41 protein-coding genes and 1 pseudogene are annotated in these 41041 nt (G+C 62.4%); 28 read left to right on the top strand and 14 right to left on the bottom strand.

Annotated features, from left to right (window positions below):
- The 5 genes and pseudogenes from VBE63_RS12110 to VBE63_RS12130 all read left to right on the top strand — a co-directional run.
- A partial coding sequence (locus VBE63_RS12110; RefSeq protein ID WP_323683284.1) for a LolA family protein occupies positions 1-457 on the top strand: 457 nt, incomplete at its 5' end.
- Positions 458-540: 83 nt separating this feature from the next.
- Positions 541-1320 carry a PD-(D/E)XK nuclease family protein gene (locus VBE63_RS12115; RefSeq protein WP_323683285.1) on the top strand — a complete coding sequence of 260 codons (780 nt, stop codon included), beginning with the start codon at positions 541-543 and terminating at the stop codon, positions 1318-1320.
- Between the two features lie 81 nt (positions 1321-1401).
- Positions 1402-1605, top strand: a complete 204-nt coding sequence (locus VBE63_RS12120; protein WP_323683286.1) for a type II toxin-antitoxin system HicB family antitoxin — start codon at positions 1402-1404, stop codon at positions 1603-1605.
- A gap of 2 nt (positions 1606-1607) precedes the next feature.
- Positions 1608-1820 carry a type II toxin-antitoxin system HicA family toxin gene (locus VBE63_RS12125; RefSeq protein ID WP_323683287.1) on the top strand — a complete coding sequence of 71 codons (213 nt, stop codon included), beginning with the start codon at positions 1608-1610 and terminating at the stop codon, positions 1818-1820.
- 545 nt (positions 1821-2365) lie between these two features.
- Positions 2366-2482 (top strand): annotated as a pseudogene (locus VBE63_RS12130) (flagellin); the annotation flags it as partial.
- A gap of 193 nt (positions 2483-2675) precedes the next feature.
- Here VBE63_RS12130 and VBE63_RS12135 read toward each other — a convergent pair.
- Both VBE63_RS12135 and VBE63_RS12140 read right to left on the bottom strand, forming a co-directional pair.
- Entirely contained in the window at positions 2676-4142 is a 1467-nt protein-coding gene (locus tag VBE63_RS12135; RefSeq protein ID WP_323683288.1) for a glycosyl hydrolase family 57, read from the bottom strand.
- A gap of 163 nt (positions 4143-4305) precedes the next feature.
- Positions 4306-5502 (bottom strand): glycoside hydrolase family 57, encoded by a 1197-nt coding sequence (locus tag VBE63_RS12140; protein ID WP_323683324.1) that lies wholly within the window; start codon positions 5500-5502, stop codon positions 4306-4308.
- A gap of 124 nt (positions 5503-5626) precedes the next feature.
- On the opposite strand from VBE63_RS12140, the gene VBE63_RS12145 reads away from it, so the two are divergent.
- The 6 genes from VBE63_RS12145 to mobA all read left to right on the top strand — a co-directional run bounded on the left by VBE63_RS12145 (position 5627) and on the right by mobA (position 11262).
- Complete coding sequence (locus tag VBE63_RS12145; RefSeq protein ID WP_323683289.1) at positions 5627-5863, top strand: hypothetical protein; 237 nt, start codon at positions 5627-5629, stop codon at positions 5861-5863.
- A gap of 5 nt (positions 5864-5868) precedes the next feature.
- Positions 5869-6585 (top strand): ABC transporter ATP-binding protein, encoded by a 717-nt coding sequence (locus VBE63_RS12150; protein ID WP_323683290.1) that lies wholly within the window; start codon positions 5869-5871, stop codon positions 6583-6585.
- Positions 6570-9176, top strand: coding sequence for an ABC transporter permease (locus tag VBE63_RS12155; protein ID WP_323683291.1), 2607 nt, complete (start codon positions 6570-6572; stop codon positions 9174-9176). The genes VBE63_RS12150 and VBE63_RS12155 overlap by 16 nt, the downstream gene beginning before the upstream one ends.
- Before the next feature lie 120 nt (positions 9177-9296).
- On the top strand, positions 9297-9803 hold the full coding sequence (locus VBE63_RS12160) for a DUF2934 domain-containing protein (RefSeq protein WP_323683292.1): 507 nt from the start codon (positions 9297-9299) through the stop codon (positions 9801-9803).
- A gap of 22 nt (positions 9804-9825) precedes the next feature.
- Entirely contained in the window at positions 9826-10500 is a 675-nt protein-coding gene (gene pdxH / locus VBE63_RS12165) for a pyridoxamine 5'-phosphate oxidase (RefSeq protein ID WP_323683293.1), read from the top strand.
- Between the two features lie 63 nt (positions 10501-10563).
- Positions 10564-11262, top strand: coding sequence for a molybdenum cofactor guanylyltransferase MobA (mobA, locus tag VBE63_RS12170; RefSeq protein WP_323683294.1), 699 nt, complete (start codon positions 10564-10566; stop codon positions 11260-11262).
- A gap of 104 nt (positions 11263-11366) precedes the next feature.
- On the opposite strand, the gene bioD is transcribed toward mobA, so the two are convergent.
- The 5 genes from bioD to bioB all read right to left on the bottom strand — a co-directional run bounded on the left by bioD (position 11367) and on the right by bioB (position 17015).
- The gene (bioD, locus tag VBE63_RS12175; RefSeq protein WP_323683295.1) at positions 11367-12107 is read right to left on the bottom strand and encodes a dethiobiotin synthase; all 741 of its coding nucleotides are present in this window, start codon (positions 12105-12107) and stop codon (positions 11367-11369) included.
- Between the two features lie 140 nt (positions 12108-12247).
- Positions 12248-13153 carry a malonyl-ACP O-methyltransferase BioC gene (bioC, locus tag VBE63_RS12180; RefSeq protein WP_323683296.1) on the bottom strand — a complete coding sequence of 302 codons (906 nt, stop codon included), beginning with the start codon at positions 13151-13153 and terminating at the stop codon, positions 12248-12250.
- 52 nt (positions 13154-13205) lie between these two features.
- Positions 13206-14144 (bottom strand): alpha/beta fold hydrolase, encoded by a 939-nt coding sequence (locus tag VBE63_RS12185; protein ID WP_323683297.1) that lies wholly within the window; start codon positions 14142-14144, stop codon positions 13206-13208.
- Positions 14145-14369: 225 nt separating this feature from the next.
- Positions 14370-15677 (bottom strand): 8-amino-7-oxononanoate synthase, encoded by a 1308-nt coding sequence (locus VBE63_RS12190; protein WP_323683298.1) that lies wholly within the window; start codon positions 15675-15677, stop codon positions 14370-14372.
- Between the two features lie 165 nt (positions 15678-15842).
- Entirely contained in the window at positions 15843-17015 is a 1173-nt protein-coding gene (gene bioB / locus VBE63_RS12195; RefSeq protein WP_323683299.1) for a biotin synthase BioB, read from the bottom strand.
- A gap of 228 nt (positions 17016-17243) precedes the next feature.
- On the opposite strand from bioB, the gene VBE63_RS12200 reads away from it, so the two are divergent.
- The 12 genes from VBE63_RS12200 to VBE63_RS12255 all read left to right on the top strand — a co-directional run bounded on the left by VBE63_RS12200 (position 17244) and on the right by VBE63_RS12255 (position 27413).
- Entirely contained in the window at positions 17244-17720 is a 477-nt protein-coding gene (locus tag VBE63_RS12200) for a hypothetical protein (RefSeq protein WP_323683300.1), read from the top strand.
- A gap of 8 nt (positions 17721-17728) precedes the next feature.
- Entirely contained in the window at positions 17729-18535 is an 807-nt protein-coding gene (locus VBE63_RS12205) for a ComF family protein (protein WP_323683301.1), read from the top strand.
- Between the two features lie 75 nt (positions 18536-18610).
- Positions 18611-19189 carry a TerD family protein gene (locus VBE63_RS12210; protein ID WP_323683302.1) on the top strand — a complete coding sequence of 193 codons (579 nt, stop codon included), beginning with the start codon at positions 18611-18613 and terminating at the stop codon, positions 19187-19189.
- Between the two features lie 33 nt (positions 19190-19222).
- Complete coding sequence (locus VBE63_RS12215) at positions 19223-19906, top strand: TIGR00266 family protein (protein WP_323683303.1); 684 nt, start codon at positions 19223-19225, stop codon at positions 19904-19906.
- Between the two features lie 100 nt (positions 19907-20006).
- A complete protein-coding gene (locus VBE63_RS12220) occupies positions 20007-20603 on the top strand; it encodes a TerD family protein (protein ID WP_323683304.1) in 597 nt (198 codons plus the stop codon).
- Complete coding sequence (locus VBE63_RS12225; RefSeq protein WP_323683305.1) at positions 20604-21755, top strand: phosphoribosyltransferase domain-containing protein; 1152 nt, start codon at positions 20604-20606, stop codon at positions 21753-21755. It begins immediately after the preceding gene.
- Between the two features lie 122 nt (positions 21756-21877).
- Complete coding sequence (locus tag VBE63_RS12230) at positions 21878-22456, top strand: TerD family protein (RefSeq protein ID WP_323683306.1); 579 nt, start codon at positions 21878-21880, stop codon at positions 22454-22456.
- Between the two features lie 6 nt (positions 22457-22462).
- Positions 22463-23773, top strand: a complete 1311-nt coding sequence (locus VBE63_RS12235; RefSeq protein ID WP_323683307.1) for a TerD family protein — start codon at positions 22463-22465, stop codon at positions 23771-23773.
- A 135-nt stretch (positions 23774-23908) separates the two neighbouring features.
- Positions 23909-24364 carry a tellurite resistance TerB family protein gene (locus tag VBE63_RS12240; RefSeq protein WP_323683308.1) on the top strand — a complete coding sequence of 152 codons (456 nt, stop codon included), beginning with the start codon at positions 23909-23911 and terminating at the stop codon, positions 24362-24364.
- Between the two features lie 119 nt (positions 24365-24483).
- Positions 24484-25242: a haloacid dehalogenase gene (locus tag VBE63_RS12245; protein ID WP_323683309.1), complete on the top strand. Its 759-nt coding sequence runs from the start codon at positions 24484-24486 to the stop codon at positions 25240-25242.
- 64 nt (positions 25243-25306) lie between these two features.
- Complete coding sequence (locus tag VBE63_RS12250; protein WP_323683310.1) at positions 25307-26545, top strand: cysteine protease StiP family protein; 1239 nt, start codon at positions 25307-25309, stop codon at positions 26543-26545.
- Positions 26535-27413 (top strand): HpcH/HpaI aldolase/citrate lyase family protein, encoded by an 879-nt coding sequence (locus VBE63_RS12255; protein WP_323683311.1) that lies wholly within the window; start codon positions 26535-26537, stop codon positions 27411-27413. Before VBE63_RS12250 ends, VBE63_RS12255 begins: the two co-directional genes overlap by 11 nt.
- A 34-nt stretch (positions 27414-27447) precedes the next feature.
- Here VBE63_RS12255 and VBE63_RS12260 read toward each other — a convergent pair whose 3' ends face one another.
- The 4 genes from VBE63_RS12260 to ssb form a co-directional block, all read right to left on the bottom strand.
- Positions 27448-30147, bottom strand: a complete 2700-nt coding sequence (locus VBE63_RS12260; RefSeq protein WP_323683312.1) for a calcium-translocating P-type ATPase, PMCA-type — start codon at positions 30145-30147, stop codon at positions 27448-27450.
- Positions 30148-30339: 192 nt separating this feature from the next.
- Positions 30340-32202 (bottom strand): phosphoenolpyruvate carboxykinase (GTP), encoded by a 1863-nt coding sequence (locus VBE63_RS12265; RefSeq protein WP_323683313.1) that lies wholly within the window; start codon positions 32200-32202, stop codon positions 30340-30342.
- A gap of 47 nt (positions 32203-32249) precedes the next feature.
- The gene (rfbD, locus tag VBE63_RS12270) at positions 32250-33152 is read right to left on the bottom strand and encodes a dTDP-4-dehydrorhamnose reductase (protein ID WP_323683314.1); all 903 of its coding nucleotides are present in this window, start codon (positions 33150-33152) and stop codon (positions 32250-32252) included.
- 15 nt (positions 33153-33167) lie between these two features.
- Entirely contained in the window at positions 33168-33710 is a 543-nt protein-coding gene (gene ssb / locus VBE63_RS12275) for a single-stranded DNA-binding protein (RefSeq protein ID WP_323683315.1), read from the bottom strand.
- Between the two features lie 160 nt (positions 33711-33870).
- Between ssb and VBE63_RS12280 the strand changes: the two genes are divergently transcribed.
- The 3 genes from VBE63_RS12280 to VBE63_RS12290 all read left to right on the top strand — a co-directional run bounded on the left by VBE63_RS12280 (position 33871) and on the right by VBE63_RS12290 (position 36800).
- Positions 33871-34857, top strand: a complete 987-nt coding sequence (locus VBE63_RS12280; RefSeq protein WP_323683316.1) for a hypothetical protein — start codon at positions 33871-33873, stop codon at positions 34855-34857.
- Positions 34858-34880: 23 nt separating this feature from the next.
- The gene (locus VBE63_RS12285; RefSeq protein WP_323683317.1) at positions 34881-35717 is read left to right on the top strand and encodes a hypothetical protein; all 837 of its coding nucleotides are present in this window, start codon (positions 34881-34883) and stop codon (positions 35715-35717) included.
- A gap of 141 nt (positions 35718-35858) precedes the next feature.
- On the top strand, positions 35859-36800 hold the full coding sequence (locus VBE63_RS12290; RefSeq protein WP_323683318.1) for a lytic transglycosylase domain-containing protein: 942 nt from the start codon (positions 35859-35861) through the stop codon (positions 36798-36800).
- Between the two features lie 102 nt (positions 36801-36902).
- Here the strand turns inward: VBE63_RS12290 and VBE63_RS12295 are convergent, their stop codons facing one another.
- The 3 genes from VBE63_RS12295 to VBE63_RS12305 form a co-directional block, all read right to left on the bottom strand.
- Positions 36903-37409, bottom strand: a complete 507-nt coding sequence (locus VBE63_RS12295) for a hypothetical protein (RefSeq protein ID WP_323683319.1) — start codon at positions 37407-37409, stop codon at positions 36903-36905.
- Positions 37410-37667: 258 nt separating this feature from the next.
- Complete coding sequence (locus tag VBE63_RS12300; protein ID WP_323683320.1) at positions 37668-38897, bottom strand: XRE family transcriptional regulator; 1230 nt, start codon at positions 38895-38897, stop codon at positions 37668-37670.
- A gap of 24 nt (positions 38898-38921) precedes the next feature.
- Entirely contained in the window at positions 38922-39560 is a 639-nt protein-coding gene (locus VBE63_RS12305) for a hypothetical protein (RefSeq protein WP_323683321.1), read from the bottom strand.
- Positions 39561-39690: 130 nt separating this feature from the next.
- On the opposite strand from VBE63_RS12305, the gene VBE63_RS12310 reads away from it, so the two are divergent.
- A complete protein-coding gene (locus tag VBE63_RS12310; protein ID WP_323683322.1) occupies positions 39691-40689 on the top strand; it encodes a glycosyltransferase family 2 protein in 999 nt (332 codons plus the stop codon).
- Positions 40686-41041: Uma2 family endonuclease (locus VBE63_RS12315; RefSeq protein WP_323683323.1), on the top strand; the 356-nt coding region annotated here is incomplete at its 3' end. The genes VBE63_RS12310 and VBE63_RS12315, both read left to right, overlap by 4 nt.

The raw sequence follows: 41041 nt of genomic DNA on the forward strand, positions 1-41041 counted from the left end.
GTCGACCGGCACCTTCTACCTGCTCCGGCCCAACCGATTCCGTTGGGATTACGAGACGCCCAATGAGCAAGAGATCGTCGCCGATGGCTCGCGCATCTACGTCCACGACAAGGAGCTCAACCAGGTCACCCACAGCAGCCAGAAAAAGATCCTCGACGGCACCCCGGCCCAGCTCTTGGCCAGCGAGCAACCGGTCGAGGACTACTTCAGACTGAGCAATCGGGATGAAGGCGACGGCCGCACCTGGGTCGAGCTCGTCCCAAAGACCGAAGACACCGAGATCGTCAAACTGCGCATCGCCTTCAATGATGGCAAGCTCGACAACCTGCTCATGGAAGACCGCTTCGGCCAGCTCACCCGCTTCATCTTCACCGACCTCAAGCGCAACCCCCAGCTCGACTACGCCATGTTCCGCTTCCAGCGCCCGGCAGGGAGTGATTTCTTGCAGGTGGATTGAATCGCACTGACTGTTTTACGCTCGTCACCAAGCCGAGGTGATCTTGGCTTGATTGATCGGAGCGAGCGACAAGGGCCACCAAGATGTCTATTGAAGAGATCAAATCCCAGCTTCAGGCCGAGCTGCCGACCCTGCTCCAGCAAGACATGGGCTTTCGCCTCTGGCTAGAAGACCTGATCCGCCGCACGGCGGTCAGCAGTGAGCGTTTCGATGATCGCTTCGATCGGGTGCTGCGGGAGCTGGCGGCTGACCGCGAAGCGCAGAAGCGCAAGTGGGATGAACAGAACCGCAAGTGGGATGAACAGAACCGCAAGTGGGATGAACAGAACCGCAAGTGGGATGAACAGAACCGCAAGTGGGATGAACAGAACCGCCATCTAGCCGAACAGAACCGTAAGTGGGACGAGCAGAACCGCATCAACCACCAACTACTCGATGAGATCCGGCAGGCGCGCACCCGGCACGAACAGAGTATTGGCGCCTTGGGCGCTCGCTGGGGCCTAGCCTCCGAGGCCAGCTTCCGTTCCGCCCTCAAGGGTATCCTGGAAAAGTCCTTTGGCGTCGAGGTGATCAACGTCAACGAATTCGACGATGAGGGCACGGTCTTCGGCGTGCCCGATCAGGTCGAGATCGACATCATCGTGCGCAATGGCCACCTGATCCTCTGCGAACTCAAGTCATCGATGTCGAAATCGGACATCTACACCTTCGAGCGCAAGGTCCAGTACTACCAGCGCCGCCACGGCCGCGAGGTGAGCCGCAAGCTGGTCATCTCACCGATGGTCCGGCCCGAGGCCCGGCCGGTGGCCGAACGCCTGGGCATCGAGGTCTTTGGCTACGCGGAAGATGTGGAGAATCTCTGACCACTGCCTGGGACCCCGATCACCCGGGACCAAACAGATAGCGCCAAAAAGATCACTCCATCAAAGAGCTTGAGGTCGCCAATGAAATACAAAGTGTCTCTCCGAAAAACTGAAGAGGGCTTTAGCGTTTCCTGCCCGGGTTTGCCTGGCTGCTGGTCTCAAGGTAAAACAGAGCAAGAAGCTTTAGAAAACATCGCGGATGCGATAAGCGAATACATTGCTGTCTCAACAGAATTGGCTGCAACCGAAGAAACCGAAGTACGGGAAGTTGAAGTGGCCGCATAAAGATGCCGAAGATTCCTGGTGTTAATCACCGCGATGCTGTCCGCGCCTTAGAAAAAGCAGGGTACCGAGTTGTCCGGCAAAGTAAGCACATCATCATGTCTGATGGGATACGAATTCTGACCATTCCCAGGGGAAACTCTGTCGATGCTTTCACTCTTGGGGGAATTGTCAAGGATGCGGGCTTGGCAATAGAGGAATTCAAGAAGCTTCTGTGACGCTTGCCCAATACCACTTTGTTTAGATTAATTCCGAGCCCCGAATTCCACCAAGCGCATTGGTCCTCAACCTGGTGGTCTAGGCAGGGCAGCCGTTGCTGGGTGTAGGCATCCACGCGCAGCGCCTCGATGTCGTCTTGGCGCTTCGTGATGCAGCCCCCGTGTCGAGGTACGATCCGGTCCCCCTAACTGGGGCTTGAAGCATCTCATGACACAGAAGTCTGTAAGTCATTGGTTTAGGGCCTTATGCCGAAAACGGCGATTCTATTAAAATCAGTAGCTTACGAGGTCAGAACAGGAGATGTGCGCAACGAGATGAGTCTGAGCCCTAAAGATTCCAAGCCTGGTGCCGTTATACTTCCCCGTGGCATCGTGGGGTTCCTGTTGATGGGGCCGCTGCCGGCAGCACAGGTCATAGGAAGCCAAGATCTTGGCCCTTGGACATCGCCGCCGACGATATTCGCTTGCAGAAGCCCTGGGGCTCACGGAGTTGAGATGATCCGTGAGACAGGGTACCGGATCAGGGAAATTAGGAAGAGAACTGTATGTCAGGCATCAACACGAACGTGGCCTCACTGATTGCACAAAGGAATTTCGGGAAAAGCAAGAACAGCTTAGCAACGGCGATGGAACGCCTGTCCTCGGGAATGCGCATCAACAGCGACGACGGACCGAAGCGGCCAACCGCCGCGAGGCAGGAGCCGAGTCCGGAGCCGCTTGCCGGGAGCAGCGCGCGAAGCAAGCAGCCGCGCGCTCGCGCGTCGCTATCCGCGATCCGTTGGAAGGCAAGCGAAGGCCACCCGGCGAGCCTGGTCCCAACCTGGGCCAGGGCAAGGCCGGACGGCCTCTGTGAGGTCAGGCGAAGTCGTGCTTGACGATCTCAGTCACCCGCCGACAGATCTCGCGACCGTAGTCGGTCCAGAGGCCCTGCCCCCAATAGCGATAGCAGCTGGTCTGCGACGCCATCAGATGGTAGAGCGCATTGCGGTAGTTCGGATCATCGGTCGGGGTCTTCGGCTTCAGCACCTTCTCGTGGAAGACGGAGCTGGCCTCTTCCATCGGTCCGAGTACATTGTCGTAGCCCTTGACCCAGGACAGATCATTGGTCCAGCTGGCGCCGTCCATGTGGAACTGATGGTCGGATTGCTTCAGCTCCTCGATCACCTTGGCCAGCTTCTCGGGGCCATCGCCGGGCTGCATCTGCGCCCAGATCTTGCCCTGTTGCACCGGTCGGATCTCGGTGAAGTCGCTCTCCTTGATGCCCATCGCGAACAGGTGCTCTAGGTACTCGCTGCCGTTCATCAGCGGCACATCGGAGCCTGAAGCGTTGCGCGCAGCCTCGAAGAACTTGTCCGGGAACTCGTTCATCATCACGCCGCCGTTCTCGCCGTCGGCGATCTGGGTCACCAGCGGCGGCACCTGCTTGCCGGCCAGCTCCCAGCGCTGCAGGCTTTGCGCCTCGTACCAAGGCTGCATCTGCGCGACCAGTTTGGTATCCGAGCCCTGGGTCTTGACCAGCGCGATGATGCTGGCGCTCTCGCCCTTGGAGTTGGTGCAGACCAGCCGATGCGGCAGATGCGGGCGCTGTGGATGCCAGCCGTTCTCGGTCTGCTCGACCGAATGCTCCTGCACCAGCACCCATTGAAATCCGCAGTCGTTGAGGGTCTTGACGAACTCGTAGGCGACATCGGGATGGTTCGGCAGCGCCATCTCGGACGGCGAGAAGCCGCGCACACGCTCCAAGGCATCGGTGCCGAACAGGGCGGCGAAGTGGTGCTGGAAGGCCTTCACATGCAGCCGGTAGTCCTGCACCGGGGTCGAGGGCGCGACCGCGTGACCCCAGGGCATGCCGAGCCATTCGACGGCCCAGTTGTAATCGGGGTTCATGGTCATGCCCTTGAGGGCGTCGAGGACATGGCCCTCGCTCATCTGCCGCAGACCGTAGAGCAGCGTACCGGAATATTCGAGCATCACGCGCGGGGATTTGCCCTCGTGGATCAACTGCGGGATGAACTCGCCCATGCGCTTGTAGCACCAGACGAAGGCCGGCGCGTTGTAGTTATCGCCGATGTCCTGGTGGTCCATCATGTACTTGAGGTTGCTGATGATGGCGGCGGTGTGCAGGTCGTCGCCGCCGGCGGGGATCAGCGGTTGATGCTGATGCAAGGCGATCGCGCAGGCAGCGCGGATGCCGCCAAAGTCAACCGCGCCCGGTGACTGGGCGAGAGACCTGTCCTGACCGGCCTTGATGGCCTGCTCGATGGTGGCTTCTTGGCCACAAATATTGGGTAAGCCGTCGATGAGCTCAGGAAGATTAGGCATGTGAGTGGACTCCGAAGGGATTGGGATTTAACACATCAGGTGTCGAGCGCTTGATTGGTTGATCTGGCTGATGAGAAAGGGCGGCATGCGCCTGGCGCAGCCTGAGCTTGCATCATGGCGAATCATGCCCTATTGATCCAGTGGATATTGGCGAGCAAGCGCATCACAAGCGATGTTCCTCGGCATCAAGCTGGTCAAGAACCTGCTCGGCAACATCCAGATCTGACGCGGCGCGATCGCACCAGGCCTCACCCCAGAAGAGGTTGCAGCTGGTCTCGGCGCGCAGCAGATGCCATTGCGCATCATCAAGCCGCTTGCTGTCGTCGGCATCACGGGTGTCGGCGTCCCTGGCAGCAGGGGACACATCGAGCCAAGCATGCAACCGCTCGCTGACCTTGCCGTAACGGGCAATGACATCACGCTGGGTCTGAGAGCCGGTCCATTGGGTGAAGCCTTTGCCGTGATGCCAGCCGGTGTTCCAGGCGCCGGTGGCAACCTGTACCTCGCCGTGCGCGCCGTAGGTGTCGAGATACGCATGGATAAAGCTCGGGCGCAGGTTGGCTTTGCCGGCGCGGATCATGTCGAGCAGTGGCCGGTAGAAGGCGGACCAGTAGTTGGCCCCATCGGTCACATTGCGGAACCAGCCGCCGTTCTCGCCGTCGGTGGCGGTGGTGACCAGTGGCGGGAAATCGCACCAGCGGGTCCGCTCCGCGATCTCATGGACGAACCAGCCCGGGTCCATCCCGGATTCCTGTGCATCGGAAAGCTCGCGGTCGCGCACCACCACGATGATCTCCTCATCACCATAACGGGCGATGTGCGGCCGGTAGCGCAGTTCCTGCCAGCTCATGGGCACCAGCGGTTCGACATGCTCGCTGTCGACCAGCACATAGCGATAGCCGAAACGGCGCAGCAGCGGGATCAGCTCCATCGAGAAGCCCATCTCCGGCGGCCAAAAGCCGCTGAAGTGCGCGCGCCAGAACAGATGCCGGGCGATGCCCTGCCAGCGGCGCAGGTGCTCGGGTCGGTCGGCGGCCGGGATCAGCGGCAGCACGGGATGATAATAACCCGTGCCAAGGATGTCGAAGATCTGCTGATTCTGCAAAAACCAGAGCAGCTTGCCACAGTCGACGATACCGTAGACGCGGGCCTGGAAATCCGGACTCGACAGGGTTTCGAGCAGGGTTCCTGAGAGCGACAGATGCACCCGCGCTAAATCTTCCTGGCCCCAGAGGCTGCGTGGCATGCGGTCGAGCGCGAACAGGATCTCCTTGGCCTCCCAGGTCTGATCCGCGAGCAGATGTTCAAGGTTACCAGGGGGTTGATGGAGGTTCAGGACCAGGGCGTGATGGGCAGGCAGCAAAGCTGGATCTCCGGCATAGGAACAACTGCGCCAGATGATAGCGGATCAGCGCAGTCCGCCACCGCTTGATCTTCTAGGCTTGGCACGCGACATTGACCCTAGACACAGAGAGAATCCGTCCATGCCGCACGTCATCATCGACCCAGACTCGACCTCACTCGCCGAGCGATTTGCGTTGATCAAGGCCCCAAGCCGACGCCGCGCGCGTTTTCCGGAGGGCTGTGTGACGCTGGTCGACAGCGAGGACGCCGCCCGGAGAGGTGGCGATCGGGCAAAAAAGCTCGAACCGGCGGTCGTCTACGGCCCCTCTTCCTCGTCCGAAGGACAGCGGCTCTATTATCTCGTGCGCTGGCTTTGACCCCAATGGAATCGACACACCAAGCGCTCATGCCCATCCTTGCGGTCGCCGGCATCGGCAAATCCTATGCCGAGGGCCATCAGCGCCGCACCGTCTTGGCCGACATCGGCTTTGAGGTCGCTCGCGGCGAATGCATTGCGTTGGTCGGCCAAAGCGGCTCGGGCAAGTCGACGCTGCTCAATCTGCTAGCGGGCATCGACAAGCCTGATACCGGCGATGTTGAGATCATGGGCCGCAGCCTCGGCGCCATGGGCGAGCCCGAACTGACCCTGCTGCGGCGTAAGCACATCGGCTTTATCTATCAGTTTTTCAACCTAATCCCGACCCTGACCCTAGCCGAGAACATTGGCTTACCCCTAGAACTGAATGGCGCCCCTGCCCGCCAACGCAGGGATCGGGTCCGCGACTGGCTGGCCAAGGTTGGGCTCGATGGCCGCGAGGGCGCCTTCCCCGACGAGCTCTCTGGCGGCGAGCAGCAACGCGTCGCCATCGCCCGCGCCCTGATCCACGAACCGGCACTGGTACTGGCTGACGAGCCGACCGGCAACCTCGACGCCCGCACCGGCCAAATCGTGCTGGAACTGCTCGCCCACCTGTTTCGCGACGAGGGCCGCACCCTGATCCTGGTCACCCATAGCCGCAAGGTCTCCGAGATCACCGATCGCATCCTCGCGCTCGACAACGGCCGCCTCAGCAGCAACACTGAATGGCTGTCATGGTGACCCCCGCCCTCGTCAACGCCAGCAGGCGCTATCTCGCACGTCACCCTTGGCAAACCTGGCTCTCGATCGCCGGCATCGCGCTGGGTGTGGCCGTGGTGATCGCCGTCGATCTGGCGAATGAGAGCGCCAAGCGCGGCTTCCAACTGTCGGCGCAACAGGTCGCCGGTCCAGCCACCCATCAGATCCTCGCCGCCAGCGGAACCATCCCCGAGACGCTTTATGCTGAGCTGCGGCTTAAGAAAGGGCTGCGTCTGGCAACGCCGGTGATCGACGCACCGGTGCGCATCGGCGAGCGCAGCCTCAACTTGATCGGCATGGACCTCCTTGCCGCCGTTGCGATGCGCCCCGCATTGCGCGCCAGCCTCGGTCAGCCCGAGATCCGTGACGACGCCGACCGCGAAACCAGAGAACAGACAAGCACAGGCAACCGGGCGCCAGCAGTGGAGGGCCTTATCGGTCTCCTGCGCCTGCTGCGTGACCCCGCCACCCTGGCCCTGAGCCGGGATGATGCCGAGCGCCTCGGCCTGCAACCCGGTGATCCGTTCGCCCTCGACCTCGGCGGCGCAAGCCTGCCGATGACGCTTGCCACTCTCTTGCCCGAACAGGCCGGCTTGAGCGGACTCGCGATCACCGACATAGCCACCGCCCAAGAGGTGCTTGGGCGTATCGGCGAGATTGAGCGCATCGACCTGATCCTGACCGAGGCCGAGGCCGAAGCTGTTGCCGCCATCCTGCCCGCTGGCATCCGACTCGAGGCCACCGCGCAGCGCAGCAACGCGCTTGCCCAGATGACCCGCGCCTTCCACACCAACCTCACCGCGATGAGCCTGCTCGCCATGTTGGTCGGCGCCTTCATCGTCTACAACACCATGACCTTTGCCGTACTGCAGCGCCGCCCGCTGCTCGGTACCCTGCGCATGCTCGGCACCACCCGTCGTCAGCTGTTCAGCCTGGTGCTGATCGAGACCCTGGCCCTCGCCCTAGTCGGTGCCCTGCTCGGTGTGCTGCTCGGCATCGTGGTCGGCGCTGGCCTGGTGCAATTGGTCACCCGCACCATCAATGACCTCTACTTCCAGCTCAATGTGCGCAGCCTCCATCTTGCCCCGCTGTCGCTGCTCAAGGGTCTCGGTCTCGGCCTCGGCGTCACCCTGCTCGCCGCGCTCGGCCCAGCTCTCGAGGCCGCAGGCTCGCAGCCGCGCGATGTCATCCGCCGGACCCAGGTCGAAGGCAAAGCGCGCCGCCTGCTGCCCTGGTTCGCAGCCAGCGGCATCCTCCTCATCCTCGCCGGGCTCAGCCTGATCGCCCTCTCTGCGCGCGCTATGGGCATCGGGTTCCTCGCCCTATTCCTAGTGATTGTCGGCAGCGCACTGCTGATGCCACTGGCAGTCCAGGGCTTCGCAACCCTGACGACGCCCCTATTCGGACGCCTGTTCGGTATCCAAGGACGACTGGCCGCGCGTGGCATCACCGCCTCCATCACCCGCTCCGGTCTTGCCGTCGCCGCGCTCGCCGTTGCGGTGTCCGCAACGCTGGGCGTCAGCATCATGATCGGCAGCTTTCGGACCAGCGTCTCCGACTGGCTGGCCAATACCCTGACCAGCGATCTCTACATCTCCGCCGAATCCAGCAGCGGCGCCAATCACGGCGGCCATCTGCCCCCAGAACTGGCGGATCAGCTGCTGGCACTCCCCGAGGTCCAGGCCATCAGTCAGAGCCGCAGTCATCGCATCGAGACCCGCGAAGGCCCCCTGCTCCTGCTCGCGCTCGAATCCAGCGACGGCGAACCACGCGGTTTCAATTTCCAAGGCACGATCGCCAAGGATCTTTGGCCCCGCTGGCATGCCGGCGAGCTCGTCTTGATCTCGCAACCACTGGCCTACCGCCGCCAACTTGAGGTTGGCGATCGTATGGATCTGTTCACCACCAGCGGCTGGCAGACCTTCGAGATCGGCGCCGTTTTCCAAGACTACGGTAGCGATAGCGGCACCCTCATCCTGCCGCGTCCCCTCTATGCCGAGCGCTGGAACGACCCGGCGATTTCCTCGTTCGGACTCGTCCTCACCGAGGAGGCCGATGCCGAAGCAGTCAGCCAACAGGTCGACCGCATCCTGGCCGAACTCGATATCCTGACCAGCGTGCAGACCAACCGTGCCATCCGCGAACGCTCCCTCGAGATCTTCGATCAGACCTTCACCATTACCAAGGTCTTGCGACTGCTCGCCGTCGGCGTTGCCTTCGTCGGCATCCTCAGCGCCCTGATGGCACTCGAGCTGGAGCGCGCGCGCGACTACGCCGTGCTGCGCGCCACCGGGATGACCCGAGGCCAACTGCGTATGCTCATTTTGATTCAAACCTCGGCGATGGGCCTCGCCGCTGGCCTCCTTGCCATCCCCCTTGGCCTCGCCATGGGCGACCTGCTGATCAGCGTCATCAACCTCCGCTCCTTCGGCTGGAGCATGCCCATGCAGGTCCAGCCTCAAACCCTCATCTCGGGGCTCTTCCTCGCCTGGCTCGCCGCCATCCTAGCCGGCCTCTACCCGGCCATCCGAGCTGCGAAAGCCGTTCCCGCTCGGGCGCTGCGCGAAGAATAGGGCCTATGGCGGAAAACCCGATCATCGCGTGCTGACCAATACGCTTCGATTGACCAGAAAGGTCGTGTATTCTCTGCCCTAGCTGAATACCAATGCAGTACTCGGAGGCGAGTGAGTGACATGGCTGAAGACAAAAACCTCGTGACCAAGAAGACCACCGCAAAAGCGACCACGGCTGAGGCTAAGCCGGATGTGAGTCGTCCAGATACCAGGAAGCCAGATGCTAGACCGGTCACCAAGAAGACCAGCAGTAAAAAAACCGCAGCCAAGAAAACGGCCCCGGCCAAGACCAGCGGTGCAACAAGCACCACCCGTACACCCACGAAGAAGGTAACCAAGAAGGCGAGTGCCTCAGCATCGACCCCGAGCCCTACCGGCACAAGCCCAGCGGCCAAGCCCATCACGAAGAAGACAGCCAGCAAAAAGGCCACCGCACAACCGCGCGAAGAGCGTCCGGTTACCCTGAGCCCGGTCACCCAGGTCGACGCTGAAGAACGCTATCGCATGATTCAGGAAGCCGCCTACTACATCGCCGAGAAACGCGGTTTCGCGCCAGGCAATCATGCCGATGACTGGGCTGCTGCCGAGGCGCAAATCGACGAGATCTTGGGCAAGGGCGGACGATAACAGCGACTTTGCGACGGCAGCGATGGACTACCTGACAACCCCGGAGCAGACAAACCCCGATCCCGCCCAGTTTCGCACGCAAGCGATGGAGCGCGGGCTCGACCGCGAGGATCTGGATGCCGATCCAATGCTGCAGTTCCAGCGCTGGTATCAAGAGACCCTTTCGACCCAGCTGCCGGAGCCAAACGCCATGTCCCTCGCGACCGTCGCCAAGAACGGCCAACCGAGCCTGCGCACCGTGCTGCTCAAGCTCTATGATGCCGAGGGCTTCGTCTTCTTTACCAACTATCAAAGCGCCAAGGCACAGCAGATCGACCTCAATCACCAAGTCGCCCTGCTTTTCCCCTGGGTAGCGCTGGCGCGGCAGGTCAGTATCCTCGGTAGCGCTGAGCGCATCCCGACCAGCGAGTCGCTGCGCTACTTTCTCACCCGAGGCCGTGGCAGCCGCATCGGAGCCTGGGCCTCGCCGCAGAGTCAAGTGATCAGCTCACGCTCGCTACTCGAGCAGAAGGTTGCCCGGATCAAGCAGCGCTTCAATGATGGCGAGATCCCCTTGCCAGACTTCTGGGGCGGCTACCGTGTGGTTCCGACCAGCATCGAATTCTGGCAAGGCCGTGACAGCCGGCTGCACGATCGTTTCCGCTACCAGCGAGAAGCGCCCGGGACATCCTGGCAGATTGAGCGGCTCGCGCCCTAAGTGGGGGGCACTCCTTCTCCGAGGATGAGCAAGGCACCATGAACCCTAGGAGGCTCGACTGAGATGCCCGAGACCGGCGACGCCGCTACCGATCGACCGGTCGGTCTGATCCTTGCTGGCGGCGCTGCTCGGCGCATGGGCGGCATCGACAAAGGCCTACTCGAGCTCAACGGCCGGCCGCTCGTGCAATGGGTTGTCGAGGCACTGCGACCTCAGGTATCAAGCCTGCTGATCAGCGCTAACCGGAATCAGCAACGTTACGCCGAGCTGGGCTGGCCCGTAGTCGCTGATGAGAAGCCAAACGGTCAAGCAGACGGCGCGGAGACCTATCAGGGGCCGCTCGCCGGCATCGCTGCCGCACTCTCCTTCCTCTCCGCACAGACACAAGACCGCGGCCCACAGCCCAGCGACCCTGACTGGCTTCTCATCACCCCCTGTGATACGCCATTGATCCCCGGCGATCTTGGCCTCCGCCTTGCCGTCGCCCTCAAGCAACAGCCAGCCAACCAACAGCCAGCCAGCATCGCCATCGCTGCTGACCGCGAACGCACCCATCCACTGCACGCGCTCATTTCGTTTCAGGTCCGCGATGATCTTTATGCCTATCTCGCTGAGGGTGGACGCAGCGTTCTGGGCTGGCTTGCGCGGCATTCAGTCGTCACTCTCACCTTTGCACAAACCCCGAGCCCCTTTACCAACCTGAACCGATTCGCCGACACTGCATCGATTCGTGCACAGATGGAGCGCTGCGGACCCCCTTGAGGACTGACGCCCATGAGTCGATGACAGCCGGTTTTGATACGCCCGACTCAGTGGCACTGATGCTGCGCCAAGAGCAAAAAACAACTGCACCAATGTATGAAATGTCAATTGTCCGCGCCACAATCACTGAAAAAATCAGCCACCTGCGCTGGTGTTGGCCCACTCAGCCAGGGGATTACGCCGAAACAGGGTGCCGGTAGACGCTCCCGCAAGGTTGCCAGATTCTCCTCCGCAGCGGCCATTGCGGGATCGATCCGATTCGCGACCCAGCCCGCCAGCTGCAAGCCAGAGGCTTGGATCGACTCAGCGCTCAGCAGCGCATGATTGAGACAACCAAGCCGCAGGCCGACCACCAGGACCACAGGGAGATCCAGTGCACTTGGCAGATCAGCCAGCGTTAGACAAGGCCCGAGCGGCACTCGCCAGCCGCCAGCGCCTTCGACCAACACCCAGTCCGCCTGGGCGGCCAGACGCGCATAGGCCGTCTTGATCGGCTCGAGCTGAATCTCGACACCCGCGTGCGCGGCCGCGATGTGCGGGGCAATCGGCGGCGCGAAGGCATAGGGGTTGATCGCCGAATAAGCCAGCGGCTTTGACCCTTGAGCCTGAATCCGCAGCGCGTCTTCATTGCGCAGGCCATCTGCCGTCAGCACAGAGCCCGCGGCGACCGGCTTCATCCCAAGCACGCTCAGCCCACGTCGCTGCAAGGCCGCCATCAGCCCAAGCGTCACCTCCGTCTTGCCAACCTCGGTATCGGTGCCAGTCACGAAGAGCCCCTGCGCTTGGGGCTGCAACCTCTCCTTCGCCGGTGCCGATGCTGAGCTGATCTCTACCGCATCAATCATCCCGCATGCATCGTAGCGTTGTTCGCGTCATCTTGATCTCATCATGAAGCGCCTTGGTGAATGAATCTATCAACCGTAAATGATGCAGGCTTTCACAGATTTTAATATTATAAAACAATGTCTTATAAGGCTTGTCCCGCTCATCGTGCTGCCCGTCGCGGGATTGCTGACAGCGGGATGGCCACGCCATCGGCGGTCTGCTGCTGCGCCGGCGTTTTGGCACCAGCCGGCATCCAAGCCTGACCGTAGACTACTTCCCAGGTCGAGGGCAGCCGGCCATCGCGCCGCTCCTGTTCGTAGGCCTGCTCGAGTGCGCTGAGCCGGTGGCGTCCAGTCATCGCGCGCGGGCGATCCTGCAAGGCGTTGCGACCGCCAATCGCCTTGAGATCACGCATCAGGCCCTGGACGTTCTCATAGGTCATGGTGATGCGCTCGGCGTCCATCACCGGATCAGCAAACCCCGCGCGCATCAATGCGTCGCCGATGTCGTGCATATCCAGAAACGGGCTGACATGGGCATGGGCGCCATCATCCGCCAGCGCCCAGGCGCGACGCAGCTCGATCAGGGTATCCGGGCCGAAGGTGGTGAACATCAGCAGGCCCTCGGGACGTAGCACGCGGCGCAGTTCGGTGAAGGCGCGCGCGAGATCCCCGGCCCATTGCAGGCTGGCGTTGGAGATCACCAGGTCGACCGACTCATCGGCCAGCGGCAGCGCTTCCAGGTCAGCACAGAGGGGTCGTGGCCGATTCAGCCAGGTGCCCCGACGGCGCGCGCGTCGCAGCATCGACTCGGCGAGGTCGAGGGCGATGATCTTGGCCTTGCGCCAGCGCTTGGCGAGCGCGTTGATGCCCTGCCCGGTGCCGCAACCGAGATCGAGGATGGTCTGCGGCTTGAGACGCACATAGTCGAGCCGCTCGAGCATCCGACTGCCGATCTCACGCTGCAGCACCGCGGCTTCGTCATAGCTCGCCGCAGCACGCTCGAAGGCTCTGCGCGCGGCGCGTTTGTCGATTGGACTGATGCTCTGGCCTATGCTTGGCTCCATGCTTGGACTCATGATCGGACTCATAGGATCAGACTCATGGGGATGATCAGACTCATGCCGAAGCCCCATAGAGGAAGTCAACGATGGCTGCGGCAACCGCGTCGCCATGCGACAGCAGCGGCGCATGGGCAGCACCCGAAATGGTCTGACAGCGGGCGTTCGGCATCAGCAACTCGATGCGCTCGGCGACGGCGGCCGGCACCAGGGTATCGCGCTCGCCGAAGAGCCAGAGCGCGGGTTGTGGAATATCGGCGAGACGCGCGCGCAGATCTTCTTCACGCAGTAGGTCGAGACCGGCGAGCAGGGCTTCCGGCTGTGGCTGTGGCCGCTCAGCGATGCCAGCGCGCAGGCGCCTGAGGATCTCGCGGGCCTCTTCGCTGCCACGCACTTGCAGCGAGAGGAAGCGCTCGAGGGTGGCGTTTGGATCATCGAGCAGCGAGGCGTGGAAGCCTTCGAAAATCTCATCCGGCATCGCTGCTTGCCAATCGGCGGCTTGGACGAAGCGCGGGTTGGCGGTGACCAGGATCAGGGCGCTGATGCGGCTTGATCGCTGGTGGCTGCGGCTTGTTGGCTGACTGCGGCTGATGTGGATGGAGTTCGATGCTGAACTGGGGCTGCCTACTTTGTCGCGGTTTGAAGGTTGGCCATCGCTTGTTGCGAAGCTGAAGCTGGGCTTGTCTTCGGCCGGTACCTGCTGTCCTGGTCCAAGTGAACGGCCGGGCACGCGCGTCTGCAGCGCGGCTTGCAGGGCGACGAGGGCACCGAGGGACCAGCCGAGCCAGATGGCCTGTTCGGGGGCTTGGGCGAGCACGGTGTCGGCCCAGTCCGGGAGGTCGCGCCACTGTGGCTCAAAGCGCGCCTGGCCGTGGCCGGGAAGCTCGATGGGGTGCAGCTGGAAGCGATCGGTGAGGGTTGCCGGAAGCGCATCCCAGACGGCGTTGTTCATACCCCAGCCGTGGAGGAGGACGAGATTGGGTCGGTCGTTGTACATCGTTGATCAATGATTGGTGATTTGGGCGGATAGCGGGCATGAATGCGGTTCGGTTGCCTGCTTGACGTTTGTGTCGGCCTTGGCGTTTGTGTCGGCGCCGGGTAGCGGCCGCCGGGGGACGCCGTGAATCCATCCTTGGAGGCTTGAGCACAGCATCCTTGCTGTGCACACCCCCGGCGACCGCTACCCGACACCTCTGGCGAGTGGCGTTGCTGCTCCGGGCCACTATTGTGGAAGCCTGGCCAAGGTCTCGAGGAGCCGATCGACATCGGTCGCTTGGTGCGCTGCTGAGAAGGTGATGCGTAAGCGCGCGGAGCCCTGCGGGACCGTTGGTGGGCGGATTGCGGTGACCAGGATACCGTTGTCTTCGAGGAATTGGCTCCAGCGCAGGGCGGTATCGACATCGCCGGCAATCAGCGGCTGTATCGGTGTCGGCGAGTCGGCCAGGGCCAGTCCGAGGCTGTCGGCACCGGCGCGAAAGTGGCTGATCAACTGCTGCAGGTGGTCGCGACGCTCCGGTTCTTGTTGTGCGATCTGGAGCGCTTTGAGGGTGGCGGTGGCGAGCGCGGGCGGCAGCGCGGTGGTGTAGATATAGCTGCGCGCGCGTTGGATCAGGTAGTCAATGAGGTCGGAGCTGCCAGCGACGAAGGCGCCAAAGGTGCCGATGGCCTTGCCGAGGGTGCCGACCAGGATTGGCACTGCCGCCTCGGCCTCGGGGCCGTCGAGGCCAAGGTGCTCGAGCGTACCCCGGCCTCCAGCGCCGAGCACGCCGATGCCATGGGCATCGTCGACCATTAGGTGCGCATCGCTGTGGCTGGCAAGGCTTGCCAGGGCGGGGATCGGCGCAAGGTCGCCATCCATGCTGAAGACGCCGTCGGTCAGGATCAAGCGGCGTTGCTTGCGGTCAGTGCTAACCCTGGTCTGGCTGGCATGAGAAGAATGGCTGGTATTGTCGCTACGGATACCGTCGCCGCTTCGATCGCTGCCGCTGCAGCCATTGCCGCTGCCGCCACCGCTGTCTTGACCGTAGTCGTCACCTTGTCCATTGCCCTTGCTAAGCATGCGTTTAAGTTGGTCGACGTCGGCATGCAGGTAACGACGCAGCCGGGCTTGGCTCAACCGGGCACCATCGAGTAGCGAGGCATGGTTGAGCCGATCAGCAAAGATCTGGTCACTGCGGCCACAGAGGGCTTGGATCACGCCAAGGTTGGCCATGTAGCCAGTGGAGAACAGCAGCGCTCGCTCGCGGCCAACGAAGGCGGCAAGCGCTGTTTCGAGTGCTTCGTGTGCCTCATGGTGGCCGGTGATGAGATGCGAGGCGCCGCTGCCAACACCGTCGCGCGCGGCGCCTTCGCGCCATGCCTCGATCACCGCCGGATGGGCGGCAAGCCCGAGATAGTCATTGCTGCAGAAGGCGAGCATCTCCCGACCATCGATGCGCGGCCGCACAGCTTGCGGGCCGGCGAGCAGCCGTCGCTGGCGGTAGAGGCCAGCAGCGCGCAGGCGATCGAGCTCAGGAGCAAACTCGATCATCTTAGCCACATCTGGGCCGAGCCTGAGCTTCCACACAGGCTTGCCCGGCTCGCCCAGTTCGCCTTGTTGGCATCGATCGACCACCTGGATTGGCCCCAGTGCTCGACAGTGCGCAGCATGCCCACCCAAGCCGCTGATCCTTCCCGCGTTGACCATCCATCACCTTCAGACGCTCACGGCCTGCCCCATCGGCGCATCGGGATGATCCTGTGGCGATCGCCCATGCCCTGGTGTCGCTGCATGCTGCGCTTTCGCAGGATTCGGCTGCTCGTCAGGGTTTGGCCGATCGATGGACTGATGGTCGATGAACTTATGGCAGCCACCAGGCTGATCACGCCCTTCAAGCTTGGCCTCCTCGGGCTGCAGACCAAGGCGGGCGAAGAGCTGCTGGTCACGCGCCGCCTCAGCGTTGTCGGTAGTGAGCAGCCGATCGCCATAGAACACGGAGTTGGCGCCAGCGGCAAAGCAGAGTGCCTGCAGTTCGTCGGACATGCTGGCACGGCCGGCTGACAGGCGCACATAAGAGGCCGGCATCATGATGCGAGCGACGGCAATGGTGCGCACCAGCTCGAACGGATCGAGCACCTCGGTGCCGAACAAGGGCGTGCCCTCCACCTGTACCAGCAGGTTGATCGGCACCGATTCGGGATGCGCCGGTAGGTTGGTCAGCTGACAGAGCATCGAGGCGCGGTCGCGACGCGATTCGCCCATGCCGAGGATGCCGCCGCTGCAGGTCTTCAGCCCGGCCTCGCGCACATAGTCGAGGGTCTGCAGCCGGTCTTGGTAGGTCCGAGTGCTGATGACTTGGCCATAGAACTCGGGTGAGGTATCGAGGTTATGGTTGTAGTAGTCGAGCCCGGCCTGGCGCAGGCGCTGCGCCTGGTCCTGCTCCAGCATGCCGAGGGTGACGCAGGTCTCCAGCCCTAACGCCTTGACCCCGCTGACCATGGCGATGACCTGCTCCAGGTTCTTGTCGGTCGGATTGCGCCAAGCCGCCCCCATGCAGAAGCGTGTAGCGCCCTCCTCGCGCGCCGCCCGAGCCGCGTCGAGCACCTCGGACACCGGTAGCAGGTGCTCGCGCTCGAGGCCGGTCTCGTGCTGGGCGCTCTGTGAGCAATAGCCGCAGTCTTCCGGACAGGCGCCCGTCTTGATGCTAAGTAGGGTGCTGACCTGGATGCGGTTCGGATCGAAATGGTGGCGGTGGGCTGTTTGCGCACGGAACAGCAGGTCATTGAGCGGCTGGTCGAGCAGCAAAGCGGCCTCGTCGACTGACCAGTCGTGGCGAATCGCTACGCTGCGCTCAATCGGGCTGGTCGCACGCGGTGGATGTGTTGTCATAGCAGAAGTCCGACGGCGAAGACAGCCCTCTAGCCTAACCCTCGGTTCGGTGCTGTCAACCCAATGTCGCACTTGTGGTTTACAAGTCTTCGCTGAAACGGGCTGACACTGGTCGGCACTGGCTAGCGCGCTTGAGTTCGGTGCCGTCCCTTATCGCTTGGCCAAGGCCATCTCTGTTGAGGCTGACGGAGTTGCTATACTGTTCTTCAATTGCAGAGAGGAACCGCTATGACACTCACCCAGGAAGACGTCGAGTTCATCAAAGAAAACATGGCCGACTGGCTGATTGAGCAGAGTCTCGGCAAGCCGACAGCCGTCTATGAAATCGAACTGCGAGAGCGGATGGTGCGGGTTGAGGAAGAACTGAAGCACCAGCGTGAGCTGATGCGCGAAGGTTTTGCGCAGATGGAGAAGCGCTTCGAGCAGATCGACAAACGCTTCGAGCAGGTCGACAAGCGCTTCGAGCAGGTCGACAAACGCTTTGAGCAGGTCGACAAACGCTTCGAGCAGATGGAGAAACGTTTCGAACAGGTCGACAAACGCTTCGAGCAGTTCGATAAGCGCTTCGAATCCATGCAGTCCACCATGGATCAACGCTTTGAGGCCATGACGCGCCGCATCGACCGCTTCATGATCTGGTCATTCTCGACCACCGTCGGCGTTGGCGGCATCGTTGTCGGTCTGATCAAGTTCTGGAACCCCTGATTGCCGATTTGCAACAGCGCGTTGGCCAATGCCTGCGCAGCCTCGCGGTTCAGAGCATGGACCTGCTCTATCCACCAACCTGTGTACTCTGTGGTGCACCCGGCGAGGCTGGGCGCGATCTCTGTGCCGGCTGCCATGCGGATCTGCCGCTGATCGGTCCCCATTGCGCCCGCTGCGCACAGCCGTTTACAGGGCTCGGCCATGGCTCCGGCAAGGCCGCATCAGACGCCAAGGGCCTCTGTGGTCGCTGTCAGCGACAACGGCCGCCATTTGACCGCTGTATCGCTGCCTTTCGCTACGAAGATCCCCTGCCAGCACTGGTTGGCGGCATCAAGTTTCAGTCAAAGCTCAACCTGATCCGCCTGCTCGGCGACCTGCTCGCCGATGCGCTCGCCGATGCGCGTCGGCGCCCAGGCTGGCAACCTCCAGATGCGATTCTGCCTGTGCCCCTGCACCCGCAGCGACTGCGCGTCCGTGGTTACAATCAGGCGCTAGAATTGGCGCTTGTGGTCAGTCGCCGACTAGCGATCCCAGTCAACCATCACTGCTGCCAACGCAAACGCGCAACCCAAGCCCAGGCGGAACTCGACACGCCGCGGCGTTATCACAACATCCGCGGTGCCTTTGAAGTGACCTCAGCCGTTCCACGACGGATCGCGATCCTCGACGATGTGGTCACCACCAGCGCCACCGTCTCCGAATTGGCGCAGGGACTGAAACAGGCTGGCTGCGAGCGGATCGACATCTGGAGCTTAGCGCGCACCCCCTCCACGGGCTCATCTGGGCGCAAAGGATTTCTGCAGCGGGCATCTTGACTGTAGACTAACGAACAGCAATAAGCAGGCACAGCTTTCACCCAACGGCTTTCACCCAACCCAGAGGACAACAACATGGCCATCAGCTTGCAGAAAGGCGGTAACGTCAGCCTCACCAAGACCGATCCGGGTCTGACCAACGTGCTCGTCGGCCTCGGCTGGGACGCACGTTCAACCGATGGCGCCGGGTTCGATCTGGACGCCAGCGTCTTCATCGTCGGCGATGACGGCAAGGTGCTCTCCGACGCCCACTTCGTCTTCTACAACCAGAAGACCTCGCCAGACGGCGCCATCGTGCATTCCGGGGACAACCTCACCGGCGAGGGCGAAGGCGACGACGAAAGCGTCTCCATCAATCTGCCTGGGGTCAGCGCGGACGCCAAGCGCGTCGTCTTCGCGGTCACCATCCACGAGGCCGAGAGCCGCAAGCAGAATTTCGGCATGGTCCGCAATGCCTTCATGCGCGTCCTCAACAAGGATTCCAACACCGAGCTCGCGCGCTACGACCTCTCCGAGGACTACTCGACCGAGACCGCCATGATCTTCGGCGAGATCTATCGTCACGGCGAGGAGTGGAAGTTCAAGGCCGTCGGCCAGGGCTTCAACGGCGGACTGCAAGCGCTGGCCAAGGATCACGGCGTCAACATCGGCTGAACCCTTCCCATCCATCCGCTGGAGGATACCGACATGCCAGCCTTTAACATCACAGGTGACATCGACCCCTTCTTGCATGTCAGTTTGCGCAAGGGCGAGAAGATCTTTTGCGAATCCGACGCCATGGTGATGATGGAGGCACCGTTGCAGGTCAAGGGGCAGATGCGCGGCGGCCTCGGCAATGCCGTGATGCGGCGCTTGGCCACTGGCGAGTCCTTCTTCCAGCAGGAGATCGAGGCCGTCACCGGCGACGGTGACTGCCTGCTCTCGCCTGCCCTTCCTGGCTCCATCGAATTGCTCGATGTGGCCCCTGGCTCAGCCTATACCCTGTCGGACGGCAGTTTTGTCGCCGCCGACTCGGGGGTTCAGGTGCGGCCCAAGCTCAACACCATCGGCGGTGGTTTCTTTGGCGGCACGGGCGGCTTCGTGATCATGGAGGCCACCGGCATGGGTAAGCTTGCCGTCTCCGGCTTCGGCTCGATCTTCACCCTCGACATCAGCCCTGAACAGGAGACGGTGATCGACAACAGCCATGCCGTGGCCTGGTCATCGAACCTCTCGTTCGAGGTCGGCACCCCCCAGACCGGGGGCGGATTCTTCGGCAATATCGTCAACTCCGTCACCTCCGGCGAAGGGCTCGTCATTCGCTTCCGCGGCCAAGGCAAGGTCGTGATCTGCTCGCGCAACCGCGGCCTGTTCAAGAGTCAGAGCGGCTAGCCACTGTCACTGAGATCGCCGTGCCGTGCGGTTCCGCAACAGCGGCGCTATCCCCTCATCATAAAGACAGCACGATTCACCCGACACGAGGACCATCGAGATGGGCATCAACCTGCAAAAGGGTCAGAAAATTTCCTTGGAGAAGGAGGCCGGCGGCGGCTTGAGCCGCATCGTCATGGGCCTTGGCTGGGACGCGGCAAACAGCAAAAAATCCGGCCTGTTCGGCGGCCTGTTTGGCGGTGGCGGCGGTGGCAGCATCGATCTGGACGCCTCCTGCCTACTGTTCGACGAACAAGGCAATCAGGTCGATGCCATCTGGTTCCGACAGCTCAAGAGCAAGGACGGCAGCATCCTACACACCGGCGATAACCGCACCGGCGAGGGCGATGGCGACGACGAGCAGATCAAGGTCGACCTCTCAGCTGTGCCAAGCAACATCAAAACCCTGGTATTCACCGTCAACAACTACACCGGCCAGGATTTCTCCCAGGTCGAGAACGCCTATTGCCGTATCGTCAACGGCGCCAACAACAGCGAGATCGCTCGCTACGACCTCTCCTGCCAGGGCGGTCATTCGGCAATGATCATGACCAAAATCTACCGCCACAATGGCGAGTGGAAGATGCACGCCATTGGCGAGGTGGGACGCGGGCGGACCTTCGAGGAGCTGCTCCCGCAGATCCAGCCGCATCTGTAAATGGATTCATTGTGCGTCGAGCTTGCCACCGGCAGGCTCGAGGTCCAGATCAAACGCGCGGCATTCCCGCTCGAGCATCTCTGCGGTTTTGCCGCGCGCGCCAATCCCAAGCGCGGCTTCCTGTTCGTCAGCAAGGTGCTGGGCAAACATTGGCCCGCCCGACCTGCGGCGATGGAGCAGATCCATCGCTATCTGGCCCAGGCCCTCAAGCTGGATCAAGGCCCCTGGCTGCTGGTCGCCCTGGCCGAGACCGCCACCGGCCTGGGTCAAGGGGTGTTCGAGGCCCTGCTGGAGCAGCACCCAGAGGCCCCGGCCCTGTTCCTGCACTCAACGCGCTACCGCCTGCCTGGTTGTCGCTCACTGGCGTTCCAAGAGGCGCATTGCCACGCCCCGGATCAGATCCTCTACGAGCCGCTCGACCCAGAGCACCAGCGGCGTTTTACCGAGGCGCGAGAGCTGATCCTGATCGACGACGAGATCAGCACCGGGGCCACGCTCTGCAATCTAGCTGCGGCCTACCGGGCGCGCGCTCCGCACCTTCAGCGTGTTCACTTCGTCACCATCACTGATTTCAGTGGTCAAGCAAGCGCTGCGGCCTTCAGCAAGCGGCTCGGCCTACCCCTGACCCTGATCAGCGCGTTGGAGGCCGAGATCGCTTTCTCCCCGGCACCTGGGCTTGCCGATCTGCCACCCCCAAACGCGGTTGGCGACAATCGGCGGCGTCTGGACCAGCTCGCGACCACTGGCGGGCGTTTCGGCATCAGCCAAGGCTTCCCTCTCCGCGAAACGGATGTCGCCGCACTCGTCGCCGATCTACCACGGGAGGCGCCGCTGCTCGTGCTTGGCACTGGCGAGCTGATGCATCCCGCCTTTCGGCTCGGCCGCGCCCTGGAGCGAGCAGGCCATGATGTGCACGTACAATCAACCACCCGCTCGCCCATCCTGCTCGGAGCGGACATCCGCCAGCGCCTGATCTTCAAGGACAATTATGGCGAAGGCATCCCGAACTATCTGTACAATGTCGACCCCAATGCCTATGCGCGCATCATCCTCTGTCATGAAACTCCAATCGACAGCCTCAACACTGCGCGCGCGGGGCTCGGCACCCATTGCCTGCCCTACCAGGCATTGCCCAATGGGGACGCTGCCTGATAGGTCCTGGTCTCGTCTAAGCCCAAGCCTGGGCTAAGCTTGACCCCATGCCTGACCTTAGCGTCTCGACGGCATCTTCATAGTCATCCAGCAGACAGAGTCAAACCCAAACGGAGGCACTAATGGCAATCAGCTTGAATAAAGGCGGTAACGTCAACCTGAGCAAGGAAGCACCCACCCTCGAGAACGTGCTTGTCGGTCTGGGCTGGGACGCCAGGGCAACCGATGGCCAAGATTTTGACCTCGACGCCAGCCTGTTCATGGTCAAAGAGGATGGCAAAGTACCAGACGACAGCCACTTTATCTTCTATAACCAGAAGAACTCCCCCGATGGTTCAATCGAGCACACCGGCGACAACCTCACAGGCGAGGGTGAAGGCGACGATGAGAGCATCCATGTAACCCTGTCGAAAGTGCCCGCCACGATTCAGCGGCTGGTGATTGTCGTCACCATCCACGATGCCGAGGCCCGGCGTCAGAACTTCGGCCAGGTCAGCAACGCCTTCGTGCGCATCGTCAATCGCGACAACGACCAAGAGGTGGTGCGCTTCGATCTCTCCGAGGACTACTCGACCGAAACCGCGATGATCTTCGGCGAGATTTATCGTCACAGCGGCGACTGGAAGTTCAAGGCGGTTGGACAGGGCTTCGCCGGCGGCCTCAAGGCACTGGCCCAGCAGCATGGCGTCAACGTCGGTTAGCCGCAGATGGACCTAACACGCGGACAACGCGCCAAGATCAGGGATCTGATCGCCAACGGTGAGCGCTTCCGGCTCGGCGTCGCCATCCAGGCGCCGGGCCTGAGCATCGACCTCGCCTGCTTCGGCCTGGATGCTGCGGGTAAGCTCGCCGATGAGCGCTACATGACCTTCTTCAACCAGCCGACCTCGCCCTGCGGTGGGGTGCAGCTGATCACGACGGCCAATGCGTCCTCTGGCGGCCCGGCAAACGGCCCCTCAACAGCCGCTTCTCACGACCAGGCCAGCTTTGCCATCGATCTTGGCAAGCTGCCGCCCAGCATCGAGCGCCTGACCATCACCGCCGCCATCGAAGGCGCCGGCGCCATGTCCCGCATTGGCCAAGGCCATGTCCGTTTTCTCGATGACGCCATTGAGACCGGGCGCTTTGCCTTCAGCGGCGCCGACTTCGCGGCTGAGCGAGCGCTGATGTTGCTTGAGATCTACCGCAAGGGCGGCATCTGGCGCACCGCTGCAATTGGCCAGGGCTTCAACGGCGGGCTTGCAGCGCTGGTCGAGCATTTTGGCGGCACAGTCGCCGAGTCGACGCCCGCTGCCGCGCCACCGCCAACGCAGCCGCCAACCTCAAAGGCAGCAAGTTCGCCGGCGTCTCCATCACCACCGTCTCAATCGCCACCTGCTCAGCCCAAGACGCCAGGGGTGAGTCTCAGCAAGATTACCCTAGAGAAGAAGGGCAACCGCGTCTCCCTGGAGAAACCAAGCAACGCTGAGCATGGTGAGATCCTGATCAACCTGAGCTGGCGCCCAGCGGCCTCTGGCCCAGTCAAACGCGGTCTGTTCGGCGCCAAGCGCCCAAGCCAAATCGATCTCGACCTCGGCTGCCTGGTCGAGCTGCGCACAGGTGACAAAGGCGCGATCCAGGCGCTAGGCAACAACTTTGGCGATCTGCACAACCCGCCCTATATCGCGCTGGATGCCGATGATCGCACCGGCAATAGCAGCGAAGGTGAGAATCTGCGCATCAACGGCAAGCACTGGGATGCCATTCGGCGCGTACTTATCTATGCCTTCATCTACGAAGGTGCGCCCAATTGGGCCGAGGCCGATGCCAAGATTAGCCTCAAAACACCCGGCCAACCTGAGATCGAGGTCCATCTCGACTCGCAAAGCAGCCATGAGCCCATGTGCGCCATCGCCCTCTTGGAAAACGACGCCGGCGCGGTCCGCATCACCAAGCTGGTGGATTATTATCGCGGCCATCGGGAGGTCGACCAGGCCCATCAGTGGGGCCTACGCTGGACGGCTGGACGTAAGGACTGAGCAAGGAGGCGCTGAGCCCCTGATGCCGCAACCTAATCATCAGCACCTGCTACATCCGCACCTGCTACATCCGCACCTGCTACATCCGCACCTGCTACATCAAGACCTGCTACATCAACACTTGAGACACAACCCATGAGCTTTCAAAACTTTCTCGACAATCTCAAAAACAAGGCCTCGGAACTGAAGAACGAGGCGCTCAAGTTCAAGAACAAGGACTTCATGAACGCCGCCGTCAGCGGTTCGGTGCTGATTGCCATGGCCGATGGCCACATCTCATCGGAGGAGAAGCAGAAGATGATGCGCTTCATCGAGAACTATGAAGCCCTGTCAGTGTACTCGAGCAAAGAGCTGATCGACAGCTTCCAGAACATCGTCAGCCAGATCGAGTTCGACAAGGACCTCGGCGAGACCAAGGCCTACGAGGCGGTGCGCAAGATGAAGAACAATGACTCCGCGGCACGGCTCATCATGCGCCTGATCATCGCCATCGCCGGTGCTGACGGTGTCTTCGATGATGACGAGAAACGCGTCGCCCGCAAGCTCGCCATGGAGCTCAGCCTCAATCCCGCTGAATTCGAGCTGGCCTAACCAGCCTGACTCAATCCCCTTGGGACAGCGATCGCACAGAGATGCAGAGATCAAAGCAGACAGCACCTGTTTTGCATCTCTGTGAATCCCTGGAGAATCATCAAGGCTCTTGACCCAGCGTGCGCAAGCTTGTCTTCTTGGATCTGGATGACACCCTGTTCCAGAGCCATCGCAAATGCCCGCCGGACGGCGCGCTGCACCCCGTGGCCCGGCTACGGGATGGCAGCGCGCATTCGTTCATGACCGGCAAGCAGCGTGCATTCTGGGATTGGCTCGCGGCCGACGCCACCCTGGTACCAACCACCGCGCGCGACCTGGATGCGCTGCGCCGGGTCGATCTGCCGTTCCAGAGCTGGTCGATCCTGGTCTATGGCGGCGTTTTACTCGATCCGAGTGGCTCGCCCGACCCTGAATGGCTGGAGTGCATGCGCGGGGTCTCCAATGATGCGCGCGGCGATCTCCTGGATCTGCTTGAGCAGGCGCAAGCCTCTATTCAAGCGAACGACCTCGCCGCCCGAGTCCGCTTGGTCGGCGAGTTTGGGCTGCCCTTTTACTTCGTCGCCAAGTATCGCGACGGTCGTGATGAGGATCTGGCACAGCTCGACGCCGAGTTGATCCAGCCCTGGCTCGCCGCGCAAGGCGGCGCCTACCGCGTGCATCGCAACGACAACAATCTCGCCGTGATCCCGCGCGGCATCGGCAAGGAACATGCCGTGCGTCATCTGATCGACCGCCTCAGCCACGACGGCGAAGCGCTGCTCACCATCGGCATTGGTGACAGTCTCATCGACGGCGCCTTCATCGCCGCCTGCGACTACTGCATCACCCCGCGTGATACGCAGCTCTTCGCCGCGACCTTCGGCCGCCCGCTACTCTAGCGCTCGCCGGCCGGGCTTTCTCATCGCATCCTGCTCATCTCATCTTCATCGCCGCGCACATCCCATGGACCGAGATCCGCTGGAACACCACCGCCAGCCGCTGCAGCCGCAGCAGCAATCGCAGCCTAAACAGCAGCCTGCCCAGGGCTCTTGCTTTCATGGCAGCTACCGCCCCGAGGATGTGCAGTTCCTGCTTACGCCGATCCAGCTCGAGCCGACGCCAGTCGCCGAGAAGGAACGACTGATCCAAAGTGGACAACGCCATTACAGCGAGATGCTGAGCCGCGAGTCGCTGCCCTCGCCGCGCTACATGACCCTCTTCGAGCAAGCCTGGACGATGAACCGGGCGCGCATGGCGCAGGGATTGCTGGATCTCGCCGCCATCATCGCCGACCAGCGGCCCGGCGCGATCACGCTGCTCTCGCTAGCGCGCGCCGGCACCCCGGTCGGCGCGGTGCTCAAGCACAGCCTCACTGACCTCTTCGCGCGTCCGACAACCCATTATTCGCTCTCGATCATTCGCGATCGCGGCATCGATCAGCAGGCGCTGCGCTATGTGCTCAAGCAGGCAGGCCATGATCCGACCAGCATCGTCTTTGTCGATGGCTGGACCGGCAAAGGCGTCATCGCGCGAGAATTGCGGCGCGCCATCGCCGACTTCACCGAGCATCACTGCCAGGGCGGGAACGAAAGCGATGTCGACGCCGATGCCGATGCCGAGGACCAGCGCCCGTTCCCGAGCATGCGCTTAGACCCAAACCTCTATGCCCTCACCGATCTCGCCGGGGTCGGGATTGCGCCCTCGGATGCCGACTACCTGATCCCCTCCAGCATCATGAACGCGACCCTATCCGGGCTCGTCAGCCGCTCCATCCTCAACGAGCAGATCGGCCCGCAAGACTTCCACGGCTGCGTCTATTACGCCGACTTCGCGCCTCAGGATCGCTCGGTCTGGTTCGTCGATGCATTGCGCGAGGCGATTCGCGAGCAACTCGCGTCCGGCTATCAGCCCAACCCCGTCCCCATCGATCCAACCCCGGCACGGAAGCGCTCGCAGCACCTCATCGCCGAGCTGAAGAATCGCTTCGCCATCCGCGACGAGAACCTGATCAAGCCCGGCATCGGCGAGGCCACCCGCGTGTTGCTCCGGCGCGTGCCTGAGCTGCTGATCCTGCGCGATGCCGAGATTCCTGAAGTGGCGCATCTGCGCCAGCTCGCCGAGGAAAAGGCCGTCCGCTGCGAGGTCGAACCCAGCCTGCCCTATCAAGCCGTTGCGTTGATTAAGGGGGTGAATGATGCTTGACGCCTATCGCCTGGGTGGCTCTTTGTACGTTCCCGTCACGCACAAGGACTGCCTAGAGATCGCCAACGGCCGCAAATGGCCGGGGCTGCGCTCGGTCATCTTCTGCACTGAGGACGCCGTGGCCGCCGCGGCCTTGGGTCCGGCCCTCGACAACCTGCGCCACCTTCTCGACAAGATGCGCCCGAGCAGTGAGTCACTCCGCTTCGTGCGCGTGCGAAACCCCGAGATCCTGAGTTGGCTGCTCGCGCTACCCGGTATCGACAAGCTCGATGGCTTCGTCCTGCCCAAGCTCGACATGAGCAACATCGACGCCTACATGGATCAGCTCGGCGGCGATCGGGCTCGCTACCTCTGCATGCCGACGCTCGAGACCCGCGACGCCTTCGATCCCGCGCGCATGACCGAGCTGCGCGACTACATGCTCGTGCGCGGCTATCGAGACCAGATTCTCGCGCTGCGCATTGGCGGCAATGATCTGTTGGCCCTACTCAGCATTCGGCGCCCACGCGATCGCACGCTCTATCGCACCCCGCTCGGGCTGACCATCGCCAACCTAGTGACCGTCTTCAAGCCGCACGGCTTCCAGCTGACCGCGCCCGTGTTCGAGCATCTCGACTGCCCCGAGATCCTCGCAGAAGAGCTCGGCGAAGACCTTGCCCACGGCCTCTGCGGCAAGACCGCAATCCATCCCGATCAACTGCCACTGATCGACAGCCGCTTTCGCGTCTCGCCCAGCGACCTCGAGGCCGCGCAACGCATCCTCGACGATGACCGCGCCGTGTTCAAATTTAGCGGCTCCATGTGTGAACTCGCCACTCACAGCGCCTGGGCCGAACAGATTGTCGGGCGCGCCGCAATAGGCCGTTAGTCGGAAAGTCAGCGCATCCATGCGCATGCAAGTGTTACTGCCCTGTCGTGGCCTCGGCCTTTTCAAACGGCTCCACCGGATGCAGCCCGAGCTTATCGCGCACCCGCTTGCGCGCCAGGTCGATCGGGATGATCAAGGCTGAGAACAACAGCACCCAGATCCACTCGCTCAGGCTCAGCCCAACCGTGCGCAGTACCTCGCCACCGAAGTAGGTGAAGAGGATCTGCAGGGTGAAGATCAGCGCGACGACGATGATGAACAAGCGGTTCTCCGTCAGATGCTCGAACAGATCAGTGTTCTCGGTGCGCGCGTTGAACTTGTTGAAGTTGTTGATAAACACGAAGAAGGCGAAGAAGCCAGTCAGGAAGGCCGCCTCGCTACTGAACAGCCCGCGAATGGGCGCAAAGGTCAGGAAGACAATACTCAACGCGGCGATCGCAAAGCCATTGATCAGGATCGAGGACCACATATCGCCGCTGATGATCGGCGTATCGCGCGGGATCGGTTTCTCGCGCATGTAACGATCCAGCGCCGCTTCTCCCGAGAAGGCCAAGGCCGCCAGCGTGTCCATGATCAGGTTGATCCAAAGCAACTGCACCATAGTCAACGGCAGATCGAAGCCGAAGAACGGCCCGAGAAAGGCCACCAAGATCGCCGAGATATTGACCGTGAGCTGGAAGATCAAGAACTTGCGGATCGACTTGAACAGCGTGCGGCCATAGAGCACGGCACGGGTCAGCGACGAGAAGTTGTCGTTGAGGATGACGATATCGCCGGCCTCCTTGGCCACCTCGGTGCCACTGCCCATCGAGAAGCCGACATCGGAGCGTTTCAAGGCGCCGGCGTCGTTGACCCCATCGCCGGTCATGCCGCCGACTAGGCCGATCTCCTGCGCGGCCTGGACCAACCGGCTTTTGGTGTGCGGATAGGCGCGTGAGACCACCTGCAGGCGTGGTAGCACCGCCTTTAGATCTTCATCCGAAAGCGCCTCGATCTCCTTCGAGGTCATCGCCACACCGGTCCCCGGGTCGAGCAGTCCGACATCGGTGGCGATCGCGCACGCGGTCTCGTGGCGGTCACCCGTGACCATGACCACATGTACCCCAGCGTCGCGGGCGGTGCGCACCGCAGCGCGGGATTCGGGCCGCAGCTCATCGCGCAGGCCGACCACCGCCACCAGCGTCATCTGCTCGGGCAGCGCCTTATGCTCGCCGATCGGCGCATCCGAGACGGCCAGCGCGAGCAAGCGCATCGAGCGCTCGGCCAGCGCGTTCAGGGTCGGCTCCAGCGCGGCTGGCGTCAGCGGCTGCGGCTGACCATCGGCATCGAGCATCTGCGTGCAGCGGGCCAGAATGATCTCCGGGGCGCCCTTGATCAGGGTGGTCGCCGGCCCGCCTTCGAGCTGCACCGCCGAGAACTTCCGCGCGGTGCTGAAGGCGATCATATCGACCACGGAGGCCGGGTCCGGCTCGCGCAGCACCGGCTCGACAAAGCGCAGCAAGGCCTGCTCGGTGCGATCCGCGCCGATGATATTCACCGCCTCGGGATGGCTGACATCGATCACGGCCATGGTATTGAGCCGGATCGAGGTGCCAACCGTGGCGCGGATCGGCTCTGGCAGCGTCGCGAAATCCGACCACTGCTGAGCATCACCGAGCACCACCGTCGAAACCTGCAGATGACCGCGCGTGAGCGTGCCGGTCTTATCGGTAAACAGCACATTGAGGCTGCCAGCGGCTTCGATGCCGAGCAGTTTGCGCACCAGCACCCGATCCTGCAGCAGCTTGCGCATGTTGATCGACAACACGATCGCGACCATCATCGGCAGCCCCTCGGGCACGGCGACGACGATGATCACCGCAGCGAGGATGATCGCGGTGACGAAATCGCTCACCAAGGCGCCCCAATTCGCCCAATCGGCCAGGAAGGGGCCAATCGTCGCGAGCGTCAAACCGCGCTCCATGAACAGCTTCTGGCCCATGAAGGCAAACGCGATGGCGATACCGCCGAACAGGCCGAACTTGCCGATCTGACCGGCAAGCACGGACAATTTCGCCTGCAGCGGGGTCTCGCGCGCCTCGCTGCTCATCTCTTGGGCCAGGCGCCCATAGAAGGTTTTGTCGCCCACGGCGGCCAGCTCGACCACGGCCTCGCCGTCCTCGATCACCGAGCCGCGAAAGACCCAATGCGGATCATGCAGATCGGCCACCTCGGCAGCGGCCTCGCGACTGGGCACAGCGCTCTTGTTGACCGGCTCGGACTCGCCGGTCATCGAGGCCTGATCAACGGTCAGCTCACCGGCGAGGACGATGCCATCGGCGGGCACCTTATCACCCGGCTGCAACAGCACCATATCCCCGACGACCAGGTCATCGATCGGGATCTCCAGACTCGAGCCATCGCGGAAGACCTTGACCTGGATCTGCGAAGCATCGGTCAGCAATTGCTGAAAGGCGCCCTCGTTCTTGTATTCCGACCAGGTCGCCACGCCCACCGCGATCAGCACCGCGATGGCGATACCAACCCCTTCGTACCACTCGGCATAGCCGAACAGTGCCAGCGCGGTAATCATCACCAAGGCGACCATCAGCACGATGATGGTCGGGTCCTCGAAATTCCCCTTGAGCTTGTCCCAAAAGCCTTCCGTCTCCTGCGGGGTCAGCGCATTGCGACCCCATTTCGCACGTGACGCATTAACCTCTGCCGAGGTCAAGCCAGGAAATTGATTCTTCATCGGTTTTTATCTTGCCTTGTGATGGAGCCTGATGATGCAATCAGTGTTGTCAGCTCGGCGTTGTCAGCCCAGTGGTATCAGCCCAGCGGTTGTCAGCTCGGCGTTGTCAGCCCAGTGGTATCAGCCCAGCGGTTGTCAGCTCGGCGTTGTCAGCCCAGTGGTATCAGCCCAGCGGTCGTGAGCCTGCGATGCTCAGCGCGCCACCGCGCGCGCCAGATCCCAGACATCCGGGGAATGATAGAGCCGCGCCAACTGCAATTCGCGCTCGAGCTCCATCTCGCGCGGCAGGTGATCGCCAAAGCGCGTGAATAGCTCGTCCTGTTCCACCGTTTCCTGGCGCGCAACCTCTTTGTCGATATTCATGATGTCGAAGAACTGCTCGGGGGTGAAATCCAGTCCTTCCCAGGTCAGATCGTCCCAGCCGGGCAGCCAGCCGAGCGGGCTTTCAATCGCCGAGGCATTGCCATCAACCCGGTCGATCACCCACTTGAGCACGCGCATGTTGTCGCCAAAGCCGGGCCAGATGAACTTACCATGCGCATCCTTGCGGAACCAGTTGACGCGGAAGATGCGCGGCGGCGTGGCGACGTTCTTGCGACCAATGCGTAGCCAATGCTTCCAGTACTCGGCCATGTTATAGCCGCAGAACGGCAGCATCGCCATTGGATCACGGCGCATGTTGGCCTGGCCAATCGAGGCCGCAGTGCCCTCCGAGCCCATGGTCGCGGCCATGTAGACGCCGTGCTCCCAGTTATAGCTCTGAAACGCGAGCGGGAAGTTTTTACTGACACGTCCGCCAAACAGAAAGGCGCTGATCGGCACACCCTCAGGGTGCTCCCAATCTGGATCGATCGACGGACACTGACTGGCCAGCGCCGTGAAGCGCGAGTTCGGATGCGCTGCCGGCCGACCGCAGCCTGGATTCCAATCGTTGCCCTGCCAATCGATCAGATGCTCCGGCGGCTCCTTGGTCAGCCCCTCCCACCAGACATCGCCATCATCGGTCAGTGCGGTATTGGTAAAGATCGCATTGCTACGCAGCGAGGCGATGGCGTTCGGATTCGAGCTTTCGTTGGTGCCGGGGGCGACGCCGAAGAAGCCATACTCGGGGTTGATTGCGTAGAAGCGGCCATCCTCGGGGTTCGGCTTGATCCAGGCGATATCGTCGCCGACCGTCGTCACCTCCCAGCCCTCGAAGCCTTTCGGTGGAATCAGCATGGCGAAATTGGTCTTGCCACAGGCACTGGGAAAGGCGCCGGCGACATAATGCTTGCTGCCCTCAGGTGACTTCACCCCCAAGATCAACATGTGCTCGGCAAGCCAACCCTCATCGCGGGCCATCACCGAGGCGATGCGCAGCGCAAAGCACTTCTTGCCGAGCAAGGCATTACCGCCGTAACCACTGCCGAACGACCAGATCTCCCGGGTCTCTGGGAAATGGCTGATGTACTTATCATCAACATTGGTTGCACAAGGCCAGGGCACATCCTGTTCCCCAGGGGCCAATGGCGCCCCGACCGAGTGCATGCAAGGGACGAAATCACCCTCTGCCCCCAGCGCATCCAGAGCCGCCTGTCCCATCCGGGTCATGATGCGCTGGTTGGTGACCACGTAAGGCGAATCCGTGATCTCGACGCCAATTTGAGCGATCGGCGAGCCAATCGGCCCCATGCTAAACGGGATCACATACAGCGTGCGCCCTTGCATGCAGCCATCGAAGCGCTCACGCAGGATCGCTCGCATCTGCGCCGGGTCCATCCAGTTGTTAGTCGGCCCGGCATCCTCCTTTCGCTCCGAGCAGATGAAGGTCCGATCCTCAACGCGAGCAACGTCGCTTGGATGCGAGCGCGCAAGGTAGCTGTTCGGGCGTTTCTCAGGGCTCAACCGGATGTAGGCCCCGGTCTGCACCATCTCCTCACACAGCCGGTCATATTCCTCCTGACGGCCGTCGCACCAGTAGATGCGATCCGGCTTGCAGAGTTTGGCCATCTCATCGACCCAGTTTAAGAGCTTGGCGTTGCTGGTTCTCGAAGCGCCGTCATGGCTGGTGGTCATGGTGCAAGGAATCCTCGGTTAATTACCTGAAAAATAATGGCCGCGGGCTAGCGTTGCTCACGCAGATCCGCAAGACAGAGCGCCAAGGATTGACGCCAGTCGGGAAGCGCGAGTCCAAAGGTCTTGCGGAAACGTCCGGTATCGAGCACAGAGTAGGCCGGACGCTGCGCGGGAGCGGGATATTCGCTGGTCGGTATCGGCAGCAGCCGACAATTACTGCCGGTCGCCTCGCGGATCGCCTCGGCGAATCCAAACCAAGAGGTCGCACCCGCCCCGGTCAGATGGTAAAGCCCTTTGACGGCTTCGATATCGAGGCCGCCATGGAAGACGCGATAGGCGATCTGCGCAGTCGCCTCCGCCAGCATTCGGCTCCAAGTCGGCGTTCCGATCTGGTCGTCGATGATCCGCAGCTCAGCCCGCTCTCGGAAGAGGTTGAGCATGGTCAACAGGAAATTGCTGCCCCGAACACCGTAGACCCAAGCTGTGCGAAAGACCAGCGCGGGCGCACCGGATTCGAGCAACGCATGCTCGCCAGCAAGCTTGGTGCGCCCATAGACGTTGCGGGGCTCGGCAGGATCATCCTCACGATAGGGATGATCAGTAATGCCAGAGAAGACGAAATCGGTCGAGTAATGGATCACCGGGATGCGCGGCGCCGTGCACAGCTCGGCGATCAGCGTTAAGGCATCGCCGTTGATCGCCTGAGCCAACTCAGGCTGGCTTTCAGCCTTGTCGACAGCCGTGTAAGCGGCAGCGTTGACGACGGCGTCCGGAGCGGTTTCATTGAACAGTCGCCGTACCGAAGCGGGCTCGGTCAGGTCGACGCAAGGCCCGTCATGACCAGAGACTGAAGCGGCAATCACTTGCCCGACAGGGGCCAGCGTGCGACGCAGCTCCCAGCCAACTTGACCATCAGAGCCGATCAGCAGGATGCGTGGGGTATCCATCATGGTGAAATTGGCTCTCTAGAACGGGATGTCATCATCGAAATCGGTGTCTGATCCGGTCGGCCCTGAGCTCGAGGGACGACCCTGATCCTGCATCGTCTCGGGCGCACCTGAGCCCATGGGGCGGGCATAGCCCCCCGTATCGTTGCTCGCTCCCGCACCAGCAGCACCGCCAGGAGCAGGACCAGCCGCGGCCCCACTTCCGCCGCTACCTCGGCTATCCAACATCTGCATCGAACCGCTGATGTCGACCACGATCTCCGTCGTATAACGATCTTGTCCGTCCTGCCCCTGCCACTTGCGCGTGCGCAACTTGCCCTCGATGTAGACCTTGGAGCCCTTGCGCAGGTATTGACCAGCGATCTCAGCGATCTTGCCGAACAAGGAGACACGATGCCATTCGGTTCGCTCCTGCGGCTCGCCGGTGGTCTTATCGCGCCAAGACTCGCTGGTGGCAATCCGCAGGTTGGCGACAGCGCTGCCGTTCGGCAGATAACGCACCTCCGGATCGACCCCGAGGTTGCCGATCAAGATCACCTTATTGACCCCACTACTCGCCATCGCATTCACTCCCCGTGTTCGAGCCAACTCTTCAGCAATGGTGCACAAAGGCAGGCCGCGTTGTCCACCTCGGCTCAAGGTTCAAGCGCCTGCGCGTTCGGCGCACTGTGCTAGCATCAAGCGCAGTCACAGATCAACAATCTCGGAACCGGAGCTTGACGTGAAGCTGCGCATCCTCTTTAGCCTCATCTGCGCGACCTTGCTCGCGGTCGGCTGCTCTTCGCAGCCGGCCCGGGTCAGTAGCCCTGAAGGATCAGGATCATCAGGCCCAGAAATGCTGCTACCCGGCGGCCAGGTCGAAGAGGCACAGTTGCTCGCCATGGGCATGGCTCGCAGCAAAGGCTGGACGATCGCCGAGACCGGTGATCGACACTTTCTGCTAGAACGCGAGCTCCCGAGCGACTCCCCGCAGGCGCAGTTGCTGAGTCCAGAAGGCGTGCTGAGCCGCCCCAAGCTCCAGGTCGAGACCCAGCTACGAGACCGCGGCAACGACGTCATCGTCAGCCTCAGCGCCTATGTGGTTGCTAATCCGGGCACCGAGCAAGAGCGCCGCATCGACTACAGCCGCGATTACGAAAACCAACTGACGATCTCGCTCAATGCCCTAGCCAGCGCTTGGCTCGAGAACCGAACGCGCATCGCCTCAGAGATCCCGCTCCCGCCTGATCCAGACCAGGTCGTCATCGCCGAGGCTAGCACAGCTGGCGACACCCATGAGCCTGCCAGCGCCGAGGTTGATCCAACAACCACAGCGGCCGCGACGACCACCCTGCCGATGCCCGCCGCACCACCGACACCGCTGCCAATAGAGCCACTGCCAACGGCTCCGCCAGCAGCGCCACCCACGCCATCGCAAATGGCCGCTGCCGAGCCGCGAGAGGCACAGGGCGTTGACGTTGCAGACGCTGACGTTGCGGACAGTCCCAGCGAGCTCAACGAGATGCTGGTGCTCGACGGCCAATCCCGCCGCGGTCTCTGGACCTTCTACGCCGAGGCCTCAGCCCGCGAGCGCGGTTGTACCCTGGGCGATCGCGGAGCCGTGCTCCTCAACACCTCCACCGCGTTCGAGCTCTACGAAGTGCAATGCATCAGCAGCGCCAACCTCCTGCTGCGATGCGCAGGCGGCATCTGCCGCGAGCTCAACTAAGCCTAAGCCAGCCCGCGGACAGCATGCGCCTGCTCGTCGACCTTCTCGTCGCCCCCCTCCTCGCGCTCGCGCTGGCGCTCGCACTCTGGGCTCCGATCACAGCGGTCGGCGCCAGTCCCGAGCCGCGGATTTTCATCGCCTATGCCAGTGCTGCGCGCGTCAAGGCCCTCGCACTGGATACAGCACTGCTTCAAGGCTGGACGCTGGTCACCAGCGACCCCCGCTCGATCCTGTTCGAGACCCAACTCGATCAGCCTGCCAGCGACGGGCCACCAGGCGCCACACCGCCGCCGACCACCCTGCTGCGCATCCGCACCCAGCTTGAGCAGACCGCCACCGGCACCTTCGTCTCCGCCAGCGCCAAAGAGCACTGGTGGCCCAACAGCGAACGCGCCTGGTCAGACGACGTCACCCAACGCTACCGCGACAATCTGCAACGCGCGCTGCGCTCACTGCAACAGCGCTGGGACCAATTCATGGCCAGTTCCAGCTCTGGCACTAGCCCTGGCACTAGCCCTGGTTCCAGATCCGGCTCCGGCCAGTCTGACCCTGGCCAACCAGCGGCCAACACCACTGCACCACCGATATCCGACCGACATGCAAGAGCGCAAGTGCTAACACCAGCACCACCAGCATACGAAGCGCCAGTCATCGCCGAGCCCAGCCTCGAGAAGGCGCCGGTCGGTCTCTGGGCGTATGACGCCGAACGCACCGCAGCATCCAATGGCTGCGACCTCCATGACCGCGGTGCCACTCTGGTCAACAACAGCAGCAACCAAGAGCTCCATCGCGTCTTCTGCACCAACCGGAACCCCGTTATGGTCCGCTGTGATCAACAAGGCTGCCGCGCGTCGCGTTGATATAGAGCAGACATCCAGACTACTCTAGACGAACAAAAAAACGCCGAGGTGATCGATGGACTTTGTGACCACACTGCTCAGCCGTCTCCGAGCTAAGGGAGCAGCGCATCAGGACGAAGCGCCAAGCGTTCAGACAGCCCAGTGACCCTATCGACTAAGCACATCGGGCGACTCATGGGGCTGCTCGGGCTCGCACTGAGCCTCGCCCTTCCAGCCGCCGGACTGGTCCGCGCCGCCACCGCTGAAGAGACCGCCGAGGCGCGCCAACTCATCGCGCAAGGCAAACGCTTCGAGCATGGTGTCGGCGCCCCGCAGCAGCTCGACCAAGCCCTCAACGCCTATTGCCAGGCCGCCGATCTCGGCTTGGGCGAGGCCGGTTTTCATCTTGGCTGGCTCTACGCCAGCGGGCGCCTCGGCGCCACCGACGAGGTCATGGCCGCGGCCTGGCTGCAGCGTGCACAGGCCGCTGGATATCCGCAAGCGGAAGCACAACTGCGCCGGCTCCGGGCGCTCGATCGCCCAGTCACCGAGCAGCCGCGCTGCTTGCTCACCGACGCGATCGTCGACCGCCGCCTCCCGCCGCCAGGCAGCGCGCCCGCCACTGACGCGCCGACGCCACTCCAGGCAGCGCCTGATTTCCACGTCCGCAAGCTCGTCCGCGCCGACATCATCGCCCTGGTCCGCCAGCTCGCGCCCGACTTCCAGCTCGACCCCGAGCTGGTGCTCGCCCTGATCCAGGCCGAGTCCAATTTCGACCCCACCGCCCACTCACCCAAGGACGCGCGCGGACTCATGCAGCTGATTCCGGCAACCGCCCAACGCTTTGGTGTCCAGGATATCTGGGACCCGGTGCAGAACATGCGCGGTGGCATGGCCTACCTGCGCTGGCTACTGGACCATTTCAACGGCGACCGCAAGCTTGCCCTTGCCGGCTACAACGCTGGCGAAGGCGCCGTCCGCCGTTACGGCGGCATCCCGCCCTTCCCCGAGACCCAAGCCTACGTCAAGCGCATCATCGCCCAGCTCGAGCCCAAAGCCGCCCACCTCGGCCGACCAACAGGCGTATCAACAACTGCGCCCTAGTCGCGCATGCAGCGCTTGGCCATCAACCTCGCTAACGGCTCGATCTCGCCTCGCAAACGGACCCATCTCGCCTCGCAAGCCGTGCTCCGAGGCTGCCTCCTCTTAGTTGTCGGCGTCATCCACCACACTCGATAACGGCGGTTGGGCCAGGTAATGCAAGCGTTTCATCTCACGCCTGCCTTGGGCCACCGAATCCAGGATGAGACCACTGATCAACATCAGAAACGCCAACAACATCATCCCTGTTGAAAGGATCGCGGTCGGAAAGCGCGGCACCAATCCTGTCTCTAGAAACTCGATCACAACCGGAATCGACAGCAGGATCGAAACAGACGCCAGCATCGCGAACAGGATCGTAAAGAACATCAGCGGACGTTCTTCCTTCACCAGCGAGCCAATCGTGCGCAGGATCAGCCAACCATCATTCAAGGTCCGCAGCTTGCTCGGTGAGCCAGGCGGTCGCGCCGAGTAGGGGGTCGCCACCTCCGCCACCCGCAACCGCAGCTGCAGCGCATGCACGCTCAGGTACGTCTCCAGCTCGAAACCCGTGCAGAAGAGGGGGAACGACTTCACGAAGCGCCGCGTCAACACCCGATACCCGGTCAGCATGTCGCCAAAGCGGCTTCTGGCAAGACCGCGCGAAAATCCCGCACCACCTGACCAATCGATGCCGCTTCATCCAAGCAAGGAATCAGCACAGCCAAACGCAGGTGGCGCCAACGCACCGATGCCAAGCTCAAACCGCACTCATCACCCCGCGTACCGATTGCCTGTTCGCCCGCATCCATCAGATGCTTTGCCTTCAGCCTTGGGAAGCTCATCATAAAGAACAGGCACCACGCCAGGATCGGGCTGCACGGACTGGCGTCATGCTCGGTTTCGCTGGCCGGCTGTCTCTGTCTTCCGTCCCGGAAACGCGACCACCTCAGCGCGCGCCTCATGCACCGCCCCTGTCTTGAGCTTGGGCGTCGGCAGCAGCTGCACCTGTTCGCGGCGGTTGCTGAGCAAGCCCGCCGGCAGTCCGGCCAGTGCTTCGATGTCCTTCGGATGCAGGCGCAGCTCAGCCAGCAATTGCTCGACGCTGTAGCCGCCCTGGGTGAGCAGCAGTCGAATGGAACGCTCCATCAGGCGTGGCTGCTCTAGCGCTAGGCGCTCGTCCTCGGGCTCGGCGCGCACCCAGCCGCGGGCGCTGATGTACTTGAACAGGCGTCCGGCGTGCTCCTCGGTGATTAATCCCAGATCTTTACAGCGGTAGATCATGGCCCCAATCGACACGCCCCAACGGGGTTTGAGCGTGCGGAAGGCCTCGAGCGAGACCTCGGGAAGCTCATTGACGAAGCCCTCGGCAGGCATCAGGAAGGCACTGGCGAAGCGGTGCGCCTGGTTCTCAAGCTCCTTGAACTCATCGCGATGGGTCAGCGCGCTTTGATCCACCTGACGGTGCAGCACCAGATGGCCAAGCTCGTGAGCGGCATCGAAGCGGGAGCGCACGGCGTTGCGCTTGTCCGAGGAGAGCAGCACATAGGGCCGGTCATCGGCCAGCGACCAATGCGAAACGCCATCAATGGACGATGCCGAGAACGAACAGCGACCGACAACGATGCCTGCATTCTCCATCACCAGCAGCAGATCCGGAACTGGCGCTCGCCACAACCCCCACTGCTCGCGCACACGCGCGGCGGCATCCTCGATCTCGCTGTCTTGCAACTGCTGGAAATCCGCCCCGCCGAGATCCGGCACGTTCGGGGGCGGCAGATCGACCCAGGTCTGCAGATCATGACTGAGGCGCTGCAGCCAGAGCAGATGCTGTTGGATACGCTCGCGCGAGCGCTTGGTGGCATTGGCCATGGAGCGAAAGAAGCGTGCACGTTCGCCCGTCTCGAATGGCAGGTTAAGAAAGTAGTCGCGCGGGACCTTGAGGGTGCGTGCAAGGGCCTCGAGGGCCTCGGGGTCAGGCGTTTGCTGACCCGACTCCCATTTGCTGACAGAGGGTGCCGAGCGCTTGACGGCAGTGGCCAGCGCGACGCGTGTGAGTCCGCGGGCCAGCCGGGCTTGGGTCAGTTGGAGTGGCTGAAAGCCTGGGGTGCGTGCAGCCATGCGCGTGACCTCCTGAACATGAGTTTAGTGACCAGTGGCTTGATCGGCACGCGCTTGATAACGCTTGAGCCTTGGCCGAGCGCGATCGATCGGTTGCCTGGCATGCTCGGCATAGGCCGTGTAGAGCTGATCAAGTGTTTTGAGCAGATGCCAACCCTTGAGATCACGGGTGGGGATACCGAAGCCGAGCCGCATCGGCAGGGTTTCGTCCTGCTGGGTATCGGGTCGTGCATAGAGCACGAGGATGACGGCAAGGATACCAGCATCCGGGTCACAATCATCCCAGAGCGCGAGCTGATCCCCGTTGCGGGGATTGTTGCGCGCTAGAGTCTGTTTGTACTCCTTCTGTTCGATCGGATCACCCCAGTGATCGATCTTCGCGTGCGTGATCAAAAAGTTACCGCTCATGGCGAGCACGAAGGCATGGGTATTGACCTGCTCGAAGCGGTAGCGCATGCCAACATCCTCGGCGCTGAGGCGAAAGGCCTCACCGCGCTCGAAATAGCGCGTGGTGCCCAAGCGCATGCGATGCGAGGGGGTCTCCGGTGGCGTACGGACGGCTTGCTCGTAGGCGGTTGCGGTGCAGATGCACATCCGCTCCTCGAGTCGGTGGAAAAAGTCCTCGGGGATTGCGGCGAGGGCGGATTGGAGCAGATCAGGCATCGCGGGGGTACCTCGGCTGGATAGGCTCAAGTTCGAGTTTCGCGTAGCCTGAGAATAGCGCGAAAAACTTTCGCGTAAAGCAAAAAGTCCGCCAGCAGACCAGGATTGGCCGCTGCTCTGGAGCGTTCTAATGTTGCCTGCCCATCAAGATCCGCAACGACGCGAGCTTTCAGCCCAGGACCCGGTGAAACTCATCATCCAGATCCCCTGCTACAACGAGGCCGCCACCCTCGGCCTCGGCCTCGACGCCCTGCCGCGCCAGGTACCCGGCTTCGAGCGCGTCGAATGGCTCATCATCGACGACGGCAGCACCGACCAGACCCTGCAGGTCGCACAGCGCCACGGCGTCGACCATCTTGTGCGCCACCGCCACAACCTCAGCCTCGCCCGCGCCTTCAGCAGCGGCCTCTCGGCCTGCCTGCATCAGGGCGCCGATGTCATCGTCAACACCGACGCCGACAACCAATACGACGCCCGCGACATCCCCGCCCTCACCGCCCCGGTGCTCGCAGGCAACGCCGAGCTGGTCATCGGCAGCCGGCCGATCGAACAGATCGCCCACTTCTCGCCGCTGAAGCAACGCCTCGGCAGCCTCATCGTGCGCCTCGCCAGCGGCACCCAGGTAGACGACGCCACCAGCGGGTTTCGCGCGCTCAGCCGCAGCGCCGCCCAACGCCTGATCGTCTTCAACAACTATACCTACACCCTCGAGACCATCGTCCAGGCCGGCCACCGCCAGATGGCCATCGCCACAGTGCCGGTGCGCGTCAATCCCGACCTGCGCCCCTCGCGACTGCTGCGCAGCATCCCCAGCTATGTTTGGCGCAGCATCGTCACCATCGTGCGCATCTTCGTCATCTACCGGCCGTTTCGCTTCTTCGCCAGCATTGGCGCGATCCTCTTCGGCCTCGGCGTTCTGATCGGCCTACGCTTCCTCTGGTTCTATCTGGTGGGCAGCGGCGCGGGCCATGTGCAGTCGCTGATCCTCGCCTCCGTGCTGCTCGGCATGGGTTTTCAGACCATTTTGGTTGCCTTTCTCGCCGATTTGCTGGCGGCGAATCGGAGGTTATTGGAGGATGTCCGCTTTCGTCTCCATGACCAGCCGCCGCCGTCGTCCAGGCACCGATGACCAACCTCGCCCACAGCCACCGTCTCAGCGTCGACGACTATCTCGCCGCCGAGGATGGCGCCGACAGTCGCCACGAGTATATCGGCGGCGAACGTTATGCCATGACCGGCGCCAGTGATCGGCATGGTCTCATTACGCTGAACCTCGCCACCTTCCTGCGGCCACGACTGCGCGGCACCCCATGCCAGCTTTTCGCCAACGACATGAAGGTCCGGCTGAAAATCGCCGACCAGCTCGACTTTGGCACTTTTTGGCCCCTCAGGCCGTCGCGGCAAGCTGATCGAGCAAGCGCTCCAAGCGCCGAGGCGAAATTTGCACAGGATCTGGCGCGCTGGCTGAGCTGTCGAAATCG

The sequence above is a fragment of the Lamprobacter sp. genome (assembly GCF_034860625.1).
In the GTDB taxonomy this organism is placed as follows: Bacteria; Pseudomonadota; Gammaproteobacteria; order Chromatiales; family Chromatiaceae; genus Lamprobacter.

Excerpts from the sequence above, each read along its gene's own strand:
- bioB (WP_323683299.1), bottom strand. The coding sequence starts at position 17,015 with ATGACAACACATCCACCGCGTGCGACCAGCCCGATTGAGCGCAGCGTA.
- VBE63_RS12240 (WP_323683308.1), top strand. The coding sequence starts at position 23,909 with ATGAGCTTTCAAAACTTTCTCGACAATCTCAAAAACAAGGCCTCGGAA.
- VBE63_RS12120 (WP_323683286.1), top strand. The coding sequence starts at position 1,402 with ATGAAATACAAAGTGTCTCTCCGAAAAACTGAAGAGGGCTTTAGCGTT.
- VBE63_RS12305 (WP_323683321.1), bottom strand. The coding sequence starts at position 39,560 with ATGCCTGATCTGCTCCAATCCGCCCTCGCCGCAATCCCCGAGGACTTT.
- VBE63_RS12160 (WP_323683292.1), top strand. The coding sequence starts at position 9,297 with ATGGCTGAAGACAAAAACCTCGTGACCAAGAAGACCACCGCAAAAGCG.
- VBE63_RS12210 (WP_323683302.1), top strand. The coding sequence starts at position 18,611 with ATGGCCATCAGCTTGCAGAAAGGCGGTAACGTCAGCCTCACCAAGACC.
- bioC (WP_323683296.1), bottom strand. The coding sequence starts at position 13,153 with ATGGAGCCAAGCATAGGCCAGAGCATCAGTCCAATCGACAAACGCGCC.
- VBE63_RS12300 (WP_323683320.1), bottom strand. The coding sequence starts at position 38,897 with ATGGCTGCACGCACCCCAGGCTTTCAGCCACTCCAACTGACCCAAGCC.
- VBE63_RS12125 (WP_323683287.1), top strand. The coding sequence starts at position 1,608 with ATGCCGAAGATTCCTGGTGTTAATCACCGCGATGCTGTCCGCGCCTTA.
- pdxH (WP_323683293.1), top strand. The coding sequence starts at position 9,826 with ATGGACTACCTGACAACCCCGGAGCAGACAAACCCCGATCCCGCCCAG.
- VBE63_RS12200 (WP_323683300.1), top strand. The coding sequence starts at position 17,244 with ATGACACTCACCCAGGAAGACGTCGAGTTCATCAAAGAAAACATGGCC.
- VBE63_RS12230 (WP_323683306.1), top strand. The coding sequence starts at position 21,878 with ATGGCAATCAGCTTGAATAAAGGCGGTAACGTCAACCTGAGCAAGGAA.
- ssb (WP_323683315.1), bottom strand. The coding sequence starts at position 33,710 with ATGGCGAGTAGTGGGGTCAATAAGGTGATCTTGATCGGCAACCTCGGG.
- mobA (WP_323683294.1), top strand. The coding sequence starts at position 10,564 with ATGCCCGAGACCGGCGACGCCGCTACCGATCGACCGGTCGGTCTGATC.
- bioD (WP_323683295.1), bottom strand. The coding sequence starts at position 12,107 with ATGATTGATGCGGTAGAGATCAGCTCAGCATCGGCACCGGCGAAGGAG.
- VBE63_RS12295 (WP_323683319.1), bottom strand. The coding sequence starts at position 37,409 with ATGCTGACCGGGTATCGGGTGTTGACGCGGCGCTTCGTGAAGTCGTTC.
- VBE63_RS12255 (WP_323683311.1), top strand. The coding sequence starts at position 26,535 with ATGATGCTTGACGCCTATCGCCTGGGTGGCTCTTTGTACGTTCCCGTC.
- VBE63_RS12145 (WP_323683289.1), top strand. The coding sequence starts at position 5,627 with ATGCCGCACGTCATCATCGACCCAGACTCGACCTCACTCGCCGAGCGA.
- VBE63_RS12310 (WP_323683322.1), top strand. The coding sequence starts at position 39,691 with ATGTTGCCTGCCCATCAAGATCCGCAACGACGCGAGCTTTCAGCCCAG.
- VBE63_RS12265 (WP_323683313.1), bottom strand. The coding sequence starts at position 32,202 with ATGACCACCAGCCATGACGGCGCTTCGAGAACCAGCAACGCCAAGCTC.
- VBE63_RS12220 (WP_323683304.1), top strand. The coding sequence starts at position 20,007 with ATGGGCATCAACCTGCAAAAGGGTCAGAAAATTTCCTTGGAGAAGGAG.
- VBE63_RS12225 (WP_323683305.1), top strand. The coding sequence starts at position 20,604 with ATGGATTCATTGTGCGTCGAGCTTGCCACCGGCAGGCTCGAGGTCCAG.
- VBE63_RS12250 (WP_323683310.1), top strand. The coding sequence starts at position 25,307 with ATGGACCGAGATCCGCTGGAACACCACCGCCAGCCGCTGCAGCCGCAG.
- VBE63_RS12260 (WP_323683312.1), bottom strand. The coding sequence starts at position 30,147 with ATGAAGAATCAATTTCCTGGCTTGACCTCGGCAGAGGTTAATGCGTCA.
- VBE63_RS12190 (WP_323683298.1), bottom strand. The coding sequence starts at position 15,677 with ATGATCGAGTTTGCTCCTGAGCTCGATCGCCTGCGCGCTGCTGGCCTC.
- VBE63_RS12185 (WP_323683297.1), bottom strand. The coding sequence starts at position 14,144 with ATGTACAACGACCGACCCAATCTCGTCCTCCTCCACGGCTGGGGTATG.
- VBE63_RS12235 (WP_323683307.1), top strand. The coding sequence starts at position 22,463 with ATGGACCTAACACGCGGACAACGCGCCAAGATCAGGGATCTGATCGCC.
- VBE63_RS12285 (WP_323683317.1), top strand. The coding sequence starts at position 34,881 with ATGCGCCTGCTCGTCGACCTTCTCGTCGCCCCCCTCCTCGCGCTCGCG.
- VBE63_RS12135 (WP_323683288.1), bottom strand. The coding sequence starts at position 4,142 with ATGCCTAATCTTCCTGAGCTCATCGACGGCTTACCCAATATTTGTGGC.
- VBE63_RS12150 (WP_323683290.1), top strand. The coding sequence starts at position 5,869 with ATGGAATCGACACACCAAGCGCTCATGCCCATCCTTGCGGTCGCCGGC.
- VBE63_RS12155 (WP_323683291.1), top strand. The coding sequence starts at position 6,570 with ATGGCTGTCATGGTGACCCCCGCCCTCGTCAACGCCAGCAGGCGCTAT.
- VBE63_RS12215 (WP_323683303.1), top strand. The coding sequence starts at position 19,223 with ATGCCAGCCTTTAACATCACAGGTGACATCGACCCCTTCTTGCATGTC.
- VBE63_RS12115 (WP_323683285.1), top strand. The coding sequence starts at position 541 with ATGTCTATTGAAGAGATCAAATCCCAGCTTCAGGCCGAGCTGCCGACC.
- rfbD (WP_323683314.1), bottom strand. The coding sequence starts at position 33,152 with ATGATGGATACCCCACGCATCCTGCTGATCGGCTCTGATGGTCAAGTT.